54 protein-coding genes and 1 tRNA gene (2 of these 55 cut by a window edge) are annotated in these 56790 nt (G+C 59.1%); 31 read left to right on the forward strand and 24 right to left on the reverse strand.

Annotated elements, in window-relative coordinates:
* The 10 genes in view from nuoI to ACEWMW_RS10940 are tightly spaced (at most 15 nt apart) and all read left to right on the forward strand, a layout consistent with a single transcriptional unit that may run on beyond the window.
* A protein-coding gene (gene nuoI / locus ACEWMW_RS10895) for an NADH-quinone oxidoreductase subunit NuoI (RefSeq protein ID WP_409413957.1) crosses the window boundary here: on the forward strand, positions 1-102 show its end. Its footprint begins 387 nt before the window's first position; 102 of the gene's 489 nt are visible here — the last part of the coding sequence; its start codon lies beyond the left edge, outside the window; it ends in the stop codon at positions 100-102.
* A 15-nt stretch (positions 103-117) separates the two neighbouring features.
* Entirely contained in the window at positions 118-738 is a 621-nt protein-coding gene (locus tag ACEWMW_RS10900; RefSeq protein ID WP_409413958.1) for an NADH-quinone oxidoreductase subunit J, read from the forward strand.
* Positions 735-1040, forward strand: a complete 306-nt coding sequence (gene nuoK, locus ACEWMW_RS10905; protein WP_409413959.1) for an NADH-quinone oxidoreductase subunit NuoK — start codon at positions 735-737, stop codon at positions 1038-1040. The genes ACEWMW_RS10900 and nuoK overlap by 4 nt, the downstream gene beginning before the upstream one ends.
* A gap of 6 nt (positions 1041-1046) precedes the next feature.
* Complete coding sequence (nuoL, locus tag ACEWMW_RS10910) at positions 1047-3038, forward strand: NADH-quinone oxidoreductase subunit L (protein WP_409413960.1); 1992 nt, start codon at positions 1047-1049, stop codon at positions 3036-3038.
* On the forward strand, positions 3023-4582 hold the full coding sequence (locus ACEWMW_RS10915; RefSeq protein WP_409413961.1) for an NADH-quinone oxidoreductase subunit M: 1560 nt from the start codon (positions 3023-3025) through the stop codon (positions 4580-4582). Before nuoL ends, ACEWMW_RS10915 begins: the two co-directional genes overlap by 16 nt.
* Positions 4582-6045: an NADH-quinone oxidoreductase subunit NuoN gene (gene nuoN, locus ACEWMW_RS10920; RefSeq protein WP_409413962.1), complete on the forward strand. Its 1464-nt coding sequence runs from the start codon at positions 4582-4584 to the stop codon at positions 6043-6045. The genes ACEWMW_RS10915 and nuoN overlap by 1 nt, the downstream gene beginning before the upstream one ends.
* Complete coding sequence (locus ACEWMW_RS10925; protein WP_409413963.1) at positions 6042-6752, forward strand: biotin--[acetyl-CoA-carboxylase] ligase; 711 nt, start codon at positions 6042-6044, stop codon at positions 6750-6752. Before nuoN ends, ACEWMW_RS10925 begins: the two co-directional genes overlap by 4 nt.
* Before the next feature lie 10 nt (positions 6753-6762).
* Positions 6763-7542 carry a type III pantothenate kinase gene (locus ACEWMW_RS10930; protein ID WP_409414455.1) on the forward strand — a complete coding sequence of 260 codons (780 nt, stop codon included), beginning with the start codon at positions 6763-6765 and terminating at the stop codon, positions 7540-7542.
* Complete coding sequence (locus tag ACEWMW_RS10935; RefSeq protein ID WP_409413964.1) at positions 7539-9188, forward strand: ribonuclease J; 1650 nt, start codon at positions 7539-7541, stop codon at positions 9186-9188. The genes ACEWMW_RS10930 and ACEWMW_RS10935 overlap by 4 nt, the downstream gene beginning before the upstream one ends.
* Positions 9189-9193: 5 nt before the next feature.
* Complete coding sequence (locus ACEWMW_RS10940) at positions 9194-9472, forward strand: DUF1467 family protein (protein WP_409413965.1); 279 nt, start codon at positions 9194-9196, stop codon at positions 9470-9472.
* Here ACEWMW_RS10940 and ACEWMW_RS10945 read toward each other — a convergent pair.
* Positions 9467-12100 (reverse strand): coiled-coil domain-containing protein, encoded by a 2634-nt coding sequence (locus ACEWMW_RS10945; RefSeq protein WP_409413966.1) that lies wholly within the window; start codon positions 12098-12100, stop codon positions 9467-9469. The two genes, ACEWMW_RS10940 and ACEWMW_RS10945, sit on opposite strands and share 6 nt — an antisense overlap.
* 167 nt (positions 12101-12267) lie before the next feature.
* On the opposite strand from ACEWMW_RS10945, the gene ACEWMW_RS10950 reads away from it, so the two are divergent.
* From ACEWMW_RS10950 to ACEWMW_RS10960, 3 genes are read left to right on the forward strand one after another with little or no spacing between them, the layout of a single operon-like run.
* On the forward strand, positions 12268-13467 hold the full coding sequence (locus ACEWMW_RS10950; protein WP_409413967.1) for a hypothetical protein: 1200 nt from the start codon (positions 12268-12270) through the stop codon (positions 13465-13467).
* A 23-nt stretch (positions 13468-13490) separates the two neighbouring features.
* Positions 13491-14453, forward strand: coding sequence for a hypothetical protein (locus ACEWMW_RS10955; RefSeq protein ID WP_409413968.1), 963 nt, complete (start codon positions 13491-13493; stop codon positions 14451-14453).
* Positions 14450-15817: a sensor histidine kinase gene (locus tag ACEWMW_RS10960; protein ID WP_409413969.1), complete on the forward strand. Its 1368-nt coding sequence runs from the start codon at positions 14450-14452 to the stop codon at positions 15815-15817. The genes ACEWMW_RS10955 and ACEWMW_RS10960 overlap by 4 nt, the downstream gene beginning before the upstream one ends.
* A gap of 12 nt (positions 15818-15829) precedes the next feature.
* Here ACEWMW_RS10960 and ACEWMW_RS10965 read toward each other — a convergent pair whose 3' ends face one another.
* Both ACEWMW_RS10965 and gltX read right to left on the reverse strand, forming a co-directional pair.
* Positions 15830-17116: a citrate synthase gene (locus ACEWMW_RS10965; RefSeq protein WP_409413970.1), complete on the reverse strand. Its 1287-nt coding sequence runs from the start codon at positions 17114-17116 to the stop codon at positions 15830-15832.
* A gap of 25 nt (positions 17117-17141) precedes the next feature.
* Positions 17142-18575 (reverse strand): glutamate--tRNA ligase, encoded by a 1434-nt coding sequence (gltX, locus tag ACEWMW_RS10970; protein ID WP_409413971.1) that lies wholly within the window; start codon positions 18573-18575, stop codon positions 17142-17144.
* Between the two features lie 27 nt (positions 18576-18602).
* Between gltX and ACEWMW_RS10975 the strand changes: the two genes are divergently transcribed.
* On the forward strand, positions 18603-20783 hold the full coding sequence (locus tag ACEWMW_RS10975; RefSeq protein WP_409413972.1) for a ComEC/Rec2 family competence protein: 2181 nt from the start codon (positions 18603-18605) through the stop codon (positions 20781-20783).
* A 33-nt stretch (positions 20784-20816) separates the two neighbouring features.
* Here the strand turns inward: ACEWMW_RS10975 and lexA are convergent, their stop codons facing one another.
* From lexA to ACEWMW_RS11020, 9 genes are all read right to left on the reverse strand, one after another.
* Entirely contained in the window at positions 20817-21509 is a 693-nt protein-coding gene (lexA, locus tag ACEWMW_RS10980; protein ID WP_409413973.1) for a transcriptional repressor LexA, read from the reverse strand.
* A gap of 102 nt (positions 21510-21611) precedes the next feature.
* Complete coding sequence (locus ACEWMW_RS10985) at positions 21612-22811, reverse strand: molybdopterin molybdotransferase MoeA (RefSeq protein WP_409413974.1); 1200 nt, start codon at positions 22809-22811, stop codon at positions 21612-21614.
* On the reverse strand, positions 22808-23281 hold the full coding sequence (moaC, locus tag ACEWMW_RS10990; RefSeq protein ID WP_409413975.1) for a cyclic pyranopterin monophosphate synthase MoaC: 474 nt from the start codon (positions 23279-23281) through the stop codon (positions 22808-22810). The genes ACEWMW_RS10985 and moaC overlap by 4 nt, the downstream gene beginning before the upstream one ends.
* A 173-nt stretch (positions 23282-23454) precedes the next feature.
* Positions 23455-24243, reverse strand: coding sequence for an indole-3-glycerol phosphate synthase TrpC (trpC, locus tag ACEWMW_RS10995; RefSeq protein WP_409413976.1), 789 nt, complete (start codon positions 24241-24243; stop codon positions 23455-23457).
* A complete protein-coding gene (gene trpD, locus ACEWMW_RS11000; RefSeq protein ID WP_409413977.1) occupies positions 24240-25199 on the reverse strand; it encodes an anthranilate phosphoribosyltransferase in 960 nt (319 codons plus the stop codon). Before trpD ends, trpC begins: the two co-directional genes overlap by 4 nt.
* Positions 25196-25795, reverse strand: coding sequence for an anthranilate synthase component II (locus ACEWMW_RS11005; RefSeq protein WP_409413978.1), 600 nt, complete (start codon positions 25793-25795; stop codon positions 25196-25198). The genes trpD and ACEWMW_RS11005 overlap by 4 nt, the downstream gene beginning before the upstream one ends.
* Entirely contained in the window at positions 25792-26652 is an 861-nt protein-coding gene (locus ACEWMW_RS11010) for a phosphodiester glycosidase family protein (RefSeq protein ID WP_409413979.1), read from the reverse strand. The genes ACEWMW_RS11005 and ACEWMW_RS11010 overlap by 4 nt, the downstream gene beginning before the upstream one ends.
* Positions 26649-28166: an anthranilate synthase component I family protein gene (locus ACEWMW_RS11015; RefSeq protein ID WP_409414456.1), complete on the reverse strand. Its 1518-nt coding sequence runs from the start codon at positions 28164-28166 to the stop codon at positions 26649-26651. Before ACEWMW_RS11015 ends, ACEWMW_RS11010 begins: the two co-directional genes overlap by 4 nt.
* A gap of 8 nt (positions 28167-28174) precedes the next feature.
* Positions 28175-30112, reverse strand: coding sequence for a SurA N-terminal domain-containing protein (locus tag ACEWMW_RS11020; protein ID WP_409413980.1), 1938 nt, complete (start codon positions 30110-30112; stop codon positions 28175-28177).
* A gap of 216 nt (positions 30113-30328) precedes the next feature.
* On the opposite strand from ACEWMW_RS11020, the gene tpiA reads away from it, so the two are divergent.
* The 3 genes from tpiA (at position 30329) to ACEWMW_RS11035 (ending at position 33308) form a co-directional block, all read left to right on the forward strand.
* Positions 30329-31102 (forward strand): triose-phosphate isomerase, encoded by a 774-nt coding sequence (gene tpiA, locus ACEWMW_RS11025; RefSeq protein WP_409413981.1) that lies wholly within the window; start codon positions 30329-30331, stop codon positions 31100-31102.
* A 97-nt stretch (positions 31103-31199) separates the two neighbouring features.
* Positions 31200-31586: a preprotein translocase subunit SecG gene (gene secG / locus ACEWMW_RS11030; RefSeq protein ID WP_409413982.1), complete on the forward strand. Its 387-nt coding sequence runs from the start codon at positions 31200-31202 to the stop codon at positions 31584-31586.
* Positions 31587-31673: 87 nt separating this feature from the next.
* A complete protein-coding gene (locus tag ACEWMW_RS11035) occupies positions 31674-33308 on the forward strand; it encodes a CTP synthase (protein ID WP_409413983.1) in 1635 nt (544 codons plus the stop codon).
* Between the two features lie 281 nt (positions 33309-33589).
* Here ACEWMW_RS11035 and ACEWMW_RS11040 read toward each other — a convergent pair whose 3' ends face one another.
* Positions 33590-34072 carry an Hsp20 family protein gene (locus ACEWMW_RS11040; protein WP_409413984.1) on the reverse strand — a complete coding sequence of 161 codons (483 nt, stop codon included), beginning with the start codon at positions 34070-34072 and terminating at the stop codon, positions 33590-33592.
* A 160-nt stretch (positions 34073-34232) separates the two neighbouring features.
* Between ACEWMW_RS11040 and grxC the strand changes: the two genes are divergently transcribed.
* The 4 genes from grxC (at position 34233) to ACEWMW_RS11060 (ending at position 35961) form a co-directional block, all read left to right on the forward strand.
* Positions 34233-34496, forward strand: coding sequence for a glutaredoxin 3 (grxC, locus tag ACEWMW_RS11045; protein WP_409413985.1), 264 nt, complete (start codon positions 34233-34235; stop codon positions 34494-34496).
* Positions 34497-34506: 10 nt separating this feature from the next.
* Entirely contained in the window at positions 34507-35358 is an 852-nt protein-coding gene (locus tag ACEWMW_RS11050) for a carbon-nitrogen hydrolase family protein (protein ID WP_409413986.1), read from the forward strand.
* 9 nt (positions 35359-35367) lie between these two features.
* Positions 35368-35841 (forward strand): DUF1178 family protein, encoded by a 474-nt coding sequence (locus tag ACEWMW_RS11055; protein WP_409413987.1) that lies wholly within the window; start codon positions 35368-35370, stop codon positions 35839-35841.
* Between the two features lie 43 nt (positions 35842-35884).
* Positions 35885-35961: transfer RNA gene (locus tag ACEWMW_RS11060), tRNA-Arg, on the forward strand.
* A 7-nt stretch (positions 35962-35968) separates the two neighbouring features.
* Here the strand turns inward: ACEWMW_RS11060 and ACEWMW_RS11065 are convergent.
* The 5 genes from ACEWMW_RS11065 to hppD are packed head-to-tail and all read right to left on the reverse strand — an operon-like array spanning position 35969 to position 40747.
* Positions 35969-37168 (reverse strand): MFS transporter, encoded by a 1200-nt coding sequence (locus tag ACEWMW_RS11065; protein ID WP_409413988.1) that lies wholly within the window; start codon positions 37166-37168, stop codon positions 35969-35971.
* Positions 37165-38079 carry a haloalkane dehalogenase gene (locus tag ACEWMW_RS11070; protein WP_409413989.1) on the reverse strand — a complete coding sequence of 305 codons (915 nt, stop codon included), beginning with the start codon at positions 38077-38079 and terminating at the stop codon, positions 37165-37167. The genes ACEWMW_RS11065 and ACEWMW_RS11070 overlap by 4 nt, the downstream gene beginning before the upstream one ends.
* Before the next feature lie 57 nt (positions 38080-38136).
* Complete coding sequence (locus ACEWMW_RS11075) at positions 38137-39036, reverse strand: mechanosensitive ion channel family protein (RefSeq protein WP_409413990.1); 900 nt, start codon at positions 39034-39036, stop codon at positions 38137-38139.
* Between the two features lie 50 nt (positions 39037-39086).
* Positions 39087-39644, reverse strand: a complete 558-nt coding sequence (locus tag ACEWMW_RS11080; protein WP_409413991.1) for a VOC family protein — start codon at positions 39642-39644, stop codon at positions 39087-39089.
* On the reverse strand, positions 39641-40747 hold the full coding sequence (hppD, locus tag ACEWMW_RS11085; protein WP_409413992.1) for a 4-hydroxyphenylpyruvate dioxygenase: 1107 nt from the start codon (positions 40745-40747) through the stop codon (positions 39641-39643). The genes ACEWMW_RS11080 and hppD overlap by 4 nt, the downstream gene beginning before the upstream one ends.
* A gap of 153 nt (positions 40748-40900) precedes the next feature.
* Between hppD and ACEWMW_RS11090 the strand changes: the two genes are divergently transcribed.
* The 8 genes from ACEWMW_RS11090 (at position 40901) to ACEWMW_RS11125 (ending at position 47373) form a co-directional block, all read left to right on the forward strand.
* A complete protein-coding gene (locus tag ACEWMW_RS11090) occupies positions 40901-41422 on the forward strand; it encodes a VOC family protein (RefSeq protein WP_409413993.1) in 522 nt (173 codons plus the stop codon).
* A gap of 4 nt (positions 41423-41426) precedes the next feature.
* Positions 41427-42062, forward strand: coding sequence for a carboxymuconolactone decarboxylase family protein (locus ACEWMW_RS11095; protein WP_409413994.1), 636 nt, complete (start codon positions 41427-41429; stop codon positions 42060-42062).
* Positions 42063-42067: 5 nt separating this feature from the next.
* The gene (locus ACEWMW_RS11100) at positions 42068-43228 is read left to right on the forward strand and encodes an acyl-CoA dehydrogenase family protein (protein WP_409413995.1); all 1161 of its coding nucleotides are present in this window, start codon (positions 42068-42070) and stop codon (positions 43226-43228) included.
* Positions 43229-43326: 98 nt separating this feature from the next.
* Positions 43327-43605, forward strand: coding sequence for an FtsB family cell division protein (locus tag ACEWMW_RS11105; RefSeq protein WP_409413996.1), 279 nt, complete (start codon positions 43327-43329; stop codon positions 43603-43605).
* Between the two features lie 141 nt (positions 43606-43746).
* On the forward strand, positions 43747-44826 hold the full coding sequence (pdhA, locus tag ACEWMW_RS11110; protein ID WP_409413997.1) for a pyruvate dehydrogenase (acetyl-transferring) E1 component subunit alpha: 1080 nt from the start codon (positions 43747-43749) through the stop codon (positions 44824-44826).
* Positions 44827-44829: 3 nt separating this feature from the next.
* Positions 44830-46224 carry a pyruvate dehydrogenase complex E1 component subunit beta gene (locus tag ACEWMW_RS11115; RefSeq protein ID WP_409413998.1) on the forward strand — a complete coding sequence of 465 codons (1395 nt, stop codon included), beginning with the start codon at positions 44830-44832 and terminating at the stop codon, positions 46222-46224.
* 52 nt (positions 46225-46276) lie between these two features.
* Positions 46277-46882 (forward strand): hypothetical protein, encoded by a 606-nt coding sequence (locus ACEWMW_RS11120; protein WP_409413999.1) that lies wholly within the window; start codon positions 46277-46279, stop codon positions 46880-46882.
* A 29-nt stretch (positions 46883-46911) separates the two neighbouring features.
* Positions 46912-47373 (forward strand): EF-hand domain-containing protein, encoded by a 462-nt coding sequence (locus ACEWMW_RS11125; protein WP_409414000.1) that lies wholly within the window; start codon positions 46912-46914, stop codon positions 47371-47373.
* Between the two features lie 28 nt (positions 47374-47401).
* Here ACEWMW_RS11125 and trmFO read toward each other — a convergent pair whose 3' ends face one another.
* Complete coding sequence (trmFO, locus tag ACEWMW_RS11130; RefSeq protein WP_409414001.1) at positions 47402-48796, reverse strand: methylenetetrahydrofolate--tRNA-(uracil(54)-C(5))-methyltransferase (FADH(2)-oxidizing) TrmFO; 1395 nt, start codon at positions 48794-48796, stop codon at positions 47402-47404.
* Between the two features lie 47 nt (positions 48797-48843).
* Positions 48844-49674, reverse strand: coding sequence for a fatty acid desaturase family protein (locus tag ACEWMW_RS11135; protein ID WP_409414002.1), 831 nt, complete (start codon positions 49672-49674; stop codon positions 48844-48846).
* A 106-nt stretch (positions 49675-49780) separates the two neighbouring features.
* Between ACEWMW_RS11135 and ACEWMW_RS11140 the strand changes: the two genes are divergently transcribed.
* Positions 49781-50437, forward strand: a complete 657-nt coding sequence (locus ACEWMW_RS11140) for a lysoplasmalogenase family protein (RefSeq protein WP_409414003.1) — start codon at positions 49781-49783, stop codon at positions 50435-50437.
* Between the two features lie 6 nt (positions 50438-50443).
* On the opposite strand, the gene ACEWMW_RS11145 is transcribed toward ACEWMW_RS11140, so the two are convergent.
* Complete coding sequence (locus ACEWMW_RS11145; protein WP_409414004.1) at positions 50444-51286, reverse strand: TauD/TfdA dioxygenase family protein; 843 nt, start codon at positions 51284-51286, stop codon at positions 50444-50446.
* Entirely contained in the window at positions 51283-54075 is a 2793-nt protein-coding gene (gyrA, locus tag ACEWMW_RS11150) for a DNA gyrase subunit A (protein ID WP_409414005.1), read from the reverse strand. Before gyrA ends, ACEWMW_RS11145 begins: the two co-directional genes overlap by 4 nt.
* A gap of 289 nt (positions 54076-54364) precedes the next feature.
* Between gyrA and ACEWMW_RS11155 the strand changes: the two genes are divergently transcribed.
* Positions 54365-55711, forward strand: a complete 1347-nt coding sequence (locus tag ACEWMW_RS11155; RefSeq protein ID WP_409414006.1) for a hypothetical protein — start codon at positions 54365-54367, stop codon at positions 55709-55711.
* 58 nt (positions 55712-55769) lie between these two features.
* Here ACEWMW_RS11155 and ACEWMW_RS11160 read toward each other — a convergent pair whose 3' ends face one another.
* Together ACEWMW_RS11160 and ACEWMW_RS11165 are read right to left on the reverse strand one after the other, a co-directional pair.
* The gene (locus ACEWMW_RS11160; RefSeq protein WP_409414007.1) at positions 55770-56474 is read right to left on the reverse strand and encodes an NYN domain-containing protein; all 705 of its coding nucleotides are present in this window, start codon (positions 56472-56474) and stop codon (positions 55770-55772) included.
* Positions 56475-56513: 39 nt separating this feature from the next.
* Positions 56514-56790 carry the 3' portion of a carbonic anhydrase gene (locus ACEWMW_RS11165; RefSeq protein WP_409414008.1) on the reverse strand. 365 nt of this gene lie beyond the right edge of the window, so only the last 277 of its 642 coding nucleotides appear in the window; the start codon falls outside the window, past its right edge; it ends in the stop codon at positions 56514-56516.

The following is a 56790-nucleotide window of genomic DNA, read 5'->3' on the forward strand; positions in this document are numbered from 1 at the left end:
CGCGAAGAGCTGCTCTACGACAAGGCGAAACTACTGGCCAACGGGGACAAGTGGGAGCGGGCGATTGCCGCGAACCTTGAAGCCGATGCGCCCTATCGATAGGGGCCGCGCCGACTGATGATCCAAGCTCTCGCCTTTTACATGTTTTCTGCTCTCGTGATCGCCAGCGCGGTCATGGTGGTGACTTCGCGCAATCCGGTGCATTCGGTGCTGTGGCTGATCCTCGCCTTCTTCAATGCGGCGGGACTCATGATCCTGGTCGGCGCCGAGTTCATCGCGATGCTGCTGGTGATCGTTTACGTGGGCGCTGTCGCGGTGCTTTTCCTGTTCGTCGTGATGATGCTCAACATCGATTTCGCTGAACTGCGCGCCGGTTTCATCAAAAACATGCCGTTGGGATTGCTGATTGCGCTGGTCTTACTGGCAGAATTGGTACTGGGCATCGGTGCCTACAGCGCGGGAGCGATCGATCTGGGAACGCCTGCGGGTGACGCCGCACCGATATTAGGCGAAAGTAATACCGCCAGCCTAGGCGTACTGATCTACGGCAAGTACATCCTGCTGTTCGAGGCTGCCGGCCTGATCCTGCTGGTCGCGATGATCGGGGCAATCGTGCTGACGCATCGTCCGACGCAGGCTAAGCGCAGCCACCAGAATATTGGCAAGCAGGTTCGCCGCCGTCCGGAAGATGCGACGGTGATGAAGGATCCCGAAGTTGGGCAGGGGGTCGAGCTGTGATCGGCGTAGAGCATTACATTGTCGTCAGCTCGATCCTGTTCGTGCTCGGCGTGCTTGGCATCTTTGCCAATCGCAAGAACGTGATTGTCATCCTGATGTCGATCGAACTGATCCTGCTCGCGGTGAATATCAACCTGGTCGGTTTCAGCGCCTTCCTGGATGACCTGACCGGGCAGGTATTTGCCATGTTCGTGTTGACCGTGGCTGCAGCCGAGGCCGCTATCGGCCTGGCCATCTTGGTCATCTATTTCCGTGGGCGCGGCACGATCGCGGTCGACGATGTCAACCGGATGAAGGGGTAGCCCCAAGTGGACACGTCGATCCTGATCATCGTCTTCGCGCCGCTGCTGGCCGCCATCATTGGCGGGCTGGGCAACCGCACGCTCGGCAATACCGTGGTGAAATCGCTCACCACGGGCGCGCTGTTCCTCTCGTGCATCCTGAGCTGGCCGATCTTCTACGGATTCCTTACGGGAAGCGCCGACGCAACCGTCGTCCCGGTGCTGACATGGGTGCAATCGGGCACGCTCAGCTTTGACTGGGCACTGCGGGTCGACACGCTGACGGCAGTGATGCTGGTGGTGATCACCACCGTATCCGCGCTCGTCCACCTGTACTCTTGGGGGTACATGGAGGATGACCCGGACCAACCGCGCTTCTTCGCATACCTTTCGCTTTTCACCTTCGCCATGCTGATGCTGGTTACCGCCGACAACCTTGTCCAGATGTTCTTCGGTTGGGAAGGGGTCGGCCTCGCGAGTTACCTCCTGATCGGCTTTTGGTTCAAGAAGCCGAGCGCCAATGCCGCGGCGATCAAGGCCTTTGTCGTCAACCGCGTGGGTGACCTTGGCTTCATGCTTGGCATCTTCGGCACCTATCTGGTGTTCCAGACCACCTCGATCCCGGAAATTCTCGAAGCCGCACCGGCCGTGTCGGGCGCAACGATCGGCTTCCTCGGTTACCGCATGCACACTATGGATATCCTGTGCATCCTGCTGTTCATCGGGGCGATGGGCAAATCGGCGCAGCTGGGTCTCCACACATGGCTTCCCGACGCGATGGAGGGCCCGACACCGGTCTCCGCCCTGATCCACGCCGCCACGATGGTAACCGCTGGCGTATTCATGGTCTGTCGCCTCTCTCCGATGTTCGAGACTGCTCCGATCGCGCTCGGCATGGTGATCTTCGTTGGCGCGGCGACTTGCCTTTTTGCGGCGACGGTGGGCACGACTCAGTGGGACATCAAACGGGTCATCGCCTATTCGACTTGCTCGCAGTTGGGCTACATGTTCTTCGCGGCGGGCGTCGGCGCTTATGGCGCTGCGATGTTCCACCTCTTCACGCATGCTTTCTTCAAGGCGCTGCTTTTCCTTGGCGCAGGCTCGGTGATCCACGCGATGCATCACGAGCAGGACATGCGCTATTACGGCGCGCTGCGTAAACATATCCCGCTAACCTATTGGGCCATGATGGCGGGCACGCTGGCGATCACCGGCGTGGGCATTCTCTACGTGTTCGGTTTCGCGGGCTTCTACTCGAAGGACGCGATCCTCGAAGCTGCCTATGCACGCGGCACGGAAATGGCGATGTTCGCTTTCTGGGCAGGGGCCTTCGCCGCCCTGCTGACCAGTTTCTACAGCTGGCGGCTCGTTTTCCTGACGTTCTACGGCAAGCCGCGCTGGATCGAGAGCGAGCATATCCAGCATTCGGTCCACAAGACGCCGGAAGAGGCGGGCGAGGACACCACCGGTGGCTATCATCCCCACGAGAGCCCGGTGACGATGCTTATTCCGCTCGGCGTGCTGACAATCGGTGCAGTCTTTGCAGGTTTCGTCTACAAAGATGCATTCATTGATGGCGAAGCCTTCTGGGCCGGATCGATCTATTTCAATGCCGAGCTGATCCATGCGCTTCACGAAGTGCCGTACTGGGTCAAACTGACGGCGACCTTCGTGATGATCCTCGGCTTTCTCACGGCCTTCTGGGCTTACATCAAGGATACCTCGATCCCTGCGAAGGCTGCGGCGCAGCTCGGCCCGATATATCGCTTCGTTTATCGCAAATGGATGTTCGACGAGATGTATCACTACCTCTTTATCGTTCCAGCGTTCTGGCTCGGCCGGATATTCTGGAAACGCGGTGACGTGGGTATCATCGACCGGTTTGGACCCGATGGCGCGGCCTGGCTCGTTATGAAAGGCACGGCCGCAGCGAAGAAGCTGCAATCCGGATATCTCTATAGCTACGCACTGATCATGCTCCTCGGGCTGGTCGCGGCCATCACATGGGTTTTGTTCTGATGGATTTCCCGATCCTCTCGCTCATGCTCGCCGTGCCATTGTTCGCCGGGATTGCGTGCTATTTCCTTGATGCGCCTGCTGCCCGCATGACCGCACTGGTCGCGACGCTGTTCAATCTCGCGCTCGGCATCCTGCTGTGGCTCAACTACGATATCGGCGGGGCGCAGTGGCAGTTCCAGGAGGAAGCAAAGGTCTTCGCTCAGTTCAAGTATGCGCTGGGGATCGACGGGATCGCGCTGATGCTGATCGTACTGTCGGTATTCCTGATGCCGATCTGCATCCTCGCAAGCTGGGATTCGATCACCGAACGCGTCGGCGAGTACATGGCCGCCTTCCTGATCATGGAAACGCTCATGATCGGCGTGTTCGCCGCGCAGGACCTGTTCCTGTTCTACATCTTCTTCGAGGCCGGCCTGATCCCGATGTACCTGATAATCGGGGTCTGGGGCGGGCAGAACCGCATTTATGCGGCCTACAAGTTCTTCCTCTACACGCTGCTGGGATCGGTGCTGATGCTGATCGCCATGCTGTGGATGGTGAACACCGCCGGGACGACCGACATCCCGACGCTGATGCAATACGATTTTGACCCGCATGCGCAGACATTCCTGTGGCTGGCATTTTTTGCGAGCTTCGCGGTGAAGATGCCGATGTGGCCGGTGCATACCTGGCTGCCCGATGCGCACGTTCAGGCGCCAACTGCCGGTTCAGTGATCCTCGCCGGTGTGCTGCTTAAAATGGGTGGCTACGGGTTCATCCGTTTCAGCCTTCCAATGTTCCCGGAGGCAAGCGCGCAGTTCATGTGGCTGATTTTTGGCCTGTCGATGGTCGCGGTGATCTATACTTCGCTCGTGGCGCTGGTGCAGCATGACATGAAGAAGCTGATCGCCTATTCATCGGTTGCGCATATGGCCATCGTCACCGCCGCGCTGTTCTCCTTCAATATTCAGGGCCTCGAGGGCGCGATGATCGTGATGCTGAGCCACGGCCTAGTATCCGGCGCACTCTTCCTGTGCGTCGGCGTAATCTACGATCGGCTGCATACGCGGGAGATCGATCGATATGGCGGCCTTTCGATCAACATGCCGCATTACGCACTGTTCTTCATGCTGTTCACCATGGCCAGCATTGGCCTGCCAGGCACCAGCGGTTTCGTGGCGGAATTCCTCAGCCTCGCTGGCACATATCAGGTATCGAGCACGGTGACGTTGTTCTTGACGACCGGCATCATCCTTGGCGCCGCCTACATGTTGTACCTTTATCGCCGCGTTGCTTTCGGCGAGCAGAAGAATGCCGATGCGGCGCGCATGCCGGACTTGAACCTCCGCGAATACCTGATGCTTGGCCCGATTGCCGCTGCCGTGCTTTGGATGGGTGTCTATCCCGAGAGTTTCCTCGCCCCGATGCGCGCTGACATTCAGTCGCTAGAAGCGCGACTGGCCCGCGCGGCACCCGAAGGCGATGCGAAACTGACGATTGGCGAGCCGCGGCCAGAGGTAGCAAATGCTTTGCACCATGAAGCCGCAGGTGAGGGGGCGCACTGATGGATTATTCAATCGCCCTGTTCTTCACCCGCCCGGAAATTATCCTTTCCCTCGTCGGCATGGTGTTGACGCTGATGGCCGCGTGGATGGGGAAGTCATCTGCCCGGCTGTGTGCCATTATTACCGTCGCAGCACTCGTGGGCGCGGGCGCCTACGTGCTCGAGTTCCTGACCAACCCGGCTTACGAACTCGGCGCCGATGTGTTCGGCGGCACCTTCCGGATGGATGCCTTCGCCAATTTCACAAAGCTGTTGATCTATATTGCGGCAATTGCCTGCGTGATTGTGGCGGGCAAGTTCTTCAATGCGAAGGACGAATATCGGCCCGAGTACCCGCTCTTGATCCTGTTCAGCGCCATAGGCATGAGCATCATGGTTTCAGCGGTAGATCTGATGACGCTATATCTCGGCGTTGAGCTCACAAGCCTGTCGTCCTACGTCCTTGCGAGCTTCGCACGCAGCGATGATCGCTCTGCGGAAGCGGGCCTTAAATACTTCGTCTTGGGCGCACTTGCATCTGGTATCCTTCTTTTCGGCATGAGTCTGACATACGGCTTTGCCGGCACGACCTCCTATCTCGGTATTCGCGCTGCCTTCGCAGACGGTCTCTCGACCGGTGCGCTATTCGGCGTGGTATTCATCCTCGCTGGCCTCGCCTTCAAGATCGCTGCCGTGCCGTTCCATATGTGGACGCCGGATGTCTATGAAGGCGCACCGACGCCGGTGACGACTTTCTTCGCCAGCGCCCCGAAGGTTGCTGCGGTCGCAGTCCTGATGCGCATGGCCCTAGAAGGATTTGGCGGGCAGCTAGAGGCATGGCGACAGATTTTCATTTTTGCAGCGCTCGCGTCCATCGTGGTGGGTGCCCTTGGCGCAATCGGCCAAGCCAATCTCAAACGGCTGCTGGCGTACAGCTCGATCAACAACGTCGGTTTCATCCTGATCGGTCTCGTTGCCGGTACGGTCGCAGGCGCCAGCGCTATGCTGGTTTATCTCGTCATATACGTCGCCATGACTCTCGGCAGCTTTGTTGCGCTGCTCATGCTGCGCAATGATGCCGGAGAGCAGCTCGAAGGCGTTTCCGACATCTCGGGCTTGTCCCGCACACAGCCAGTGCTTGCGTTCTGCCTTGCTTCCATGATGTTCAGCCTTGCCGGGATCCCGCCATTGTTCGGCTTCTGGGGCAAGTTCGTGGTCTTCCAGGCCGCCGTCCAGGCCGACCTGATTGTACTGGCTGCCATCGGTATCGCAGCCAGCGTGATCGGCGCATTCTACTACATCAAGATCGTCAAGGTTATGTATTTCGACGAAGCTGCCGGCGTCGCCACAGCAAAGTCGGATACTGCCCACTGGGCCATACTTGGCTTCACGACTGTGTTCGTCCTTCCGTTCGGATACCTGCTGACGCCATGGCTGGGCGAATGGGCTGAGCGTGCTGCAAGCGCGTTGTTCCTCACGATTTGATCCGCTACGTCGAAGAGACCGGTTCTACGAATGCTGACCTTGCTCAGCGTCTGAATGATGGCGAACGCGTGGCCGAAGGTGACTGGCTCGTCACCGATCGCCAGACGGCGGGGCGAGGGCGGCAAGGTCGCAACTGGTCCGATGGCGCTGGCAACTTCATGGGCTCTACCGTTGTCCGGATATCCCCTGCCGATCCACCGACACCCACCTTGGCGCTGCTAACCGGATTGGCGTTACACGAGCTGGTTTCCGCGATCATCCCGAGGCCAGACGCTTTGCGGCTCAAATGGCCGAATGACCTTCTCTTTCATGGCGCAAAGCTTTCCGGCATCCTGCTCGAGCGGGTAGAGGATGTCGTTGTTATCGGGATAGGCGTCAATTTGGCGCATTCGCCAAAGTTGGCCGACCGACCGACCATCGCACTCTCATTCGACGTTCCCACACCCGACCGCAATCATTTCGCCGAGCAGCTGGCCGCCCAATTCGCACTCGAGCTGGAGCGCTGGCGCAATTTCGGATTGGGACCGATCCTGCGTCGCTGGACGGCGGCAGCCACACCTGTGGGAACCGCCATGAAGGTGCACGAACCGGATGGAAGCCTTGTCGAAGGCCAGTTTACGGGGCTTGGCGAAGACGGTTCACTTTCGTTGCGCTTGGCGGATGGGTCCTTACGTGCCATCCACGCCGGCGACGTTTCGCTCGTTTGAGGAGAACACCATGCTGCTGGCTGTAGATGTCGGTAATACCAATGTGGTTTTCGCGCTTTTTGACGGGCGCGAGCTTAAAGCGCGCTGGCGCATCGCGACCGATCCACGGCGGACCGGAGACGAATACGCGGTATGGTTGCTCCAGCTATTGAACGTGGAAGGCGTTGAGCGATCGCAGATCAAGCAGATCATCCTGGGAACCGTTGTGCCGCGCGCGGTCCACAATCTCACTGTGCTGAGCGAGAAGTATTTCCAGATTACGCCGCTGATCGCTGGTATTGACAAGGCATGCTGGAATTTCCAGATCGATGTCGATGAGCCCCGTTCACTTGGCGCTGACCGCGCGCTCAACGCCTTGGCCGCGCACGCCAAGTATGATGGTGACCTTATCATCGTCGATTTCGGCACCGCCACGACCTTCGATGCGATCGACTTTAATGGGGCCTACAAGGGCGGGATCATTGCTCCGGGCATCAATCTGTCTCTCGATGCATTGGTGGGCAAGACTGCAATGCTTCCTCGCATTGCCATCGAATCTCCGCGCGACGACAGCGTTATCGGTACGAATACCGAGGACCAGATGCTCATCGGTGTCTTCTGGGGCTATGTTGCGATGATGGAGGGTTTGATCGCCAAGATGAGAGATCAGATTGGCCGGGAGACCAGAATGATAGCCACAGGCGGTCTCGCGATCCTGTTCGATAATCACACCGAGATATTCGACGCGGTGGATGCCGATCTCACGCTTGAAGGCCTGGCGATACTCGCGGAACGGGCGGAGAGCGCGTGAGGAAGGATTTCACGCCTGAAAAAGAACTGCTGTTCCTCGCGCTAGGCGGATCGGGCGAGATTGGCATGAACGTCAATCTCTACGGCTGCGATGGTAAATGGCTGATGGTCGATCTTGGCATGACGTTCTCGGGCAACGAATATCCCGGTGTCGACCTGGTGTTTGCCGATATGGATTTCATCGAAGAGCGAACCGGTGACCTTCTCGGCATTGTGCTGACCCACGCGCATGAAGATCACATCGGCGCAGTCCCCTATTTCGCGGAAGACCTGGGCGTTCCGATCTATGCTACGCCGTTCACAGCTGATCTGGTGATGCGCAAGCTGGAAGAGGCCGGTCTCGCCGACCAGATCGAAGTCAACGTGATCGAGAAGGACCACGGAAACTTTGCGATCGGTCCGTTCGACATCACTTACGTGCCGCTGGCGCATTCGATTGCAGAGGGACACGCCCTGCTGCTGGAAACGTCTTACGGGACCATTTTCCACACAGGTGACTGGAAACTCGACGATGAACCCATCATCGGCGAACCAACCACGGAAGAGGAACTGACGGAACTGGGCGACGAAGGCATCCTCGCGCTCGTGTGCGATTCCACCAACGTGTTCAATCCCAAGGCATCAGGGTCAGAAGGCGCGGTCTACCGCGGGCTGATGGACGAGGTGAAGCGGCACCATGGTAAGCGGGTGCTTGTCACCACTTTCGCCAGCAATGTAGCCCGTCTGCACACCTTGGGAGAGGTGGCCAAGGCGACCGGGCGCCAACTGTGTGTGGCCGGTCGCTCGCTCGATCGCATCATCGCCGTGGCGCAGGACAATGGCTATCTCGATGATTTTCCCGAGCCGGTCGATTTCAACACAGCGATGAGCCTGCCGCGCGGTGAGATCATGATCATCGCCACCGGGGGGCAGGGGGAACCGCGCGCTGCCCTGGCCAGGATTGCTGACGAGAACCATCCATTGGAGCTGGTTTCCGGCGATGTGGTCCTGTTCTCGAGCAGGCAGATACCGGGCAACGAGATTTCGATCGGCTATGTCCAGAACAAGCTGGCCGCGCGCGGTATCGTTATGGTTACGGATCGACAGGAGTTTATCCACGTATCGGGCCATCCGGGCAGGCCCGAGTTGCAAGCACTCTATGATTGGCTACGTCCCCAGATCCTCGTCCCGGTGCACGGAGAGATGCGCCACATGCAAGAACAGGCGCGACTTGGAAGCTCACACGGCATCCCCGAAGCGGTTGTGCAGAAAAACGGTGATATCGTCCGTCTCGCTCCTGGCAGGCCGGAACGTCTCGCGCAGGTCGAAGCCGGAAGACTGGTGCTGGATGGCGACCTGATTGTGCCGGCCGATGGCGAAGCTGTAACCATGCGCCGACGGCTTTCGCGGGACGGGATGATGGTGGTGGCGCTGGATCACAAGCTGAAGCCGACGATCGAAACAATGGGCCTGCCGCTAGATGAGGACCACGACGAGTTCATTGCGGAGGCGAAGGCCGACATCCTGACCGCTTTGTCAAAACTGCGCGGACCTGCGCGCAAGAGCGTCCCGGACATCAAAGAGGCTGCGCGTCTTGCCGCTCGCCGGGCTGCCCAGCGCTGGTCGGGCAAGAAGCCACAGGTTCGCGTCATGCTGACAGGAAACTGATCGCGATGGAATGGACTTCAATCCTGGCAATCTACGCGCTGTTCTGGGTCATGTCGGCCTTTATCATGCTGCCGTTCGGTGTGAAGACGCATGACGAAATGGGTATCGACAAGGTCCCGGGGCAAGCAGATAGTGCGCCCGCCAATTTTCGGCCCGGGCGCATTGTCATGCGCGCAAGCATCTTCTCCGCGATTCTCACCACGCTATACGTTTTGAATTACATCAATGGCTGGGTTGTCGCCGAAGACCTGAATTTCTTCCCCGACCCGCCTGCGAACCTATGATGCGCGCAGCCGCTCGATAGCCTGCGCCAAGACCACGTAGAGCTTGCCCATATCCGATCCGAGCAGAGTCACACCCAGAGTGTTGCCGTCTCTCGTCGATAGAACCGAGCGCAGCATGGCCTCGAAATCGGCAACATAGTGGCTGACCTGGTCGCGAAACTCCGGATCATTGTCGTAGATCTCGGCGATGTCCCGCGCCTCGATATTATCAACGAGCTGAACGGCCCGGCGCGTGAATATCCCGCGATCCCCGCGCAGATAGGAAGTCCACGCCGTGTCGCTCACATCGCTCGACAAGGCCTTGGCAATATCGATGGCGTTCGAATTCAGGCTCTCGGTGATGAGCGCCATCCGGCGAGCGAAATCATTGCTGACCTGCTCTTCTGCTTGCTGCCGAGCGCGTACAACGCGGGCTTCCAGATTGCCCGCGAGTTCATCCACTTTGCCGAGCTGGTCACGCAGTTGAACCGCCGCGTCACGACTAACGCTAGAGGCCCGTGCCGCAGACTGTTCGAGCTCTTCGATGGAATCGCGCGTTTTTTCGCTAAGCGCTTTGTCGATCGCCTTGGCACTTTCGGAACCAACCACTAGTGCGAGCTTGGCCACGCTCGCACGTGAGGTCTCAGCTAAAGTGTTGCTGACGTTCTGGGCCGCATTCTCAAGTTCGGCGATTGCTTCGGTAAGTTCACCACGACTGCGTTGCGAGAGCGTTTCGCTCTGGCGTTCGAGCATGACCAGCTGTTCCTGCAGCTTGCCCAGGCCCATCATGTGAGCCCGGTTGCGCTCTTCAAGGCCGGAATGCAGCGATCCGATTTCTTCCATCGTCTGCTCGCTCACCGATTTGGCCCGGATCACATAGTCAGACAGCGCCTTTCCGCGATCAGCCGCTCCCTCGAGCATAAGCCCGAGGGCTTCGCCGCGTTGCTCGACATCTTTCAACTGAGTTTCGGCAAGGCCAATCGCTTCGGACAATTCGCCTTTGCTATGCTGCGAACCTGCATGGATCAGCTCGAGCAATCGGACACTGGCTTCGGTCAGCTCCGCTAGCGCGCTGCTTGCTTCGCTGATCGCTGTCTCGCTCTCAGAGAGTTTTTGCCGCAATTCTCCGACGTTACCGCCAAGCCTGCCCTCGACCTCGTCAGATCGGAGCATCAGGGTCTCAAGCACGGATCCGAGCGATTCAATGCGGTTGGCGATCGCTTCACTGCTGTCAGCCAGTTGCTGTGATTGATCCAGCTGTGCCTCGCGCCGAGTGGCGATCTCGGTATCGAGGGTCACCAGCCTTTGTGAAAGTGCCTCGATCGCATTCGTTTCGTCGCGTGCAAAGATTTCGCGACGTTTGCTCATTTCGGCCAGGAACCGCTGGTTTCTTTCTACAAGCTTGGCATCGACGTCCTCGGCTTCCTTACGCAGGCCGTGTAGCTTCGCTTGCGCGTTTTCGAGAGCCATATGGTCGAGCCGCTGGATCTCCTCAACCGTTTCGACCAAGCGCTGTTGCAGGCCCGTGATCTGGTTGCTGTAAGCTTCCCCTGCGCTCATCTCTCCTTCGCGGACGGCCCGTGAAATCGCAGTGGATTCATCGCGCAATGACGAAATCCTCGTCCGCATGGCAGCGAGTGCTTGTTCTTCCTCGTCGAGAAGCGTGTGTCTGGCTTGCTCCAGTTCATCCATCAACTTTGACGAGCGGTGGCGCATCGCGGAGAGCGCATCCACCTCTCGCCCCGCCAGTTCCACGCGGAATTCTTCCGATTTCTCCCTGAGCGTAGCAAATCGCGCCTCCGCGATTGTATCGAGTTCGCTTGCCTGCGCCTCAAAAGCGGCAATCGCCTCATCCACACGGCCGCGGAATGAGACCACCTGGTTCTCGCTCGCCTGTCCGAATTCGTTGAGTCGTTCGAAACCTGATACCAGCTCGTCCAGTTGCCCTTGGGCTTCGCGACCCGCGCCGCCAATCCGATTGCTGACGTCGCGCGCCGAACTGGCGATGACAGGAAGGTCGTCCCTGAGCTTGCCCATATTTTCCAAAGCGGTGCTGCTTACGCTCGCTATCGCGTCTACCTGATCGCCATTGTTCTGGATCAGCGACTGAAGCTCACCGGCATGTTTGGATATCCGGTCGGTTGCGGTTCGACCAAGGAAATCCAGTTCGCGCGATTGTTCGCCCAGAAATTCGCGGGCCAAGCTGAGCTCCCGGTTGACCACGGTCAGTCGTTCTTCGAGTGCCCGCGCTTCAGCCGAGAGCGCATTTGCCGCGTCTCCAAATCGCCCCGCCTCCTTGCGGCTCAATCGCATTGTCAACAGCCAGACTGCTACGATCAACAAGACGGGAATCGCCCACTGGGTTACAAGGTCGACCCACTCAGCGGGCGTCGCTCCTCCGAGGATTGCGGCCAGGTTCACCCAGCCAAAGAAGCCGGTCCACGCAGCAATCGCAAGAGTGTAGAAAAGTGGCAGGAGCCAATCGGTCCAATTGCGCGGTGAAGGGCCATCCTCTTCCCATTCAAGCCACTCGTCTTCCTCGACGGGAGTATTGAGCTCAAGAGCATCAAGCGCTTGCGTTTCTGCTTCTGGATTGGCTTGAGACAGAGTTTCCTCGCCAACCGCGCGAATGTGCGATCCATTGGTCATCGTTGAAAAGTAACACAGATCACGTTTGGTTAAAGGGCTTTTACCTTCAGTCTCGCGCAAATCGGCGCACAAATCATGCTGGAGAGCGGTCTGTACCTTGGCGAGCAAGTGGAGAATTCGTTACATTATGCGCAACGGAGCGATGCTGCTTCGAACGGGAGACCAGTGTGCTTGTTGCCTTGCTGTCGATCTGTGAGGAAAGCGAGGGAGAAGAGCCCGAGCGCCGCGGCCTGCTGCGGTTTGCAGGAAAAAGCGTTGCTGAACGCCAGATCGATGCATCAATTCGCTTTGGCTGCGAACGAATCGTTTGCCTTGTCGACGGCATCGATTCGGATGTCATCGACCTGCAGGAATGTGCCAAGGACGGCGGTGCCAAGTTTCACGCTGTCTCGGGCTGCATGGCATTGTTAGGGCAGGTTTCGGGAACTGATGAGCTCCTGGTCTTCGGTGACGGCGTCCTGCCAGAATTCTCAGTGCTTGAGGACCGGTTGGGTGACAAACCAGGTGTTCTCGTCATACCTGCGGAACGCGCGGTTGAAGAGGGATACGAGCGCGTAGACGCCGAATGGGCTTGGGCAGGGGTTCTCCGGGCGCGTGGCTCTATCGTGGAGGGGCTGGCACAGCTCCCTCCGGATAGCGATCCGATATCTGCTCTCCTGCGGCTGTCACTCCAGCGCGGTACACGAGTGATTCCGCTCGACGGTGCCAAGGCCATGCGCTCGGGCTGGCTTCTTGCCAAGAGTGAGCAGCAAGTTTCAGAATATGAAGGAGAGTTTCTGCGCCGCTACGCGAGCCGCAGCGGCATTATCCAGCCAATGCGAGCCTTGGCGGACATGATTGCCTTTCGGATAGCTCCCATGGCCCTCGATCGCGGGTTATCGGGAGGCCCAGCAAAAACTTTGGGCATATTGACGGCTGCCGGGGCATTGCTTGGCGGATATGAAGGCTTGGCAATCCTCGGCATGGGTCTGCTCGCATTCGGATCATTCCTTGGGGATATTGGTCGATCGCTTTCCGGAATGATGAGCGCGATCCATCAAAAAAAGTCACGTTTCCCGTGGCTTGATGATGTCATTTTATTTGCTTTCGATGCTGCGTTTATCGCCCTTGCAGTTCTTGCGACGCTGGATGGACCACGCATCGACAATGCAGTGCTATCCGTATTGGTCGTGGGGTTGCTGAGGCTCGCTGGGCAATCCTCGCGAACCAAGCTCCTTGCACCGCTTCGAGATCGCACACTCGTGTTCACCGGATTTGCCATTGCAGCCGGGTTGGGCGCTTTAAAGCCAGCCATGGCGGGTATTGCCCTCGTAATCGTGGGACTACTACTTTTCGTGCAGCGGCGAAATCGGCTAACAACCGCTTAACCACGCTGTGCTAGGATCCGGGCATGATCGAGCACGCACCCGATTCTCCCGAATGGCTGGCTGATGAGGCGGCGCTTGCCAAAGCGCTAGCAGCAGGCGATCTTGATCTTGCAAGGATCGCTCCCGTGCTCGCGCATTTGCTGGGAAATGCCGACCACGAACTGTTCAGCGATGAAGTGGTTGCACGGGTTCGCGGCCTCATAAGCGGTTTTGCAAAGGAGTTGCTCCGAGCGGAGGCCGAGGGTGCCGGTAGCAATGATAGCCGACCAATATCAATCGATCGGACTGCCAAGCTGGAGCGTGAACTGGGTTCACACGGTGCGCTATTGGCGCATTGCCATGCCTTGGCACTCGAATGGCAGCTGGCACTTAGGCTCGAGACCGAGCACGCCCTCGATCCGGTAATCTCACCGCTCATCCAGGCACTGATAGCTTCGGACGAGCCCTCGACTGCATCGCTGGGCATGGAAGTCCTTTCGGCGCAGGCGCGGTTTGCGCGGGCGCAGCGCAGGATGGAGTTGCCGTTGGACGAGCTGCCGCCGGAGCTTTTCCATGGCGCTCTGCAAGCCTGGCGCAGTACTGCCGAGCCAGCAAATGTCTCGGCATTGGAGGCAACTGACGAGCGGTTGCGCGCTGGTTACGACCCGTCAAGCAACCGGTTGGGCCTACTCGAAAGGCTGGTTGTAGCGATGAGCAAAGGCGTGACTGCCGCGCTGACTGTCCAACATGCAGGTGTGGCACTGTTCCTGAGTGCGCTTTCAGCTGCGGCAAGCCAGCCAAGAGAAGGGGTGGTTGCTGCAACCAACAAGCGCCAGGCCGTGCGGCTCCTGCTCCTGTTGCGGTCTGCCGGCATCAAGCCTCAATCGGTCGATGAACTCCTGCTCTTTCTCCACGATGACGCGGCCATTCCGACTGGCAGTAGCACCATCGCGTGCGACAATGCGGCGGCACTGCTGGATGAATCGCCGAACCGGACCCAGTCATGACCGCTGAGGCAAAGACATATATCGCGACCGGGCAAACCGACGGCTCCGACAAACTGATCGAGGCAGATGAGCCGCTGGCCAGCCTCCAGGAGCGGTGCGGCGGTGCCATCGGCACGATTATCGCAGCTCCGGAAATACTCGCACTGGTTCGGAAATCTAGAGAGTACGGACTGAGGCTCTCGCGAGAAGTCCACGCGTTTGACGGCTCAGATACCATTTCTGCATGGATCGACGTCATTCCCCAGAATGCTGGAGGATGCGAGATAGGAGTCGTATCATGGCGAGCACAGCAAGAGGCTGCAGAAGACGAAGCGGCCACTGCGCAGCTTGCGGTGGAACTTGACCGTCAACTTGCCGAACTGACCGCGCGGCTAAGTCCTTCACAAGGTGTGATCTCGGTCCAGTTCGAAGCTGCAGACCTCAAGGATCTCGCGGAAAGGATGCAAGTCGGGATCGGAAGGCCGTGGACTGACTTCCTGGAGTTCCCCGCGCTCGGTCACGAACAACCGATGCATTGGCGCCTGCTCGACGGCGCACGATGTGTTGTAGAGGGCTCCGATCGCCATTGGACTGCGGTGCTTGTCCCGCTCGGTCAACCGGAACCTGGATCGGCGGGTTTCGAACTCTACCTGTCCGCGGACACGCCTCTGCCCGATCATGACAACTCGGGCGGAAGTCAGGCTGCTACGGAAGCGCCGGTAATCGGACGCGATATCGCGCCGATCTTGCGAGAGCCGATCGGCCGGATCCTGGGCAATGCTGAGACAATTCGTGCCCGGCTCGCGGGTCCGCTCAAGCAGGAGTATAGTGAGTACGCTGGCGATATCGCTGACGCAGCGCAGCATCTTCTTGGCCTGATCGACGACTTGGCAGATCTCGAAGTGGTCGAAGGTGAAGACTTCGCGACTGCGCCTGACCGGATCGATTTGCTCGATGCCGTTCGGCGCGCCACAGGCATGCTCGCCGGCAAGGCTCAGGAACGGGGCATCGAAATTGCGCTGCCGGATGAGAGTGCAAGCCTTCCAGCCACGGCAGAATTTCGCCGCGTCATACAGATTTTGCTCAACGTCATCGGGAATGCCCTCAATTACAGCCCCGAAGGGACCAATATTGCCGTCGCTTTGGCGAAACAGAACGGGCTTGCCACCATTTCCGTCAGCGATCAGGGGAAGGGACTCACTCTCGAACAGCAGGGCAAGGTATTCGAGAAATTCGAGCGCCTTGGTCGCAGCGGCGATGGCGGTTCAGGCCTCGGTCTCTACATTTCGCAGCGAATTGCGCGCGCAATGGGCGGCGATCTTACCGTTGAAAGCGAACCGGGGCAGGGCGCCCGCTTTACGCTGAGCGTGCCTGCCGCCGATTGAACCTTTGAGCTCTTAGCGCTTGTCGACTGGAATGTAGTCTCGCTGGGTCGGGCCGGTGTACAGCTGGCGCGGACGACCGATAACCTGGCCTGGATCGGAGATCATCTCGTTCCACTGCGCGACCCAGCCTACCGTGCGCGCGAGCGCGAACAGCGCGGTGAACATGGTAGTCGGGAAGCCAATCGAATTCAGGATGATGCCGGAATAGAAATCCACATTCGGGAACAGCTTCTTTTCCTTGAAGTAATCATCGTTGAGCGCGAGCTCTTCCAGCTGGAGTGCGGTTTCGAATACCGGGTCGCTGACTTCTAGCGCGTCGAATACTTCACGCAGCGTCTGCTGCATCACCGTCGCGCGTGGGTCGTAGTTCTTGTAGACACGGTGGCCGAAACCCATGAGCCGGAACGGATCATTCTTGTCCTTTGCGCGCTCTATGTAGTGCGGGATACGATCAGGACTGCCAATTTCCTGTAACATGTTGAGCGCCGCTTCGTTCGCGCCGCCGTGTGCAGGACCCCAAAGGCAGGCAATACCCGCGGCGACACAGGCAAACGGGTTTGCGCCAGACGAGCCGGCGAGACGAACCGTCGAGGTCGATGCGTTCTGCTCATGATCGGCATGAAGGATGAATATCCGGTCCATCGCTCGTTCGATGGCAGGATGTATTTCATATTCCTCCGCTGGAACACCAAATGTCATTCGCAGGAAGTTCCCCGTGTAACTCAAGGAGTTATCAGGGTGAAGGAACGGCTGCCCTACGGCATATTTGTAAGCCATCGCCGCAATAGTCGGCATCTTGGCGATGAGGCGGTGGGAGCTGATCTTGCGATGCTCGGGATCGGAGATATCGGTGCTGTCGTGATAAAACGCCGAAAGAGCTCCAACCACACCGCACATGATTGCCATCGGGTGCGCGTCGCGCCGGAAGCCCTGGTAGAACTGCCGGAGCTGATCGTGCAGCATGGTGTGCCGGGTGATCGTATGGTTGAAATCGTTCAGATCGTCTTCGCTCGGCAACTCGCCATTCAGAAGCAGGTAGGAAACCTCCATGAAGCTTGAATGCTCGGCCAGCTGACCGATCGGATAGCCCCGATGGAGAAGCACGCCTTCTTCGCCATCGATATAGGTCAGCGCGCTTTCGCAGCTTGCGGTTGACTTGTAACCGGGGTCATAGGTGAAAGCGCCCGTCGAACCATACAGTTTGCGAATATCGACCACATCAGGGCCGATACTTCCCTGAAGTACCGGGAAATCATGTGTGCCGCCGGCCAGGTTAATCTGCGCCTGTTTATCCGCCAATTCTCTTCTCCTTACCCCTTTTGCCCTAGCTCGCCGGAGCCGCTTGCGCGTCAACCCGCGCCAGCGATTCTTCCCGGCCAAGCAGGACCAGAACATCGAAAATCCCGGGAGACGTGGTCGTCCCGGTCAGCGCGGCTCTAAGCGGCTGCGCCAGTTTGCCGAGGCCCAGTTCGAGCTCCTCGGCATGTGATTTGAGACTGGCCTCCAGAGCCTCCAAAGTCCAGTCGTTTTCGGTTTCGAGACGCGCATAAATGCTACGCAGACGCTCGCGGGCGTCATCGTCAAGCAATCCGGCAGCCTTTTCTGTCATTTCCAGAGGCCGCTGTTTGAACAGGAACGCAGCACCCTCGGCAAGTTCATCAAGATTGCGTGCGCGGGTTTTCAATACGGGCATCGCCTCGGTGAGCAGGGCAATGTCCGGATTGCTGCCCAGCCTTTCCGCAATCAGGCCGGCAAGCCGCGCATTATCCGCCTCGCGAATATAATGCCCGTTGAGGTGCTGAAGTTTCTTCAGATCGAACCGTGAGGGGCTCTTGCCAACGCCCTCAAGGGTAAAGAGCTCGATTGCCTCTTCGCGGGTAATTTCTTCTCGGTCGCCGTGGCCCCATCCCAGTCGAAGCAGGTAATTGAACAGCGCTTCCGGCAATATCCCGTGATCGTCGCGGTAGGCCTCTGCGCCGAGCGAACCATGCCGCTTGGACATCTTCGCGCCGTCATTGCCATGGATCAGCGGGACATGCGCGTAAACCGGGGTGTCCCATCCGCCCTCGATCTCGTTCATCGCATGGATAATCGGGAGCTGGCGGAAGGCGTTGTTGAGGTGGTCGTCGCCGCGAATGATATGGCTCACTCCCATATCATGGTCGTCGACCACCACTGCCAACATGTAGGTCGGCGTGCCGTCGGCGCGCAAAATAATATAGTCGTCGATCTCGGCGTTTTTGACCGAGACTGCGCCCTGGACCGCGTCTTGAATGGTGGTCTCGCTATCCGTGGGTGCCTTGATCCGGACAGCGTAGGGTGCGCCTTCGGGAGCCTCGGAGGGGTCACGATCGCGCCACCTGCCATCGTAACGCATCGGCTGCTTGTTCGCGCGCTGTTCGGCGCGCATCGCTTCAAGGTCTTCCGGTGTGGCAAAGCACTTGTAAGCGTGGCCCGCGGCTAGCAGCTGTTGTGCCACTTCCGCATGGCGTCCTGCTCGCTCGCTCTGGAATACGGGCGGTTCGTCGTAATCAAGGCCAAGCCAGTCGAGGCCGTCAAGGATGGCATCGATCGCCTCACTCGTGGAGCGTTTGCGGTCGGTGTCCTCGATCCTGAGCAATGCCTTGCCGCCGTAATGGCGGGCGAAAAGCCAGTTGAACAGTGCAGTGCGGGCCCCGCCAATATGCAGGAAGCCGGTAGGCGAGGGGGCAAAGCGGGTGACCACCTTTCCTTCTTTTAATCCGGCGGCGCTTGCCATGTCGCGTGACTTCCTTTCGATGGGCTGATGGCTTCCAAGAGCGGGTCCCAAGTTCCCTATGGAAATGAGCCCGATACCGGCCATGCTGCAGTGCAGCACTCATGGCGCACAGGCGTCCATTTGTCCAGTTTTGCTGCACGAGCGAACGATTTTCTTTTGCAAGCGGGATTTGACCGCGGACCATGGCTAGCAGTCGCGTTGGCAGGCGGAATCGCGATTTGGTTTCTGCTGGCGTCACCGTGGCAATGGATGGCGTTGATTGCTGGTTGCATCCTGGCCGCAATTGGTGCCTTATCGTTGCATCAGTCTGCGACGAGTTTCGGAGAGCTTCGGGCTGCGTTCGTATCCATCTCTCTCGCGATAGCACTTGGAGTCATGGTTATCTGGGCGCGTTCGGCAATGGTTGGCGCCGAACCGTACGATTTTCCCCGGGTTGAGCGTTTCGAGGCGCGCATACTTGACCGAGAAGAAGAACCGGCGCGAGACCGGGTCAGGCTGACTTTGGCGATGCGCGATGCAGAGGCGGGAAAGGCGCGCAAAGTGCGAGTCAATGTGCCGCTTGACGCCGACCGGCCTCACTTTCGCGAAGGTGCAATCATCAGGCTGCGAGCGCGGCTGATGCCGCCTGCGCCGCCAATGCTTCCGGGCGCTTACGACTTCGCCCGCGCCGCTTGGTTCAAGGGATTGTCGGCAACGGGTACCGTATTGGGACCGATCGAACTGACCCGCGCGAGCGAGGATGAAAGTTGGCTGGCGCAGGTCCAGCGAAGGCTGTCGCATCATGTGCGCGAGCAGATGTCAGGTTCGCCCGCCAGCATTGCAGCGGCCTTCGCCAGCGGTGATCGGGGAGCGATCAGCGACGCGGACGAAGAGGCGATGCGCGATTCCGGGCTCACGCACTTGCTGTCGATCAGCGGATTGCACGTCAGCGCGGTGATCGCTGCGGCGTATCTTCTGTCGATCAAAATCCTGGCTTTGTGGCCCTGGCTGGCATTGCGCCTGCGGCTGCCTGTTGTTGCTGCGGCCACGGGCGCGCTTGCCGGGATCGGATATACATTGCTGACAGGCAGCGAAGTGCCCACCGTAAGGAGCTGTGCGGCAGCCGTACTCGTCCTCATTGCCTTGGCCATGGGGCGTGAGCCGTTATCGATGCGCATGGTCGCAGTCGCTGCCGCGTTCGTCCTGCTTGTTTGGCCCGAATCGCTGGTCGGTCCAAGCTTCCAGATGAGTTTTGCCGCGGTGCTGTCGATCATCGCCCTACACAACACCGGGTGGGTGCGTGAGTTTCTCGCGCCCCGTGAGGAAGGATGGCTGGCGAAGATAGGGCGGCGAGGACTGATGTTGCTACTGACCGGGCTTGTGATCGAGCTGGTTTTGATGCCGATAGTCCTGTTCCATTTCCACCGCGGCGGATTCTACGGGGCGCTCGCGAATGTGATCGCTATTCCATTGGTCACCTTCGTCTCGATGCCGCTAATTGCTATCGGGCTACTCCTCGACCTTGTAGGAGCGGGTGCTCCAGCATGGTGGCTAGTCCAGCAATCGCTTGAGCTGCTGGTCGGGATTGCACGCTTCACCGCCAAACAGCCCGGAGCCGTCAAATTGCTCCCCCAGATGGGTGACTTTACGTTTTTCCTTTTCCTATTGGGCCTCCTGTGGCTCGGGCTTTGGCAAGGAAAGGCACGGCTATTCGGGTTAGCTCCGGTCGCAATCGCGACTGCTATGTTGGCGGTCACCCCCGCTCCCGATGTGCTTATCTCCGGCGACGGCCGACATGTCGGGATCGCAGGAGAGGACGAGCGCCTGTTGGTCCTTCGCGACGGACGCAGCAGTTTTGCTCGCGACAACCTGCTCGAACTGGCGGGAATGGACGGAGAGCCAATTACCCTGGAGGAATGGCCTATGGCCCAGTGTTCACGGGACTTCTGCACATTGGGTATCGAGCGCAATGACAGAACCTGGCAGATCCTCATGGCTCGTAGCCGCGATCGGGTGGAGGAGCGAGCTCTCGCTGCTGCATGCATCAAGGCCGATATTGTTATCGCCGATCGCTGGCTGCCGCGTAGCTGCCAGCCGAAATGGCTCAAGGCGGACAAGCGAATGCTGTCGCGGACGGGAGGCCTATCGCTTTACCTTGCTGACGAACGGATCGATTCCGTCGCCGATGGACAAGGCGAACATGGCTGGTGGAAAGGGCGGCGCGATTGAGACCACGCAAACGCATTCCTCAAACGTGGCTCATCAGTGGTACCGCCGCAATAGCCCCGCGAGTTTGCCCTGCACCTGCACTTGAGCAGCGTCATAGACCTGCGGCTGATGCGTCGGGTTGGCCGGATCAAGCCGCACGCGCCCCTGATCGCGATGAAGATACTTGAGCGTCGCTTCCTCATTATTGACAAGCGCCACTACGATTTCGCCATCGCGGGCCGTATCGGTCCGCCGAACAAGCGCGAAGTCACCATCAAAGATACCCGCATCGATCATCGAATCGCCCGATACTTCGAGCGCATAATGTTCGCCCGGGCCGAGCAGCGCCGCAGGGACGGGAAGCGAACTCTGATCTTCGATTGCTTCGATCGGTGCACCGGCGGCAATGCGCCCATGAAGCGGAATTTCGATCACATCATTCGCAGCTTCGGACTGTCTGACTTGCGTGCTTCGCGTCGCTGCAGCCACCATGTCATTGGCAGCGCGGGCGCGCGGAGCAGCGGGAACCGCATCTTCCGGCTGCTTGATCACTTCAAGCGCGCGGGCGCGGTTCGGTAAGCGGCGGATGAAGCCACGCTCTTCCAATGCAGAGATCAGGCGATGAACGCCCGACTTACTCTTCAGATCAAGCGCCTCCTTCATTTCCTCGAAACTCGGCGAGATGCCGGTTTCTTCAAGTCGCTGCTGGATAAAGCGGATCAGTTCGTGCTGTTTTGCAGTCAGCATGTGAGGCTCCATGGTCGCCAATGGTTCCATCCGAATCGCGCCATAGAGTGATGCGAACGAATACGGAACAATTAGGCAACCAAATTTGGCAAGTCAAGCAATTCAGCCATTTTCGAGCAAGTAGACCGGAACAGATGTTCCCGCTTTCACCTCATCTCCCAGCGACGGCCTGTCGATCAGCGCATTGGAAATGGCGAGGGCATGCATGCCGCCCGAGTCCTGCGAACCCAGCGGCTCGACCATGCCTTCGCGATAGACCGCGCGCAAGAACTCGCGTCGCTTGTGACCGTGACCGATATCGACCGCTGTCGGTAGAGCGATGGTGGAGGGGTTGGGGCTAAGAGAGCCCGCCAGCCTGCGGAGCAGTGGCAGCAGGAAGAGGAACGCGGTGACATAGGCCGAGCCGGGATTTCCCGGCAGGCCAAGGATGATCTGCGAACCCTTGCGGCCCACCATTAGCGGTTTGCCCGGCTTGATCGCTACGCGCCAGAAATCGATCTTGGCACCCCATTGCTCGAGCGCTGGACGGATGAGGTCGTGATCGCCCACCGAAGCGCCGCCAGTCGTTACGATAACATCGCACGATGCAGCCGCGTCGAAGGCATCAAGGATCGACTCCATCCGATCTTCGACCGGTCCGAGCGCACGCACCTCGCTTGTATATGGCGCTGCCATTGCCGCCAGCATCGCGCCATTGCTCGCGGGGATCTGGTTCGGCCCGCAATTATCAAGTGAAGCGGAAAGCTCGTCCCCGCTATCTATCACCCCGAGCGAGGGGAGGCGGTGGACCGCAAGCTCACCATGACCGGATGAGATCGCAAGAGCCAGTTGCGCCGCGCCGATCCGTGTGCCCTTGCCGAGCAGTGCCTGCCCATCGGAGAAATCATAGCCAGCACGGCGGATATGTCGTTCGGTCGGCTCGCCTTTGCCGTTGATCGAGAGTCGTTCACCTTCCCGCTCAGCATTCTCTTGCAGCAATACGGCGACCTCGCCAGTCGGCATATGCGCACCGGTCGAAATGCGGATCGCTTCACCTGCCGAGAGCGTCCCGCCAAAAGGATGGCCTGCGGCGCTTTCTCCGATGACCTGCCATGGGCCAACGCAGTCATCAGAGCGCACGACGTAGCCGTCCATCGCAGAAAGGTCGGTCACAGGCTGGGTGCGGCGAGCTTTTAGATCTTCGGCGAGGTAGCTGCCCGGCGCGTCCCGTACAGCGACAGTCACGAAACCGAGAGGCGCTACATCGGAAAGCAGGCGCTCCCATGCCTCCTCCAGCGGGATCGGCTTGGGCGGCAGGCTCATTCGGCGCGCCATTCGTCCGATTTGCCGCCGCGCTTCTCCAGCAGGCGGACCTCGCTGATCACCATGCCTTTCTCAAGCGCTTTGGCCATATCGTAAATGGTCAGCAAGGCGATTGACGCTGCTGTCAGCGCTTCCATCTCGACCCCGGTTTTCCCGGTGGTTGAGGCCGTGGCTGTCGCGATCACGTGGTCGGCTGCGAATTCGAATTCCAGGTTGACCGAATCGAGCGGCAGCGGATGACACAGCGGGATGAGTTCGGCGGTTTTCTTGGCCGCCATGATCCCGGCAATGCGCGCTGTGCCGAGCACATCACCCTTGGGGCCATTGCCTTCGCGCACCGCCTCAAGCGTTGCCGCGCTCATCCGGATCGCGCCGGAAGCTACGGCAACCCGCGCGGTCTCAGGTTTAGCGCCGACATCCACCATGCGGGCGGCACCGGTGTTATCGATATGGGTAAGGCGGTCACTCATAATGATTTCAATACCTTGTCGCTAACAATTCCTACTGGATGGAGCACATGGAGCACTGTCCATGAGCCGAAAAGATGCTGTCTCGGTCGTTCGGTCGCAACTAGAGGTTTGGGAAGGTCGAGACGGCGTATCATCCACGCTTCTATGCAGGAAAATTTGAATGTAGGACAGTGTCAGCCGCCCAGGAGACTGCGTGTCGCTTCTTCGACATCCGGCTGCCGCATCAGGCTTTCGCCGACGAGGAAGCAGCGTACGCCCGCTTCGGCCAGCCTGAGGCAATCCGCATGCGAGCTGAGCCCGCTTTCGCCCACGAGCAGCGTGCCTTCCGGCGCGAGCGGCGCAAGACGCTCCGTCGTCGCTAGGTCGGTCACGAAGGTCTTCAAATTGCGGTTGTTGACCCCGATAAGCCGGGAATTGAGCCGCGATGCGCGCTCCATTTCGGGTTCATCGTGGACTTCGACCAGCACGTCCATTCCGCGTTCGGTTGCCGCGGCTTGGATTTCGGCCATCTCGGAGTCTTCGAGCGCCGCAACGATGATAAGGATCGCATCGGCGCCGATCGCGCGGGCTTCGGCCACTTGCCAAGGATCGATCATGAAATCCTTCCGCAGGACTGGCAACTCGCAAGCCGCTCGCGCTTCGATCAGGAAGTCCTCATGCCCCCGGAAATAGGGCGCGTCGGTCAGCACCGACAGGCAAGCCGCGCCGCCCTCCTGATAAGCGCGCGCATGATCCGCAGGGTGAAAATCTTCGCGGATGAGGCCCTTGGAAGGGGAGGCTTTCTTGATCTCTGCAATCAGACCGAAACCACCGGCAGCCTTGGCCGCAAGCGCCTTGTGGAACCCGCGCGGCGCTAATTGCCCGGCTGCCACATGGTCGAGCGCGGTAATTGAGCGCTCGGCGCGGCGCGCGCCCACTTCGATTCGCTTGGTGGCACAAATCTCGGCGAGCTTGTCGCTCATTTGACCGTGCCGATCCAGCAATCAAGCAACGCATTTGCGAGGCCCTTGTCAATTGCCTCGGCAGCTTCCTCTGCGCCTTCTCGCCAGTCGGAAACCTCGCCTGCTACAATGAGCGCACCTGCGGAATTGAGCAGGACCGCATCGCGGTATGCCCCTTCTTCGCCCTGCAGCATGCGCCTGAGCGCTGCAGCGTTGTATTCGGCATCGCCGCCGCGCAGGTCCTCCAGCGGATGGCGCGGCAATCCGGCTTGTTCTGGCGTTACGCAATTGCCTTCCAATACGAGACCGATCGTAGCTATCCGGGTGGGGCCGGAGATCGAAATCTCATCAAGACCTTCTTCACCCGATACGATCATGGCCTGCTCCATGCCGAGCAGTTCCATCGCCTCGCGATACAGGGGAACCAGATCGGGTGAAGGCACGCCGACCAACTGCCGGGTTACCCTTGCCGGATTGGCCAGCGGCCCGAGCAGGTTGAAGATCGTCCTGCGCCCCAGCGCCTTGCGGATCGGGGCAATGCGCCCAAGCGCAGGGTGGTGCGCCTGCGCAAAGAAGAACGCGATGCCGTGATCGGGCAATGTTTCTGGTGCCATCTTGCTGGCATTCGCCAGGTTGAGGCCAAGCGCTTCGAGCGTATCCGCCGCGCCCGCCTTCGAACTGGCAGCGCGGTTGCCGTGCTTGGCAACAGGAACTCCGCATGCGGCGACCACGATCGCCACGGCGGTCGAGACGTTGAGTGTATGCTGGCCGTCGCCTCCCGTGCCGCAGACATCGATCGCATGCTCCAGTCCGTCGAGCGCGACCATGCGTTTGCGCATCGCCCGTACCGCTCCGGCGACTTCCCGCGCTGTTTCGCCGCGATCGGCCATTTCGACAAGTGTCGCAGCAATTGCTTCGTCGTCCAGCTCGCCATCAAGCATGCGCCCGAACAGTTCCTCGGTTTCTTCAAGCGTCATGCCGGGACTTTCGCCTCGATACCGCACAGCTTCAGGAAATTGGCCAGCAATTCGTGTCCGTGTTCGGTGGCTATGCTTTCCGGGTGAAATTGCACGCCATGAATCGGCAGCTCGCGGTGGCGGAAGCCCATCACGCTGATGCCATCGAGGCCCGGTGTTTCGCTAGTAGCGTTGACTTCGAGCACCTCGGGAATGTCGTCGACAATCAGCGAGTGATAGCGCGTCGCTGTGAAGGGCGAGGGTAGCCCTTCGAACACACCCGTTCCGTCATGCGTCACCGCGCTGGTCTTGCCGTGCATTAGCCCGCCTTGCACGACCTTGCCGCCGAAATGCTGGCCTATCGACTGATGACCCAGGCACACGCCGAGCAGCGGCTTACCGGCATCGGCGCAGGCTGCGACGAGCTCGAGGCTGATCCCCGCCTCGTTCGGCGTGCAGGGGCCGGGTGAAATGAGGAATCCTGCAGCATTGGTTTTTAGTGCATCGGAGGCGCTGAGCGCATCATTCCGCTCGACCAGCACTTCAGCTCCCAATTCCATCAGGTAGTGGACCAGGTTGAAAGTAAAGCTGTCGTAATTGTCGATAACGAGGATCATTGTCCCGCCTCGTCTTGCCGTTTCTTCACAACCAGGATCGGCCCGACCCCCTTTCCGGTATCGAGGCGGTTCTTGGCCGGGTCCCACAGCGAAGAGACATTGCCATCAAGGTAGAGCGCGTTCTTCACCTTCAACTCGTCGCGATAGAAGCGCGCCAGTTTGCCAAACGATACCGGGGCTTCGCTGATCACGAAATGCGCCTTGCCATCGTCATCGATCCCGACCCCGTTTCGGATTGCCTTGGAAGGTCCGTCATCCTGGAAATCGGGATGCATTTCCCCGCCGATCAGGAGCATCGGCCCAGATTGTGTCCCGAATTGTGGTCTATCGCCGACATTGGAATAAAAATCCTGCGTCGTGCGGATGCGCCAGCTACCATCGGTGCCGTAGAATACGCCGTTCGGCGCCATGAAGAAGTTGCCGTCACCTTCGCCACGATTGAGTTCTTCCAGACGCTCGCGGTTCTCGACAAAGTAGCCGATCGGCAGACCGTCGGGATCAAATATCCCGGCGTTGACTGCGAAGGCGATTGTCTCGCCGGTCACCGTTTCCGAAAAAGCCGCGAGTGAGCCGAACGGCACCCCACTTTCAGGTGCGAGCGCGGTATCAATCCGGTGCGTGTCCGGGCTTGCGACACAATCGGTAAATAGCACTTCCTCGAAGAAATGCGGCGTGCAGTCGGAGGCAAACGCCGGGGCAGGGGCGACGCCCACTTCGCCCGTTCCCCCATCGGCCACTTCGGTTACTTGCTCTCCGCTGATATCGTGCCGCACTACCGGTTCGCCGCCTTGCTGGATGTCACAAGCGGCCAAAGCCAATGAGGCAGCGAGCGGGGCGAGGAATATCAGCTTCTTCATTGTCCAAATCCAGGTTCGCTGGCGACGCGCATGGCTTCCCTTGCTGCGGCGATCAAGGCCCCGGCTTTCGCTTCGCATTCGCGCTGTTCGTATTCGGGATCACTATCCGCGACGATGCCTGCGCCGGCCTGCACATGCAAGGTGCCGTCTTTCAAAACACCCGTACGCAGGACAATGCAGCTATCGAGCGAGCCATCGGGCGCGAAATAGCCAACGCCGCCCGCATAAGGCCCGCGTGTTTCCGTTTCGAGTTCAGCAATGATTTCGCAGGCGCGAATTTTGGGGGCGCCGCTAACAGTGCCCGCAGGAAAACCTGCAAAGATGGCGCCGAGCGCATCCTTGTCGCCTGCCAGCTTGCCGACCACATTGCTGACGATGTGCATGACGTGGCTGTAGCGTTCGACCGTGAAGCTGTCGGTGACTTCGACCGAGTTCCGCTCTGCCACCCGGCCCACATCATTGCGGCCCAGATCAAGCAACATCAGGTGCTCGGCGCATTCCTTGGGATCGGCCAGTAAGCTGGCTTCGGCCTCGCGGTCAGCTTTGGGAGTATCGCCACGCGGACGGGTCCCTGCAATCGGACGGATCGTAACTTCGCCGCCGCGCACGCGCACGAGAATCTCTGGGCTTGAACCGACGATACCGAAACCCGGCAAGTCTAGCAGGTAAAGGAACGGGGAAGGGTTCACCCGTCTCAACGCGCGGTACAAGGCAAGCGGAGACAAGGGGAAGGGGCAGGTAAATCGCTGCGCCAGCACCACCTGGAAGATGTCTCCTGCGGTGATGTAGTCCTTGGCCTTGAGCACCATCTCGCGATAGCGCGCGCCGTCCAGCTGCGGTTCCAGTTCGAGCGACGGGACACCGGCGATCCGATTCTCGCCGGCGATAGTGCTGTTGAGCCGGCGCAAGACTTCGTCGATATATTCGCCCGCGCGTTCGATTGCCTGTGACGGGTCAGCGGCCCCTTCAGCCCAGACCGGTGCGATGCAGAACAGCTCTTCGCTCAGCCGGTCAAACACGAGGATAGCGGTGGGGCGTACGAAGAGCATGTCGGGTAGGTCCAGCGGATTTTCCGGTGCCCGGGGAAGTTCTTCGACTAGTCCGACCGTCTCGTATGCAAAGTAACCAACAAGGCATGACAAGGCCGGTGGCAGTCCATCCGGCACATTGATCCGGCAATCTTCGACCAGTTGGCGCAACGCGGCAATGCTTTCATCCGCGCAGGGCTCGAAAGCGTCGCGGTCAGTCTTCCATTGCCGATTGATCGCAGCCGATTTGCCTTCGCCGCGAAAGACAAGGTCGGGATCGAGGCCAAGCAGGCTGTAACGCCCGCGCACTTCGCCGCCTTCGACCGATTCGAGCAGGAAGTCGCCGCGCTCTGCTTCGAAAAGCTTGCACGCCGCTCCTACAGGTGTCTCGGTGTCTGCGACCGCTCTGCGCCAGACAAGCGCATGGTTTCCGGCAGCTAGCGCGTCGGACGCTCGGCGTGAGCCTTCAAGAGCGGGGCCGCCCAGCGCTGGCCTCAGTTTTCGCCGGTCAGCTGGCGGCGCACCGCGGCGATCGCCGGGTCATTGCGCTCGGCTCCCACCTCTTCGCGCATCGCCACAGTTAGTTGGTCGATATACTCGGAGCCTAATGCCTGGCCGAGTTCCCGCTGGGTACGCGCGACCAAGGGGTCGTTCGCAGCGATTTCCTCGACAGAGATTTCGTCAAGGTCGATGACGAACCAACCGATCCCGCTTGGACCTTCGAGTTTTTTCGAACTGCCTTTGGCCATAGAGAACATGAGTGCGAGCGGTGCAGGCACCCCTTGCTGGAATGCCTGCGCGACCTGTTCGCGTGTCAGGTTCATCCGATCGATACCGGGCAAATTGGGCTCTTCTTCCGCGATCGCCGCTTCGAGTGTCGTTCCGCCGCCGAGGCGGGCCAAGACGCGATCAGCTGCCGCGCGCGCACCCTTTGATCCCTCATCGATTCGCCATTGGGTGATCGCCTGCTGGCGAATCTGCGCCAAAGGCGGCGCAGCGCTCTCAGTAATCTCGGAGACTTCGTAGATGAGGAACAGTTGACCGGGCTGGATCTCGGCGAGTTGCGGCTCGCCCTCCTGCATCTGAAACGCTGTCGAAAGCGCGGGGCCAAGGACCGGCGGGATCGTCTGCGATGGATTGCCGAAAACGCGGCCGTCCGAAGTGACCGGCGCCGTGCTCTGGATTTCAGCGCCAAGTTGTTCGGCCATTTCCGCCAGAGCAACGCCTTCGTCGATTTCTTCTTCCACGCGCGCGCTGAGATCGGAAATGGCAAGACGGCGTTTTTCGGCCCGGATCGTTTCGGCCAGTTCTTCGCGCGCGTCGGCGAGGCTGCGAGCAGCGATTGCATTGACGTTGTCGATGCGGACCACGTGCCAGCCCAGGCCGCTACGCGCGGGTGCGGCAATGCCGCCGCGGGACGCTGCGAATACTGCATTGGCAACCGCCGTCGAGAATTGCTGCCCCAGTGCATCCTTTTCGATCGGACCAATCTGCGAAGTCTGGAACCCGGCTTCGGCAGCGACGCCAGCGATCGATGCTCCGCCATCAAGTCGAGCGCGCAAAGCATTGGCGCCCGCTTCGGTCGGCACGATGATCTGGGTGATTACGCGCTCTTCGCTCGCAGCAAATTGGGCGCGATTTTGCTCGTAGCGAGCGGCGATCTCATTTTCGGTCGGCTCGATTGAGCCATCGAGCGCCTCGGTGCCGAAAGTGGCATAGCGAATTACGCGGCGTTCGGGACGGACGAAGACTTCGCGGTTATCGTTGTAGAAGGAGGTAAGTTCCGCATTCGTGGGATTGCCCGTCGGTGCGTATGCGCTGCTTGGCAGGGTGGCGATCGTTCCAACGCGCCTTTCACGGGCGAGGGCAGCATAACGCCGGGCGATGGAAGCTGGGGCATTGGCAGCGAAGCCCGCTGGGGCAAGAAGTTGCTGGGCATAGAGGCCGGATGCGATCTGTTCGCGCACCAGAGCATCGCTCAATCCCTGCTGCGCCAGGATGCCTTGGTAAGCCTGCTGGTCGAAATTGCCGCTGGCACCGCGAAAAGCGGGATTGCCGATAATCTCGCTGTTTACGAGGTTGGTTCCGGCGCGAAGGCCATGCTTGCGAGCATACTCGCTGATCGCGGTCTGGGCGATAAGCTGGTCGAGCACATCCTCGATACCGCCTTGCTCGGCAAAGGCCTGGATCGTGATAGTCGGATCCTGCTGGCGAATCTGGTCGACCGCATTGCTGGTGGCGCGGCTGAGGTCGCTGGTGCTGATCTTGGCATCGCCTACTACTGCGACGCGGTCACCACCTGCGACACCGCCGAAGACTGCCGTGTTGGCAACGTCGGAGCTGGCAAAGGCAAAGGCGATCAGTCCGAGAAAGGCGAAAGTTATCCCAAGGCCAATCTTCGATTGGAAGAATCTGCGGAAGAAATGAATCATTGCCAGGCGTTCCAGGAAATCGAGAATCTGTGCCCATCACAGGGCGCTGTCGGGCGGGCTTTATCGGGCCTGCGCGGCTGCGGCAACAGTCCGGACAAGGAGTTTGCCGCGATGCGGCATAGGTTTTGACTGTATCGTCCCGCTCGGCTAGCGGATCGCGCCGGACCAGCATTCTGCGGCTCCGAAGATTCGAACTTATCCGGGACACATAGCGTCATGGCCATGAGGCCCTTTATTATCGGCAACTGGAAGATGAATGGCACCCGCGCCATGCTGGGTGAAGCGCGGGCGATCGACCGTGCGGCGCAGCGCCTTATGAAGGTCGAAGTGGCAATCGCACCGCCGTTTACCCTGATCCATGCAGTCCACCGCGAAGTCGAGCAGATCGGCGTTGGTGCGCAGGACTGTCACACGGGAACCGACGGCGCCTTCACCGGCGATGTCTCGGCCAGCATGGTTGCCGATGCCGGCGCGAAATTCGTTATTCTTGGCCATAGTGAACGCCGCGAAGGTCATGGCGAAAGCGATGCACTGATCCGGCAGAAGGCTGACGACGCGCTGGAAGCCGGGCTCCGCCTCGTGCTGTGCTGCGGTGAAAGCGAAAAGGTTCGCGATTCGGGCAAGGCTGAGAAGTTCGTCCTGGATCAATTGCGCGCATCGCTCCCCCCGCTGGAAGACGGAGCGGACGCGGTGGCCGAACAGATTGCGGTTGCTTACGAGCCCATCTGGGCGATCGGCACCGGCAAGACCGCATCAATTGCGGATATCGAAGAGATTCATGCGGCCATTCGCGGCTTGCTAGTTGAAACCTATGGCGATGAAGCAGGAAGCGAGATCCGGATCCTCTACGGCGGTTCGGTCAAGGCCGAGAACGCGGCAGAGATCCTCGCTGCTGAGCATGTGGGCGGGGCGCTTGTAGGCGGCGCGAGCCTTTCTGCCGAAAGTTTCCTTGGCATCGTAATCGCCGCAAGCGATATCGAAACCAATTAGGCCTGAATAACCTCAGAGGCAGCAGTGAGTCACCAAGCTTGCCCTGCAAGGCTTGCATCCCTATTTGCAGGGCCACCACAAACAAGAAGCGTATCGCATGTCACTTTTTCTCTTTCTTACCGTCTTGCAAGCGATCGTCGCTGCCGCATTGGTTGGCATCATCCTGATGCAGCGTTCCGAAGGCGGCGGGCTGGGCATTGGCGGCAGCCCGACGGGCATGCTGGGTGCGCGCGGTGCAGCCGACTTCATGACCCGGACAACGAAGATCCTTGCGATCGCTTTTGTGGCGCTTTCGATTGCACTTGCAGCCGTAGCAGTCGAGGCAACCGGCACCGACGAGATCACCACGACACTCGATCGCAATGTCGCCCCGGTAGAGAACGATCCGCTGGCCGGAGCGCTGGGCCCGGCAACAGGCGAGGGCGCTCCGGCACCCGATCCTGCGCCTGCCAACGATGATCCGCTGGCTGACGTTACGCAGTAATTCCGCAATGTAATTGTGGATGGTGCGTTCGAACGCGTCATTTCGCGCTTGCCACGAATCCATTTCGGGGCCTAGGGCTCAACTCCCATGGCGCGGTTCATTTTTATCACCGGCGGCGTGGTCTCATCGCTTGGCAAAGGGCTTATGGCAGCCAGTCTCGCTGCCCTCCTTCAGGCGCGTGGATACAAAGTCCGCATCCGGAAATTCGACCCTTATCTCAACGTCGATCCAGGGACGATGAGTCCCTATCAGCACGGCGAAGTCTATGTGACGGATGACGGGGCCGAGACTGATCTCGATCTCGGCCATTACGAGCGCTTTACCGGCGTTTCAGCGCGGCAGAGCGACAATATCACTTCAGGCCGGGTCTACCAGAACATCATCCAGCGCGAACGGCGCGGAGATTATCTCGGCGCGACTGTGCAGGTGATCCCGCACGTCACCGACGAGATCAAGAAATTCGCTGTGTCCGAAGTCGACGACCTCGATTTTGTTTTGTGCGAGATTGGCGGCACAGTTGGCGACATCGAATCCCTGCCTTTCATGGAAGCCATCCGCCAGCTGCGCAACGAGCTGGAGCCGCAGCAAACGCTTTCGGTGCACGTTACACTTGTCCCGTTCATCGCGGCTGCGGGTGAACTAAAGACCAAGCCGACGCAGCATTCGGTTCGCGAACTAGCCGCGCTCGGGATCAAGCCCGATGTGCTGCTTTGCCGCACTGAACACCCGTTGCCCGACGGTGAGCGAAGGAAGATCGCACAGTTCTGTAACGTGCGGCCCGAAGCAGTGATACCGGCACTCGATGCGCGCTCGATTTACTCGGTCCCGACACAATATCACGAAGAAGGCCTCGACGAGCAGGTCTTGCGCTCGTTCGGCATCACCGATGCGCCCGAACCAGATCTCTCGCGCTGGCAGGACGTGGAAGACCGCTATTTCAACCCGGAGGGCGAAGTGACGATCGGCGTCGTCGGCAAGTATGTCGGTCTGCAGGATGCCTACAAATCGCTCAACGAAGCGCTGGTGCATGGGGGCCTCGCCAACCGGGTGAAGGTCAACATTGAATGGATCGACGCGGAAATCTTCGAAGGCGAGGAATCGGATATAGCGGCGCAGCTCGAACCGCTGCACGGCATTCTTGTGCCGGGAGGCTTTGGCGAGCGCGGTTCCGAAGGCAAGATCGCTTCGGTGCGCTTTGCCAAGGACCGCAAGGTCCCGTTCTTCGGTATCTGCCTGGGTATGCAGATGGCCTGCATCGAGGCAGCGCAGTCCGCTGGAATCAGCGAGGCATCATCCACTGAGTTCGGCGAAACAAAGGAACCCGTGGTCGGCATCATCACCGAGTGGATGAGCGAAGAAGGATTGCAGCAGCGCGAAGCAGGCGGCGATCTGGGCGGAACGATGCGCCTGGGTGCGTACGATGCCATGCTGGACGGTAACAGCCACATCAGCGCCATTTACGGCGGCGCGAAAACTATCTCCGAGCGGCACCGTCATCGCTATGAAGTCAACGCCGCCTATCGCGAGCCTATCGAGGAAAATGGCTTGCTGTTCTCGGGATGGTCACCCGATGGGCTGCTGCCGGAAACGGTCGAACGGCCGGATCATCCCTGGTTCGTGGGGGTCCAATTCCACCCGGAGCTCAAGAGCAAACCTTTCGATCCGCACCCGTTGTTCGCAGGGTTCGTTGCTGCAGCGCTCGAGCAATCGCGTCTCGTCTGACTATCAGGGACCTTCGGATCGGCAGCAAAAGTAAATGTATTAAGCATGTCGATTTACCGAGGCTTTATTTTTCTATGAAAATGAGGCAGGTAAGAATTTGCATTGGGGCCCATTGAGTCCCCAGGGTGGGGGAGCTTCCAAATTGAAGCACCGGGAATGTCCCGGAATTGATCGTCTTCTGCGACCCGGGCGGTCAAATTCGGACATGGCGGCGCCATGCGTCGCGGGGGCGGATCGCAAGATCCGCCCCCACTATCTTTAATTAGGCATAAAGAGTTAGATCAGGCGGCGTCCGCGGCCTGGTCACCCTTATCGGTTTTCGTTTCGATCACTTCGAGCGCTGGCTGTCCGTTGATCGAGACCTTCTTTGGTTTCATCGCATCCGGCACTTCGCGCACGAGGTCGATCACAAGGAGGCCATCGTTGAGGTTCGCATCGGAAACCCGAACATAGTCCGCCAGCTCGAAGCGGCGCTCGAAACCACGGTTGGCGATGCCTACGTGCAGCATTTCGCCTTCGTTGAGTTCGTCGCGCTTCTTGCCCTGGATCGTCAGCAGGTTCTGCTGCGCTGTGATATCGAGGTCGCCAGGCTTGAAACCGGCAACGGCTACGGTGATGCGATACTCGTCTTCACCGCGGCGCTCGATGTTGAAAGGAGGGTAATTGTCGCCGCCAGAAGCACGTGACTGGGATTCCAGCAGGTCAAACAGGCGATCAAAGCCTACGGTGCTGCGGCGATAGGGGGTAAAATCAAAACGATTCATCGAAACAAATCCTCACTTGAGCAATTCATTACATGTATGGACCCGGCTCGAGACCGGCATCCGGCTAAAGCTGCACCCGAGATGGCGTGCAGCGTGCAAATGAGATAGGAAATCCCCGCTCGGCTTCAAGCCCCTGCGGACAGCAAGAATAAGGATCAAAATGTCGCACCCAACCATTGATATCTATACCAAATTCGGCTGCGGATTCTGCTACAGGGCGAAACATCTGCTCGATAGCAAGGGCGTGGAATATAATGAATTCGATATCACGATGGGCGGTCCGAAACGCGATGAAATGCTGCAGCGCGCGCCCAATGCGCGAACAGTGCCCCAGATTTTCATCGGAGACACCTATGTCGGCGGATCGGACGAGCTTGCTGCGCTGGAGCGCGAAGGCAAGCTTGACGTTTTGCTAGCAGGCTAAGGACCGGTTCGTGCCAAAAATTGCCGTCCTTCAGATGACTTCGGGGATCGATCCTTGGGTAAACTTTGAGACGATCCGTGACGCTGCCTTTTCCGCACAGGAGGGCGGGGCAGAAATTCTATTCACTCCAGAGATGTCGTTGCTTTTGGATCGCAACCGTAAGCGAGCAGCCGAACATGTCATGTCCGAGACCGAGTCACGTTATGTCAAGATGCTCTCAAACCTGGCCGAAGAGACAGAACTGTACATTGCCTTAGGGTCAATGCCGGTAGCCACTGATCGCAAGCTTTGGGCAAATCGTTCGATGCTCTTCTGGCCGTCAGGTGAGGCACCCCAAACTTATGATAAGATACATATGTTCGACGTTGATTTGGTAACCGGAGAGTCTTGGCGTGAATCCAACGCTTATCTCGCTGGAAATCGTGTGTTCTCAGAAGACATTACAGTTACACGAATGACCAAAGATGGCGATGAAGACGAGATATTCAGACTCGGTCTCACAGTCTGTTACGATGTTCGCTTTCCGGCGCTGTTCGAAGAACTCGGCAGACGGAAATGTGACGTCATCGCCATTCCGGCTGCCTTTACCGTGCCCACCGGTCGCGATCACTGGCACGTCATGATGCGGGCACGTGCGATCGAATCCAGCGCGTTTGTGGTTGCTGCGGCGCAGGTCGGCGAACACGAAGACGGACGCAAGACCTATGGCCACTCACTGGTGATCGATCCATGGGGCGAAGTGCTGCTGGATATGGGCGGCGAGGAAGCAGGGCTGGCCTTCGTTGACATCGATCTTGGCCGCATCGCCGAGGTTCGCGCTCAACTCCCGAGCCTTGCCAACAAGCGCGAAATCCCCAAATAGCGCGCCGCAATGATCGTATTCGACCTTTCCTGTGACCAAGGGCACCGTTTCGAGTGCTGGTTCCGCTCGTCCGAAGACTTTGCATCGCAGAATGATCGCGGGCTGGTGGTGTGTGCCGAGTGTGGCTCCACCGCGGTAACCAAGGCGCCAATGGCTCCGGCCGTTCCCGTGAAGGGCAACCAGCGCAGTGAACCAGCAGCGATGGAGAAAGCACCTGATAGGCCACTTTCTGGCGGCAGTATTCCGCCAGAGGTCCAGAAGGCCATGCAAGCGCTCGCCCAGGCCCAGGCAAAAGCTCTGAAGGAAAGCCGGTATGTTGGTGACGGTTTCGCCGAAGAATCGCGCGCGATGCATTATGGCGATAAGGATCTCGAAGCGATCCACGGCAAGGCTACGCTCAAGGAAGCCAAAGAATTGCTTGAGGAGGGCGTTCCTCTCGCGCCCTTGCTGACGCCGTTCACTCCGCCCGAAGATTTGAACTGAGGCGATTGTCTCCGGTGTTTCGCTTGCCTATGGGCATCAGCGGGCGCCCGTAGCTCAGTCGGATAGAGCACCAGATTCCTAATCTGGGGGCCACAGGTTCGAATCCTGTCGGGCGCACCACGTTACTTCAGGACGAGTGCTTGCGCACACTCCAGTAAGACAATCCGACAATGACGAGCGAAGCTGCGCCGACTAGGGCACAGGTCGCTGGCCAGCCTCCGATATCGTAGACCGAAGTCGCGAGAATACTTCCTACGCCGCCGCCAATGAACATGATCACGATGTAGATAGTGGTCAGGCGTGTCCGCAGCTCCGGTTCCAGCGAGAGAAAGAGCATTCTCCCCGTGACATCGACCGATGGGCCTACGGCCGCAACCAACGCCAGCGGGATGACCAGCAGGAGCGCACTTGATCCGAGCGGGTAAAAGAGGGCCACACCAAACAGCTGGATCAGCGACATGTAGAGGCGCGCACGCCTTGCTCCCACACGGTCCGCCCATTTCCCGATCCGCGGCGTGCAGAAGACGCTGACTGCTGCGATCCCGGCGAGGTAGCCGACGACATCGACACCGTAATTTAGCGGCGGGCTTGTCAGGTACAATGCCAAGGCGAGCCAGACCGCAATAAACGACCCGAAGTTCAGCGCCTGGATAGTAGCAGAAAGCAGCACGTCCTTGTGCTGGCGCGCAATGACGAACACCGAAGCCAGCAGCGGAAAGTAAGCCGTGGTCGAGCGCTTCTCGCTGATCGTGCCGGTCTGCATGATGCGCGGCAGGATCAGGGTCGTCGCGATCATGATGCCCGCTGCGATCCAGTAGACCGTTCGCCAACCGAAATGCTCTGCGACCACTCCTGCACCCACGCGGGCGATCAATATGCCGAATACCGTCCCGGCGGTGAGCAGCGCGGTGACCTCGCCCAACCGTTCAGGCGCGACACGCTTCGAGGCGAAAGCGGGGAAAAGGTAGGGTGCGATCGTCACAAAACCCAGCATGGTCGAGGCGATCGTGAATGGCACCAGATTATCAGAGAATGCCATCCCCAGCATGGCGAGGCTTTGCAGCGCCACAAATCCTATCGAAAGCGAGCGATTCGAGTAGCGATCCCCGAGCGGCAGCAAAAGCAGGATCCCGAGGGCAAGCGCCACCTGATTCAGGGCCGGAACAATCCCGATTTGGGCGTCGCTGACATCGAAAGTGCGCGCGACCTCGGCAATGATCGGGTGGATGTAGTAGGCATTGGCAATGGTAACGCCCGTCGCAAACGCGAGCGCGAGTTCCTGCGATCGGGAAAGATAGCCGCGGTGGTTCGTGGTGGCTTGGCTCAAGCGAGGAATCCGGCCTTGTGGGCCATATCGATTACGCCTTGAGCCAATTCCTGCGGGCGATCTTCCTGACTGAAGTGGCCGCAATCGCTCAGCATGGCGTGAGGCTGTCCTTCAGCGCCCTTGATACGGCCAGATAGTTGATCGCCGAGCCCGCCGGTCACCGGATCGTCTTCGCCAAAAAGCGTCAGAAATGGCTTGTCATAGGCTGCCAAACCTTCCCAGGCGGCTTTGTTCTCCTCGATCCCATCCATGCCATCCTCGACCGGGACCAGCTGTGGAAACGCCCGGGCTCCGGCCTTGCTTGGCTCGTCAGGAAACGGTGCATCGTAGGCTGCAATTTCGGCAGCGCTTCGTTCGGACTGCGTGGCGCGCTGGAGCAATTCCCCGATTGCAAACTCAGGACTGGACTTGGCAAACTCTCGCCACATCAGAAATGCGGGGGAAGGGGTTCCGCCTGTGGGTAGGAAAGTATTACTGGCGACGACGCAGGAAAAGCGATCCGGCTCATCGCCTACCATGCGCAGACCCAGCAGGCCGCCCCAATCCTGGCAGAACAGCGCCGCATCTTGCGGCACAACAGCGTTACGCCACTGCTTCAGCCAATCGACATGCCGGGCATAGTTATAGAACGAAGGATCATCGGGTTTGTCGCTCTTGCCGAAGCCAATCAGGTCGGGCGCGAGGCAGCGAAAGCCAGCATCGAGCAGGATCGGGATCATCTTGCGATAGAGGAAGCTCCAGCTTGGCTCGCCGTGGAAGAGCAGCACCGGCGGAGCGTCCTTCGCCCCTTCGTCGAGATAATGCATTCGTCCCATGTGACCATCGCCGAGATCGATCTCGGACCAGTTCTCAAAGAACGGATAGTCCGGAAGGTCCGCGAAACGCTTCGGATCGTAGGACAGGATTTGCATGATTCTCTTCTCCCTTGCGAGATGAGTAGCATGTCAAAACCCAATTGCCACACCCGGTTATTTGTCGATCGGTACCGGTTCCTTGAACGTGTGCGTGATGTAGGGGAAGGGGATTTCGATCCCCGCGTCATCCAACGCGCGTTTGATGGCGCGGATCACTTTGTCGCGGCTTTCGTGCATGTCACGCGGCTTCGAACCGGCCCACCAGCGCACGTTGAAATTGACCGAGCTCGCGCCGAATTCCGAAGCAAAAATATCGATGCCCTTGGCCTTGTCGACCAGGTCGACGCTCTCGACAGCCTGGCGAATGACATCTGCAGCATGATCGAGGTCAGTATCGTATGAAACGCCAGCCACCACATCGTGCCGGCGCTGGCTCTGGTCGGTCAGGATTTCGACAGGATTCTTGAACAACATGGCGTTGGGGACGAGCGTCACTTCGCCCGACATGTCGCGTACATAAGTCTCGCGCAAGGTGATATGTTCAACCTTGCCCTTGATGCCTTCGCATTCGATCACGTCGCCGATCCGCATCTTCTCGCGCAGCATGATCAGCACGCCGGCGAGGAAATTCTCGAAGATGTCCTGAAAGGCAAAGCCGATTGCAACGGCGCCAATACCAAGGCCCGCGATCAGGCTGCCGGGCGTCAGGCCGGGCATCACCACAATTGCTGCAATCATGATCCCGACAAGCCAGACCGCCAGCTTAACGATCGTCACAGCAAGCTTTTCGAGGCTTTCGCGAAAATCGGTCTTTTCGGTGACGCGCTTGACGAAACGAACGGCAAGCTTTGCCACAAGCCAGGTAATGAACAGGATGACCAGCGCGATCGCCATACCGGGGAGGGCACGGATAAAGCCTTCTCCCATATCGACCAGCTGATCGGTCAGCGTGGCCATCGTGTCTACATTCTGGTCGTATGTTTCGCCCGCGGGCGTCGTGTTATCGGCTTGCATTGATACCCCTCGTTTGCGTCATAACGAAGGAACCATGCAGAATGTTCCGATCAGGCGCTTCCATGCTCCTGGCGAGCGATTTCGTGCAGCCAATCGGCGTGACGCGGAGCCTTCTTGGTCTCGCTCCACTCGTCGAGCATCATCGGTGCGACTCGCTTGAGTTCGGCATACTGCTCGTCCGTACCGATATCGGCTGCCAGCTCCACCCGATGGCCGTTCGGGTCGAAGAAGTAGATCGACTTGAAAATGCCGTGGTGCGTGGGGCCTAGCACGTCGATCCCTTCGCTTTCGACATGAGTCTTTGCGGCCAGCAGTTCTTCTTCGCTCCCGACACGGAAAGCGAGATGCTGCACCCATTGCGGGGTGTTTTCATCGCGGCCCATGTCGGGCTGGTTGGGCAGTTCGAAGAAGGCGAGTACATTACCGTTCCCAGCGTCAAGGAAGACATGCATGTAGGGATCATATTCGCCCGTCGAAGGGACATGATCTTCGGCAAAGGCGGTGGTGTACTCCATGCCCAGCACACGCCCGTACCATTCGACCGTCTCTTTCGCATCTTTGCAGCGATAAGCGGCGTGATGGATCCCTGATGGCTTGACCGCGCTCATTCGGCCGGCTCCTTGTCTTCCACTTCGAGTACGCCGCGCTTGATCTGGTCACGTTCCATGCTTTCGAACAGTGCCTTGAAGTTGCCTTCGCCGAAGCCTTCATCGCCTTTGCGCTGGATAAACTCGAAGAAGACGGGCCCCACCTGTGCCTCGGCAAAGATCTGCAGCAGGAGGCGAGGCTGTCCCCCCTCGGTCGTGCCATCTAGCAGGATACCGCGCACCTTGAGTTCGTCCACGTTCTCGCCGTGGCCGGGCAGGCGTTCGCCCAGCATTTCATAGTAGGTTTCGGGCGGTGCGGTCATGAAGGGGACGCCGAATTCCTTGAGCCGGTCCCAGCATGCAGGGAGGTCATCGCAGATGAGGGCAATGTGCTGGATGCCTTCGCCGTTGAATTCGCGCAGGAACTCTTCGATCTGGCCCTTGCCGCCTTCGCCTTCCTCATTGAGCGGGATACGGATCTTCCCATCGGGCGCGGTGAGCGCCTTGGAAGTGAGTCCGGTATATTCGCCTTTGATGTCGAAGAAGCGGATTTCCTGGAAGTTGAAGAGCGTTTCATAATAGTCCGCCCAATACTTCATCCGCCCGGTGTAGACGTTGTGCGTGAGGTGATCGATCAGTTTGAAACCGGCGCCTTCGGGATGTTTCTCGACGCCGGGCAGGTATTCAAAATCGATCTCGTAGATCGATAGACCTTCACCGTCTTCGTCCTCGTAGCGGTCGACAAGATAGAGGATCGCGCCGCCAATTCCACGAATAGCCGGGATGCGCAGCTCCATGGGGCCCGGTTCGTTTCGCACAGGCTCTGCGCCTTGGTCCATCAGGTGATCCCAGGCCTTTTGGGCGTCGCGCACGCGGAAGGCCATGCCGCAGGCCGAGGGACCATGTTCGCGCGCAAAATACCAGGCTGCGCTTTTCGGTTCATAGTTGGCAATCAAGTTGATCGCTCCTTGACGCCACAGATGCACGTCCTTGGAACGATGTGTCGCGACATGGGTGAATCCCATAGCCTGGAACACCGGTTCAAGCTGGCCCTTTTCGGGCGCACAAAATTCGACAAACTCGAAGCCGTCGAGACCGGCGGGATTTTCGAACAGGTCGGGCATAATCGATCACTCTTTCGCAAGGTAGTTTCTAATGAAACTATATAGAGACGAGGCGCCTATTTGTAAAGCGAGTCGCATGGGCACAGGTTCCATGACAACTGTCCATTGTTCACCACTCGCGAACTGTGCATGATGGCTTCAAGGGAGACATCGATGATCAAGACGAAAGGTATCAATCACATCGCGCTCGTCTGCCGTGATATGAAGGAAACCGTCCAGTTCTATACTGAAGTGCTCAGGATGCCGCTGTTCAAGACCGTCCAGCTGCCCGATGGCGGGCAACACTTCTTCTTCGATTGCGGCGGCGGGGCGAGCGTCGCATTTTTCTGGTGGAAGGACGCACCGGCACCAGCACCCGGCATCGCCTCGGTCAAACATTTTCCGATGGATGCAAAGACGGCGGTGGGCTCGATGAACCACTTGGCTTTCGACATGGAGGAGGCTGAACTCGAGGCGACGATCGAGCGGCTGAAGGAGGCCGGGGTTCCGCACACGCCTGTCGTGGTCAACCATGATGACAGCCCCGGCGGCGTGGCGCAGGAAAACCATGACGGCGTATTCGTCCGATCGGTTTATTTCACCGATCCCAATGGGATCATGCTGGAGTTTGCCGCGACAACTAAGGAATTCGGACCGGATGACGTCGCCCACGAACCGGCAACGATAGAGGCCTGAACCGATGCCAAGACTACGCGAAGTACCCCGCGACGAAGCGGACAAGGATGTTGCCCTGCCGCTGTACAATCTGCTGTTCGGCGAGCGCGATCCCGTTGCCGATCCGGGCACCGACACGGGCACTCCAGGCGACTGGTGGACTGTCTTCGCCAATTCGCCCGACACGCTCAAGCATGCCGCGCAGGGCTTCGCCTATTATCGCAGCCCTGATCGCGAACTCGATCCGGTGCTGCGCGAGCTGGGCCAGACCTGGGCCGGGTATGCCACCGGGAGCCAGTTTGTATTCTCGCAGCATTGCAAAAGCCTGCGCGGGCTAGGCGTTTCCGAGGAGAAGATTGCCGCAATTCCAAGCTGGCAGACCGCCGATTGTTTTGGCGGACGCGAGCGCATGGTGCTGGCCTATGCCGACAGGCTGGTCACGCATCGCGGACGAGTGCCCGATGAACTGTTCGCGCAGCTCAAGGCCGAATTCTCCGAGGTCGAGATACTTGAACTTACCTATATCACCTGCCTCTATGACATGCATGCGGTGATGAGTAAGGCGCTGCGCACCGAATTTGATGATCGCGATGACCCGATTGTCGAAGTGGCGGCACCCGAAGGTTTCTCGGCCACCGATTTCCTCGATACCGGTAGATAGATTTCATGAGCGAGAATGAAGAACTGGCGGAGATCCGCCGCGCTGTCGCTTCGCTGTGTGCGGACTTTCCGGGCGAGTATTGGCGCGAGAAGGACCGCGAGCGTGAGTATCCGTCGGAATTCGTCGATGCGCTGACCAAGTCCGGCTTCCTCGCTGCGTTGATCCCCGAAGAGTTCGGCGGAAGCGGTCTCAATCTCGATGCGGCAGCCGTGATCATGGAAGAAATCCAGGCGCAGGGCTGCAACGGCGCTTCGGCGCATGCGCAGATGTACATCATGAACACGCTCCTGCGCTATGGCAGCGAAGAGCAGAAGGCCGAATACCTTCCCAAGATCGCCAGCGGCGAATTACGCTTGCAGGCCTTCGGCGTATCCGAGCCGACCAGCGGCACCGACACCCTTTCGCTCAAGACCCGCGCCGTGCGCGACGGCGATGAATACGTCATCAACGGGCAGAAAATCTGGACGAGCAGGGCGGAATATTCCGATCTCATGTTGCTGCTCGCGCGAACAACCCCGCGAGAGGAAGCCGCGAGCAAGACCGAAGGCCTCTCAATCTTCCTCGTGGATATGCGCGCCGCGCGCGAGGCCGGCGGAATGACGATCAAGCCGATCCGCACAATGATGAATCACTCCACCACCGAGGTGTTCTTCGATGACCTGCGCATTCCAGCATCGGCATTGATAGGCGAGGAGGGGAAGGGCTTCCGCTACATCCTCTCCGGCATGAACGCAGAGCGCGTGTTGATCGCCGCCGAATGCATTGGGGATGCCAAGTGGTTCATCGAGAAGGCGGTGGAATACTCAAAGGATCGCAGCGTTTTCAAACGCCCGATCGGCCAGAACCAGGGCGTGCAGTTCCCGATCGCGCGCTGCTATGCCCAGATGCGCGCCGCCGAATTGATGGTGCATCACGCAGCGCAGGTTTACGATGAAGGCGGCAATCCGGGCGAGGAAGCCAACATGGCCAAGCTGCTCGCCAGCGAAGCGAGCTGGGCGGCGGCAGATATGTGCGTGCAAACGCATGGCGGCTTCGGGTTTGCTGAGGAATACGATGTCGAGCGGAAATTCCGCGAAGCTCGGCTTTATACGGTCGCGCCGATCTCGACCAACTTGATCCTTAGCTACCTGGCCGAACACGTGCTCGGATTGCCGCGTTCTTACTGATTCCAGCGCAGAATCACTTGCTTTCCGGCGTTAACCATGATTCAAACGGATTCGTGACGCGAGAGGGACATACTTTTAGTACCGGGCGGGAAAAACGCGTGCAGTTTGCCGCGCTTGGACTGCTGCTGCTGATGGGCGGGTTGGCAATTGCCGGCCCTGCCGGTCTTCTGGCGTGGAGCGAAAACCTGCGCCTTCTTGACCAGCGCAATAGCCAGATTGCCGTGCTTGAAGAGCAGCGGGCCGCACTCAAGAACCGCGTCGCCTTGCTCGATCCGAACAATGCAGACCCCGATCTTGTCGGCGAGTTGCTGCGCGGCAACCTCAATTTCGTCCATCCCGACGAAGTGGTTATCGCGCTGGAACCGCAGCCCGAATAGCACCCAGGCGCAAGTTCGCGCTGCACTAGCGCAAATTGATTGCACACAAGGCTGATTTAATTGCGCTGATAGCGTTCATGCGATTATAGCCCTTTTGAATTTCCGCCTCCCCAGGCCTCACACAAACCCAAGGAGCCCGCTTTGGCCAAGACCGCCAAAACGCGCAAAGCGAAGAGCAAGAGTGCTGCGAGCGATGATAGCGATTTCGTCCTGCACAGCCTCCAGGAAGAATACGACAAGAACCGTCGCTTTGATGCCAGCGAAGAGCAGATGCTCGCTTTTTATGAGCAGATGCTGCTTATCCGCCGCTTCGAGGAAAAGGCGGGCCAGCTCTATGGTCTCGGCCTCATCGGCGGATTCTGTCACCTTTATATCGGTCAGGAAGCGGTTGCAATCGGGCTTCAGTCCGCGCTCGACAATGACAAGGATAGCGTGATCACCGGTTACCGCGATCACGGCCACATGCTCGCCTATGGCATCGATCCGAAAGTTATCATGGCCGAACTGACGGGGCGCCAAGCCGGTATCTCGAAAGGCAAGGGCGGCTCGATGCACATGTTCAGCACCGAGCATAAATTTTACGGCGGACACGGAATTGTCGGCGCGCAGGTAGCACTTGGCGGCGGTCTCGCTCTCGCGCACAAGTACAACGAAGATGGCGGTATCTGCCTCGCCTATTTCGGGGACGGTGCGGCGAACCAGGGCCAGGTCTACGAGACCTTCAACATGGCGGCGCTGTGGAACCTTCCGATCGTATTCGTGGTCGAAGACAACCAGTACGCCATGGGCACGGCGACCAAGCGCAGCTCGGCAGAAACCCGTTTCTACCGTCGCGGCACAGCGTTTCGCATTCCGGGTATGGAAGTGAATGGCATGGACGTACTCGAGGTACGCCAGGCCGCAGAACTGGCTTTCAAGCACGTGCGCGAGGGCAATGGCCCTGTGCTGATGGAGTGCAATACCTATCGCTATCGCGGACACTCGATGTCCGACCCCGCGAAGTATCGGACGCGCGAAGAAGTGCAGGAACAGCGAGATCATCACGATCCGATCGAAGGGCTGAAGAAAACCCTGATCGAGAAGGGCAAGTCCGAGGATGATCTGAAGGCGATCGACAAGGGCATCCGCGCCACCGTTTCCGAAGCGGCCGACTTCGCCGAAAACTCGCCCGAGCCGGAAGCCAGCGAACTCTACACCGATGTATTGGTGGAGGAGTATTGAGCCATGGCAATTGAACTCAAGATGCCCGCGCTTTCTCCAACAATGGAAGAAGGCACACTCGCCAAGTGGCTCAAGCAGGAAGGCGACGAAATCATCTCTGGTGACATCATCGCCGAGATCGAAACCGACAAGGCCACAATGGAATTCGAAGCGGTCGACGAAGGCACGCTTGGCAAGATCCTCGTGGCTGAAGGCACCGAGAATGTCGCGGTCGGCACCGTGATCGCGATGCTGGCAGAAGACGGTGAAGATGTATCCGACGTCGAAGCGTCACCAGCTCCTGATGCTTCGGACGAGGTCGAAGACGTTCCGGGCGAGGGCAAGGATGTCGGACGCGAACCCAGCAAAGCCGAGATCACCAAGCCAGAGAGCCAGGCTCGTCCGGCCGATCCGGAAGTACCCGAAGGGACCGGCATGAGTTCGGTAACTGTCCGCGAAGCCTTGCGCGACGCAATGGCGGAGGAAATGCGCGCCGACGAACGTGTTTTCGTGATGGGCGAGGAAGTTGCAGAGTATCAGGGTGCCTACAAAGTCACCCAGGGCCTGCTCGACGAATTCGGCCCAAAGCGCGTGATCGACACCCCGATCACCGAGTACGGTTTCGCCGGCATCGGCACAGGTGCTGCGATGGGCGGCCTGCGTCCGATTGTCGAGTTCATGACGTTCAACTTCGCCATGCAGGCGATCGATCACATCATCAATTCAGCGGCCAAGACCAATTACATGTCGGGCGGCCAGATGCGTTGTCCGGTGGTATTCCGCGGTCCCAACGGCGCGGCGAGCCGTGTTGGCGCTCAGCACAGCCAGAATTACGGACCATGGTATGCGAGCGTGCCGGGCCTGATTGTGATCGCACCCTACGACAGCGCCGATGCCAAAGGTCTCTTGAAGGCCGCAATCCGCACCGAAGACCCGGTCGTATTTCTCGAGAACGAACTGGTTTACGGACGCAGCTTCGAAGTCCCGGATATCGACGATTACGTATTGCCGATCGGTAAGGCACGGATCGTGCGCGAAGGCAGCGATGTTACGATCGTCAGCTATTCGATCGGCGTCGGGCTGGCGCTTGAAGCTGCGGAAGAACTGGCAAGCGAAGGGATTGATGCCGAAATCATCGACCTGCGCACGCTACGCCCACTCGATAAGGAAGCCATCCTGACTTCGCTCGCCAAGACCAATCGTCTTGTCATCGCCGAAGAGGGCTGGCCGACTTGCTCGATTGCATCCGAAGTGATCGCTATCTGCATGGAGGACGGCTTCGATGACCTTGATGCGCCGGTCATGCGCGTGTGCAACGAAGACGTTCCGCTGCCCTATGCTGCGAACCTTGAGAAGCTGGCGCTGATCGACTCCGCGCGGATCGTCCAGGCAGCCAAGAAGGTGTGCTACGTCGACTGAGGTCAATCTTGACCATCTGACCGAGGATCTTGCCGCTGAGAAGCAAGTCGCAGTGGCCTGGACGCCGCAGCGATTTCGCCTGGCATTCGCGACCTTGCTTGCATTGGACCAACGTTTGGCGCGGATCGTGTCGCAGGCGACCGAGCCGATGCTGGCGCAGATACGCCTTGCGTGGTGGCGCGACGAACTCGCCAAGCCGCTCGAAATGCGACTGACGGGCGATGCGGTGCTGGATGCAATCGGAGAGAGTTGGCGCGGCGAGGAAGCCGCGCTTTCCGCGCTGGTAGATGCGTGGGAGCTCTTGCTGATCGAGCCGCCGCTACCCGATCACATAGCCGATAAATTTGTCCAGGGCCGCGCAGAACCATTTGCCGCACATGCCAAAGTGGCCGCTCCCCATTACGTAGGCGGAGCCACAGACGCGGCAACAATTTGGGCTGCCATGGATGCTGCGATCCATGCTTCGGATGCCAGCGAGCGAAGTGCTTTCCGTGCCAGAACTCTCAAGCTCGACTTGCCGAATCTCCCGAAATCGCTGCGCGGACTGGTAGTCCTCGCGGGGCTTTCAAGGCGCACAGCGCTGCGTGATGAACCAATTTTAATGGCTGGGCGCGGGGGAGCCGTCGCCGCCCTTCGGCTTGGCATTTTCGGTCGCTAGGTTATTCTGCCGCCGCGAAAGGGTTGCATATGCGCGGACTGGTACTGGGCGGCGTATTGACGCTGACGATGGTAGGGATCGGCCTGTTCTGGTGGCAGGGCAGGGCGGAAGTCGAGCAGGGCGCTCCCCCGCCAATGCCCGCTGAAGTCTCACCATCAAGCGATGAACTTCCCTCGGCTGACATCACGGATTTCGAAGGCCCCGAACCACCCGAAGCCAGCGAGCTTTCGCGCGAGCAGCGCCGCTTCTTCCGCTATGATCGCAACCGGGACTTGCGGATCACTCGGAACGAGATGCTCTCGAGCCGCACTGACGCGTTTCGCAAGCTCGATCAGGATGGCAATAATCTGCTCACGTTCGAGGAATGGGCGGTGACGACGGTAAACCGGTTTGAAGAGGCGGATGCAGACGGCAATCTGGAGCTTACCCAACGCGAATTTGCGGCAACCGCGCCGAAGCGACCCGCGAACCGCTCTCGCTGCGATTGTTAGTTATCGAGCTCCTGCGAAGGCAGGAGCCTCAGGCAATCCCGAACGAGGTCCCCGCCTTCGCGGGGACTCGATCCAGCGCGGCTAGCCAGTCGCCAAAATCAGCCTTGGCGCGCGAGGTGTAGGCTTCCTTGCGCTGCTTCTTTTTCACCTCGTGCAACGGCGGGAAGAGCCCGAAATTGACGTTCATGGGCTGGAATGTGTCCGCCTCGGCATCGCCTGTGATGTGGGAGAGAAGCGCGCCCATTGCGGACGTACGCGGCGGAGGGGACCAGTCGCTCCCGGCCAATTCCGCGGCTGCCATCATGCCTGCCATCAAGCCCACAGCACTCGATTCAACATAACCTTCGCAACCGGTGATCTGACCAGCGAAGCGGACATGCTCACCGCCCTTGAGGCGAAGCTGGCGATCGAGCACCAACGGCGAGTTGATGAAAGTGTTGCGATGCAACCCGCCCAGCCGCGCGAACTCCGCATTTTCCAGTCCCGGAATGGTACGAAACAGTTCGATCTGCGCACCGTATTTTAGCTTGGTCTGGAAGCCGACCATGTTCCACAACGTGCCCAGCTTGTTGTCCTGCCGCAGCTGCACCACCGCATAGGGCCAGCGCCCCTGCGGATGCTCCTCACTGGTGTCGTAGGGATTATCGAGACCGACACCTTTCATCGGCCCGTAACGCAATGTTTCGACTCCGCGCGCGGCCATCACCTCGATCGGCATGCAGCCGTCGAAATAGGGCGTATCGGCTTCCCATTCACGGAATTCGGTCTTCTCGCCGTCGATCAGCCCCTGGTGGAACGCGCGGTACTGCTCCTGCGTCATCGGGCAATTGATATAGTCACCATCCTCATTCGACGCTTCGGTGCGCTTGTTCCAACGGCTCTGGATCCAGCATTTCGACATGTCGATACTGTCACGGTGAACGATCGGGGCAATGGCATCGAAGAATGCGAGCCGCTCTTGCCCGGTGGCGCTGACAATACTGTCTGCGAGCGATTGCGCGGTCAAAGGCCCGGTCGCCACGATAGTCAGGCCCGCCGAGGGGAGGGCGTCCACGCGCTCGCGCAAGACCGTGATGTTCGGGTGTTCGATAAGCCGGCGCTGGATCTCCGCCGAGAATACATCGCGGTCCACTGCCATTGCACTACCAGCAGGTACGCGCGCCACTTCGCCTGCGGACATGATGATGCTGCCCAGCCCCCGCATCTCGTGATGAAGGAGGCCGACCGCGTTTTTGGTGTCGTCGTCCGAGCGGAAGCTGTTCGAACACACCAGCTCGGCGAGGCCCTCGGTCTGGTGAGCGGGTGTCATCTCCCCGCTGCCGCGCATCTCGGACAGGCGCACTTTCATGCCGCGCTCCGCCAATTGCCATGCGGCTTCGCTGCCGGCCAATCCGCCGCCAATAATATGGACATCGTGCGTCATCGCGCGGCGCTTAGTCGGTGCCGCGCCGATCTGCAATGGATCGCGCGCTAGCTACCGATGACCGGTTTGAGCGCAGCTTTGAGATGGGGAACCGCAGCATCAAGCCGCCGGGCCAACGCGGGCAGGCGCTTGACCGGCACTCCCGGAAACAGGTGATGTTCGAGATGGAAGAACATGTTGTAGCTGACCGCGTTGACTACCGGGTTGCGTTGGCTGCGCGCGACCAGAGCATCATGGTCGCAACCACGATGGGTAATCCAAACGGCAAACAATGCGGTCAGACATTGAGCTACAAGCATGGCGACGAAATGCCAGGCGAGGAACGCGCTTCCCGCAGCCACGGCAAGGCTTGGAAGGATAAGGTTTAGACCAAGATCGATCGCAACCTTTCTTCGCCAGGAGGGGCCGCCATCGCGTAAGGCGGCCCAGTGGCATTCGAACGGAAAGACTGGTCCATAGGCTAGCACCCGCAGCAAGCTCATTTTTCCGGCCTTACCCTCAAGATCCTGCGGGGTGTTGATGAACTTGTGATGCCTGAGATGGTTGAACGCCACGCTGTGATTGCTTCCCAGCATAACGAAGCTGAGGCCATGCAGAACCATCCGGTGCCCGGCGGCGCCAAATCCAAGATTGTGATGAATCGCCTCATGATTGAGCCGCAAGGCCGTGAGAAAGAACATAAATTCGGCAAGGATCGCAAATGGCCAGAGCTCATAGCCAAAAAGAGCCAGAGCTGCGAATAGCCAGGGAAGAGGATGGAGGCATTCGCGCAAGCCGTCGCGGGTTTTCATCGGCGCGAGATCTTTCCACGCAACTCGCCGAACCAAGCGATTGAATTCGACCTCGTCGATCGGATTGGGGAGATGACGTCCGCTCATAATGGGCTCCCTGTTTGTGAGTCCTTGACTAACATTGTAGGCAAGGAATGTCCGGTGCGTTAGGCAGCACTTCTGATGCAAAATTCGCAATAATGTAGGGGGATTGATGCCGAAGCGCGCACTTGTCGAACACCGGCCATGGTTGCTCCTGAGCCTGGCCTGCGCGCTGGCGTATTTCTTCTTGCGGGACGATCCGGTGGGCGGTGTCTGGCTCATCCTTCTGAAGGGTGGCGGCTGCGCCTTTCTCGCCATCTACGCGATGCTGCGCCACGCCAGCGCTGATGCAAAGTTTCTCGCGCTCTATCTGGCACTGTGTGCGGCGGCCGACATGGCGCTGGAGTTGTGGTTCGAAGTGGGCGGAGGACTGTTCTTTGCCGCGCACCTGGCCGCGATGTCTCTTTTCCTGCGCAACAAGCGCATCCATCTCGTCCCGAGTCAGAAGCTGCTCGCTACCGGCCTCCTGCTCCTCACTCCGATCATCTGCTGGTTGCTATCGGGACGCATCGAGATCGGCCTTTATGGGCTAGCCCTTGGCGGAATGGCTGCAGGGGCATGGGCAAGCCGATTCCCGCGCTACCGGGTGGGGCTGGGCGCAGTCATGTTCGTGATTTCCGACTTCCTCATCTTTGCCGGCATGGGACCGTTGGAAGGAAACCGGCTGGCCGAACTGCTTGTCTGGCCGATCTATTATTCGGCCCAGTTCCTGATCGCGACGGGAGTTATCCGCACATTACGCGGAGAGCTCGAGGCCAGCACGGAGTAGTAATGCTCAGGCAGCAGCAGCGATCGTAGTGCGGTGCAATTCGCGCCGGTGCCCTTCATATCCGCCCGTCGCCTTGTGCAGGACCGAACGATTGTCCCACATCACCAGCATGTCCGGTTCCCATTTGTGGCGATAAACGAATTCATCGCGTCCCTGCCACGCAAGCAGCTCCATCAATAGCGGCCCCGCTTCCTCATCCGACATGCCGTCAATGCCGACGATATACCCCGCACAGCTGAACAGGGCTTCTTCACCTGTTTCGGGATGCCGTTGGACGAGCGGATGGGGCTGCGTCGCGAGAGCGTCGTCGCTCGGGCGGATCGCCATCGAGCGGCCTTCGTCCTTTTCGCCGTAAAAACCGTTCTTCGAATAGGCACCGCGGGCGGAATGGATCGCTGTAAGCGAGCGGAGATAGTCTTTGCGTTCCTCCGAAAGCGCAGCAAATGCCGCGATCTGGTTGGCAAACAGCGTGTCGCCGCCGGTTGGCGGTATGTCGATCGACAAGAGGCATGTGCCCGAGGGCGGCTTTTCGAGGAAGCTCCAGTCGGTGTGCCAGTTCTCGGCAAAGAGGGGCGTCGTCTCGTCGGCCTCACGCAGGATCGCGGCGATATTGTTTCGGCCTTCTATGGGCGCGAAGAACGGATCCTTGCCGAACCCGCCCATGGCGATGGTGAAGCGCTCAAGCGCATCGTCGTCCATGGCGCCCTGATCGGGAAAGGCGATCACCCGATGCTTGAGCCAGGTTACCCTGATCTCGGAGATCGTATCAGGATCGAGCGGAGCGGCCAGATCGACGCCCGTAATCCGCGCTCCGCATGCCTGTCCGCTGGGCTCGACCTTCAAACTCATCCTTCTCCCTCGCCATCGAGGTTCTTGTCCGAATGGATCGTCGTATGCGGCGAGGTCTCGTCGTCACCGCCGCGCTTTTCGACCATCTCTTCAACGATTGCTTCTTCAGCCTCGTTTTCCGGCTCTTCCTGCTCGTCGAGCCTAACCGCGCTGACAATGGTTTCGCCCTTGGCGACATCGAACAGTTTCACACCGGCAGAGCTGCGCCCGATTACCCGCAGGCTATCGAGGGCAATGCGGATCAGCTTGGCCTGGTCGGTCACCAGCATCAGCTGGTCGTCCTTCGTAGCGGTGAAGCTCGCAACGACGGGCCCGTTACGCTTGATATTGTCGATATTGGTAATGCCCATGCCGCCGCGGCCCGCGCGCCGATATTCGTAGGCGGATGAAATCTTGCCGTAGCCATTGGCGCATACCGTGAGGATAAACTGCTCCTCCTCGGCCATCGTTTGATGGTCTTCCGACAGCGGCGGATCATCATCATGCTCTTTCCAAGGAGCGACCCGCAGATAGGCATCGCGTTCTTCAGGAGTGGCATCGCCTGATTTCAGGATTGCAAGCGAAATGACCTCGTCATCCTTTTCCTTGAACTTCATGCCGCGCACCCCGGTTGAAGTGCGGGAAGTGAATTCGCGCACATCCTCACCGGCAAAGCGGATCGCCTTGCCCATGCGAGTGGCCAGTAGGACATCGTCGGTCGGATCGAGCAGGGCGACGCCGATCAGGCGGTCCTCGCTGTCCTCGTCGAACTTCATCGCAAATTTGCCGTTCGACGGGATGTTTGTGAAGGCATCCATCGAATTGCGGCGCACGCTTCCCTTAGCCGTTGCGAAGACGACCGACAGCGCACCCCAGCTTTCTTCATCTTCGGGAAGCGGCAGCACGGTACGGATCGTTTCGCCATCGTCTAGCGACGGGAGGAGATTCACAATCGGACGCCCACGGGTTTGCGGCCCGCCTTCCGGCAGTTTCCAGACCTTGAGGCGGTAGACCTTGCCTGCCGTGGAGAAGAACAGCACCGGATTATGCGTCGATGTGACGAACATTTCCCGAACCGCATCTTCTTCCTTCGTCGCCATGCCCGCACGGCCCTTGCCGCCACGGTTCTGTGCCCTGAAGGTCGAGAGAGGGGTGCGCTTGATGTAGCCATCGTGCGTGACCGTTACGACCATCTCGTCACGTTCGATCAGATCCTCATCTTCGAGCCCATCCCACGCGGGGGCAATTTCGGATACGCGCGGCGTTGCATAGGTATCGCGGATTTCCTCGATTTCCTCGCGCAGCACTTCGTAGAGCCGCCGGCGATCCGCGAGGATTTCCAGGAACTCGGCAATCCTGTCGGCCAGTTCCTTGAGTTCTTCGCCGATCTCGTCGCGGCCCAGTCCGGTCAAACGGTGGAGGCGCAGATCGAGAATGGCCTTTACCTGCCGTTCGGACAAACGATAGGTCCCGCCTTCCTGATCGGCATCGGGTTCGATCGCTTCGACGAGGCGGATATATTGCGCGATATTGCCGATCGGCCATTCGCGTTCGAGCAGGCTCGCCCGCGCTGCCGCAGGATTGGGCGCACCGCGAATGATCGCCACGACTTCATCAAGATTGGAAACGGCGACCACCAGTCCAAGCAAAGTGTGCGCCCGCTCGCGCGCCTTATTAAGCTCGAACTTGGTGCGGCGCGTGATGACTTGTTCACGGAACTGGATGAAAGACTGGATGATCTCGCGCAGTGCGAGCGTCTCGGGCCGACCGCCGCGAATTGCGAGCATGTTGGCGGGAAAACTCGACTGGGCAGGGGTGTGGCGCCAGATCTGGTTGAGCACCACTTCTGCCGTGGCGTCACGCTTAAGATCCACAACAACGCGGACACCTTCACGCGAACTTTCGTCGCGAATGTCCGAGATGCCTTCGATCCGCTTCTCCTTGGCGGCCTCAGCTATCTTCTCGACGAGGTTGGATTTGCCAACCTGGTACGGGATCGATGTGAGGACAATCGACTCGCGATCACCGCGTTTGGTTTCAATCTCATGCCGGGCACGCATCAGGATCGATCCGCGCCCAGTCGTATAAGCGGCGCGCGCGCCGGTCTGGCCGAGGATCAGTGGCGCCGTCGGGAAATCAGGCCCTGGGATAATCTCGAACAATTCTTCAGAGGTAATCGCCGGGTTTTCGATAAAGGCAAGGCAGCCGGCAATCACTTCGCCCAGATTGTGCGGCGGGATGTTGGTCGCCATGCCAACCGCGATGCCGCCGGCCCCGTTGACGAGCAGGTTAGGGAAGCGTGCCGGGAGGACGGTGGGCTCATTGCGCGAGCCGTCGTAGTTTTCGGCGAAATCGACCGTGTCCTTGTCGAGATCTTCAAGCAGGCTGTTGGCAACCCGGGCAAGCCGTGCCTCGGTGTAGCGCATGCTGGCCGGAGGATCGGGATCCATCGAACCGAAATTGCCCTGGCCGTCGATAAGCGGAACCCGCATCGACCAATCCTGCGTCATACGAGCGAGGGCATCGTAGATCGCACTATCACCGTGGGGATGATAGTTACCCATCACGTCACCGACGATCTTCGCGCTCTTGCGGTACGGCCGCCCGGCAACGAAGCCGCCTTCCTGGCTGGCGTAAAGAATGCGGCGATGAACGGGTTTGAGACCGTCGCGGACATCGGGAAGGGCCCGGCTCACGATCACGCTCATCGCGTAATCGAGATAACTCGTTTTCATCTCATCGACGATGTCGATGCGTTCAAATTCTTCGGTAGGGATCGGTGGATCCAGGATTTCGCTGTCGTCGCTCAAAATAACGCCTTTGGTAGCTCAGAGTGGCCGCTCTAGCGGTCTTGCCGCAAACTTAGGTCATCCGGTCGCGCCGCGCCACCGAAGGCGGGAACCAAGGGGGGAGAAGCGGCGTTTTTTCCACATATCTTGGGCATAAAGCTGCATATTCGGTGCAGTTGGCGTTCAATCGGCATTCAGTCGTCTTTTGCGACATGTGATTTGCAATTTGGGCACTTCAGAGGCATCACCCCAAGCACAAGTTTTCAGGGCTGCAAAGGCCCGCAATAAACCGTTCTAGGAGAACATTTTCATGCGTTTTTTTGACCATAGGACTGCACATTCACGTCGTACCGGCTCGCATATTGCATTGGCAATCGCGCTAGTAACCGGCGGCGCAGTGGGTGCAGCAGGCTTCGCCGAACCGGCGTACGCCCAGAAAAAGAAGAAAAAGAAGAAGGATGACGAAGAGGCCAAGCCGAACTACACGAAGGAATTCATCGCTGTTTATCAGCCGGTGAACGAGTTGGTACAGTCTCCCACACCTGACGCCGCTGCGATCAAAGCTGGCATTCCCTCGGTTGTGGCGGCTGTGACCAACCCCGATGAGCGGATGGTTGCCGGCAGCCTCCAGTACACAGCAGGACAAAAGACCAGTGACATGGCTTTACAGTTCGCTGGTGCCGCGATGATGCTCGAAAGCGGGAAGGTGCCGCCGGAGAACATCGGACAATACAATTTTATTGCCGCCCAGCTTGCGTACCAACTGCAGAACTTCTCCGATGCTCGCAAATACGGCATCGCTGCGATTGATGCTGGCTACACGAGCAACAGCCCTGAGATATTCGTCGCGGAATCGTTCCTCGCCGATAATCAGGCAACCCAAGGGCTTGAGTATCTTTCGAGCGCTATTCAGCGCCGGATCGATAATGGACAAGAAGTTGACGAGAGCTGGATCAAGCGCGGTCTTGGCATTGCGTTCAATGCCAATTTGGGTCCGCAGGCTGCCCAGTTCGGTTATTGGTTCGCCAAGCAGTACCCCTCGGCCGACAGTTGGGGGGACGCCATTGCTGTGGTTCGCAACTTCGGTGACCTCAACGCCGCAGACACGCTTGACCTCATTCGACTGACGCGCCGGACGGATACATTCCGTACACGTCATGAGTTTCACGACTACGTAGAAGCCGCCGATCCGCGCCGTCTCCCCGGTGAAGTCGTGGCTGTGATCGACCAAGGCTATGGTTCCGGTCTGTTAAGCAAGGATGACCTGTTCATTGCTGACGCCTACACAATGGCTAAGGAACGCGCCGAAAGTGATCGTCGTGATCTGGCGAGCCTCGAGGCCGATGCGGGTGCAGCAGGCGCAGCGCTCAACATTGTCGTCGCCGCTGGTGATGCTTTCCTGAACTACGATCAGCCAGCCAAGGCAGAGCGTTTCTATACCAAGGCACTCGGCATGCCAGGTGTGAACGCCGAGGTCGTAGGGACACGGCTTGGTATCGCCCAGTTTGACCAAGGCAAATACGCCGAGGCACAGGAAACCTTCGCTGGCATCAGCGGTGTTCGCAAGAATATCGCACGGCTATGGGCAACATATGCCGAACAGCAAGATGGCGAGGCACCAACGGCGGTCGAAGCCGATACTGCCGTCACCGGCTAGTTCGACCAAACATCAGTAAGTGAGAGCGGCGCGGGGTCATTCCCGCGCCGTTTTCGTGTCAACGCAATCGCTTGACGAATACCTGCCCGTTTTCGCGGCGTTCGGTACCGAAATTGGGGATCGATTCGATCAGATCGATCAGCCGCGAATAGCCGTAGTTGCGTGCGTCGAAGCTTGAGCGATTCCCGGCACGCTGGCCGACCTCAGATAACTTCGCGTAACCTTGCTCATCGCGTTTGCTGGCATTGTAAGCATCAAACAGCAGATCGAGCAATTCATCATCGAGCTCGCTTCCACCGCCGTTCTTGGCTTCCTTTTCGGCTTTGATCAGCTTGTCGACATCGATGAAACGGGTGCATGCCTGACGGAAAGCCTCGGGTGTCTTCGCGCTGCCGAATCCATAGACCGGATAGCCATCCTGCCGGATGCGCATGGCGAGCGGCATGAAGTCGCTATCCGAACTCATGATCCCAAAGCCATGAACGCGCCCGTTATAGAGCAGGTCGAGCGCGTCGATCGTCATCTTCATGTCGGTCGCGTTCTTACCGCGCGTGATATCGAACTGCTGTTGCGGCTCGATCCCGTAGCGGTGGACGATATCAGCCCATCCCTTGAGGGCGGGCTTGCGCCAGTTGCCATAGGCACGGCGGATATTGACCTGGCCCAGTTCGGCTAAAACGGTAAGGACAGGATCGATCCCCGACGGGGAGGCATTATCGGAGTCGATCAGGAGGGCGATGTTGCGCGAATTATCGTCTGGCATCGCGCCTACATGATTGCGGGGAGGCCAGTACGCAAGCGATTAGTCGATCGGCTCGAACTCATCGCTATCCTGGTTCAGGTGATAGAGCACGCCTTCCGATATCGCGAAGAATGTGCCGCGCAGCTTCAGGTTTCCCGCGTCCTCTTTCTCGCGAACACACGGGAATGTACGCAAATTTTCGATACTCGTCCTGACCGCTGCCAGCTCCATTTCGCGCTCGGCTTCACGGCTTTCAGTTCCGAATTTCTCGGCAACCGGTGCGCGCGCGTCATCAAGGAGATGTATCCAGCTAGCGATGAACCCGCCTTCGCCCGGC

The sequence above is a fragment of the Litorerythrobacter xanthomarinus genome (assembly GCF_046254955.1).
Lineage (GTDB): Bacteria > Pseudomonadota > Alphaproteobacteria > Sphingomonadales > Sphingomonadaceae > Qipengyuania_C.

Bases quoted from the DNA above. Each gene is read 5' to 3' on its own strand.
- ACEWMW_RS10900 (WP_409413958.1), top strand. From the start codon at position 118: ATGATCCAAGCTCTCGCCTTTTACATGTTTTCTGCTCTCGTGATCGCC.
- ACEWMW_RS10915 (WP_409413961.1), top strand. From the start codon at position 3,023: ATGGGTTTTGTTCTGATGGATTTCCCGATCCTCTCGCTCATGCTCGCC.
- nuoN (WP_409413962.1), top strand. From the start codon at position 4,582: ATGGATTATTCAATCGCCCTGTTCTTCACCCGCCCGGAAATTATCCTT.
- ACEWMW_RS10930 (WP_409414455.1), top strand. From the start codon at position 6,763: ATGCTGCTGGCTGTAGATGTCGGTAATACCAATGTGGTTTTCGCGCTT.
- ACEWMW_RS10940 (WP_409413965.1), top strand. From the start codon at position 9,194: ATGGAATGGACTTCAATCCTGGCAATCTACGCGCTGTTCTGGGTCATG.
- ACEWMW_RS10945 (WP_409413966.1), bottom strand. From the start codon at position 12,100: ATGACCAATGGATCGCACATTCGCGCGGTTGGCGAGGAAACTCTGTCT.
- ACEWMW_RS10955 (WP_409413968.1), top strand. From the start codon at position 13,491: ATGATCGAGCACGCACCCGATTCTCCCGAATGGCTGGCTGATGAGGCG.
- ACEWMW_RS10960 (WP_409413969.1), top strand. From the start codon at position 14,450: ATGACCGCTGAGGCAAAGACATATATCGCGACCGGGCAAACCGACGGC.
- gltX (WP_409413971.1), bottom strand. From the start codon at position 18,575: ATGGCAAGCGCCGCCGGATTAAAAGAAGGAAAGGTGGTCACCCGCTTT.
- ACEWMW_RS10975 (WP_409413972.1), top strand. From the start codon at position 18,603: ATGGCTTCCAAGAGCGGGTCCCAAGTTCCCTATGGAAATGAGCCCGAT.
- lexA (WP_409413973.1), bottom strand. From the start codon at position 21,509: ATGCTGACTGCAAAACAGCACGAACTGATCCGCTTTATCCAGCAGCGA.
- ACEWMW_RS10985 (WP_409413974.1), bottom strand. From the start codon at position 22,811: ATGAGCCTGCCGCCCAAGCCGATCCCGCTGGAGGAGGCATGGGAGCGC.
- moaC (WP_409413975.1), bottom strand. From the start codon at position 23,281: ATGAGTGACCGCCTTACCCATATCGATAACACCGGTGCCGCCCGCATG.
- trpC (WP_409413976.1), bottom strand. From the start codon at position 24,243: ATGAGCGACAAGCTCGCCGAGATTTGTGCCACCAAGCGAATCGAAGTG.
- trpD (WP_409413977.1), bottom strand. From the start codon at position 25,199: ATGACGCTTGAAGAAACCGAGGAACTGTTCGGGCGCATGCTTGATGGC.
- ACEWMW_RS11005 (WP_409413978.1), bottom strand. From the start codon at position 25,795: ATGATCCTCGTTATCGACAATTACGACAGCTTTACTTTCAACCTGGTC.
- ACEWMW_RS11010 (WP_409413979.1), bottom strand. From the start codon at position 26,652: ATGAAGAAGCTGATATTCCTCGCCCCGCTCGCTGCCTCATTGGCTTTG.
- ACEWMW_RS11020 (WP_409413980.1), bottom strand. From the start codon at position 30,112: ATGATTCATTTCTTCCGCAGATTCTTCCAATCGAAGATTGGCCTTGGG.
- tpiA (WP_409413981.1), top strand. From the start codon at position 30,329: ATGGCCATGAGGCCCTTTATTATCGGCAACTGGAAGATGAATGGCACC.
- secG (WP_409413982.1), top strand. From the start codon at position 31,200: ATGTCACTTTTTCTCTTTCTTACCGTCTTGCAAGCGATCGTCGCTGCC.
- ACEWMW_RS11035 (WP_409413983.1), top strand. From the start codon at position 31,674: ATGGCGCGGTTCATTTTTATCACCGGCGGCGTGGTCTCATCGCTTGGC.
- ACEWMW_RS11040 (WP_409413984.1), bottom strand. From the start codon at position 34,072: ATGAATCGTTTTGATTTTACCCCCTATCGCCGCAGCACCGTAGGCTTT.
- grxC (WP_409413985.1), top strand. From the start codon at position 34,233: ATGTCGCACCCAACCATTGATATCTATACCAAATTCGGCTGCGGATTC.
- ACEWMW_RS11055 (WP_409413987.1), top strand. From the start codon at position 35,368: ATGATCGTATTCGACCTTTCCTGTGACCAAGGGCACCGTTTCGAGTGC.
- ACEWMW_RS11070 (WP_409413989.1), bottom strand. From the start codon at position 38,079: ATGCAAATCCTGTCCTACGATCCGAAGCGTTTCGCGGACCTTCCGGAC.
- ACEWMW_RS11075 (WP_409413990.1), bottom strand. From the start codon at position 39,036: ATGCAAGCCGATAACACGACGCCCGCGGGCGAAACATACGACCAGAAT.
- ACEWMW_RS11080 (WP_409413991.1), bottom strand. From the start codon at position 39,644: ATGAGCGCGGTCAAGCCATCAGGGATCCATCACGCCGCTTATCGCTGC.
- hppD (WP_409413992.1), bottom strand. From the start codon at position 40,747: ATGCCCGACCTGTTCGAAAATCCCGCCGGTCTCGACGGCTTCGAGTTT.
- ACEWMW_RS11090 (WP_409413993.1), top strand. From the start codon at position 40,901: ATGATCAAGACGAAAGGTATCAATCACATCGCGCTCGTCTGCCGTGAT.
- ACEWMW_RS11095 (WP_409413994.1), top strand. From the start codon at position 41,427: ATGCCAAGACTACGCGAAGTACCCCGCGACGAAGCGGACAAGGATGTT.
- ACEWMW_RS11100 (WP_409413995.1), top strand. From the start codon at position 42,068: ATGAGCGAGAATGAAGAACTGGCGGAGATCCGCCGCGCTGTCGCTTCG.
- ACEWMW_RS11115 (WP_409413998.1), top strand. From the start codon at position 44,830: ATGGCAATTGAACTCAAGATGCCCGCGCTTTCTCCAACAATGGAAGAA.
- ACEWMW_RS11125 (WP_409414000.1), top strand. From the start codon at position 46,912: ATGCGCGGACTGGTACTGGGCGGCGTATTGACGCTGACGATGGTAGGG.
- trmFO (WP_409414001.1), bottom strand. From the start codon at position 48,796: ATGACGCACGATGTCCATATTATTGGCGGCGGATTGGCCGGCAGCGAA.
- ACEWMW_RS11135 (WP_409414002.1), bottom strand. From the start codon at position 49,674: ATGAGCGGACGTCATCTCCCCAATCCGATCGACGAGGTCGAATTCAAT.
- ACEWMW_RS11140 (WP_409414003.1), top strand. From the start codon at position 49,781: ATGCCGAAGCGCGCACTTGTCGAACACCGGCCATGGTTGCTCCTGAGC.
- ACEWMW_RS11145 (WP_409414004.1), bottom strand. From the start codon at position 51,286: ATGAGTTTGAAGGTCGAGCCCAGCGGACAGGCATGCGGAGCGCGGATT.
- ACEWMW_RS11155 (WP_409414006.1), top strand. From the start codon at position 54,365: ATGCGTTTTTTTGACCATAGGACTGCACATTCACGTCGTACCGGCTCG.
- ACEWMW_RS11160 (WP_409414007.1), bottom strand. From the start codon at position 56,474: ATGCCAGACGATAATTCGCGCAACATCGCCCTCCTGATCGACTCCGAT.